Raw genomic sequence first — 57,671 nt, 5'->3', positions numbered from 1 at the left:
AAATAAGATAGTTTAATAAAAGAAGATAAATCCCTAATTTAGTTTCAATATAAATTAGCAATAAGCTGATTAGGTTGTGCTGTTTAGCAGATATTTAACAAATTAAGACAAGAAAATTGTCTCTTAGCAAGTGTATTAGCAGGATAGGCTAGGTTGGAAAACACAAAATTTAAAGAATTCACTCTAGATTTTTTTGATTGTCTACAAAAACATAATATATATTGTGATTTCATTCCATGGAGAAAGTAAATTAATTGCTTTTTTTCTAATTGATATTATTAGCCTTAATAGAACTGCTTTATATGAACAGCTATGTCTGACTGAACATACTTATTACATTTATTCGACAATACACATTGATATAAATTTGTGTATTTCAATTGGCAAAAGATAATAATATGACCTATAGTATTTAACTAAACATTTTTTCTTTCGATAGTTTGCTCACCCCAAAAGAGCTTATCAGCTTTTGTTTTAGCGAAGGCCTTTTTTAAAACTTCATCGCTTCCTTCTTCCCAAATCTGTTCGGCTAATTTTTCATCATTGTTTGCTAATTCAAAAATAGCCTCGGCAATCTCAATAGAAGTTTCACGAACATTTGCCCAAGACTGAATATTATATATTTCTTTTTGGTTAGTATTCATATTAATTTTCCTTAAAAAGTTTAATATGATTATAGAACAATATACTGATAATTTATTTTAAGTAATTGTACTATAATCATATTTTAATTTTACAGTAATATATTGCAATCCATTACAGAAATAAATTTTTAAAAATTTTACTGCAAGATTTATATATATCATTAATTTATACTAGTAATATCGACGATTGGGTATCCATTTGCATCAGTTTTGTTAGAACATTCTACTTTATAAGTTTTGCCTGCTTTAAAATTACCTTTTAAAGAGAAATATAAATCTTGAGCCCGGCAAAACACAGTAATAGAATCTCTTGGACCAACCAATTCGGCTTTTGTTTTTAGCTTTCCATCCCAGTCAACTAAGCCTGTAATTTGTGTTCCTTGCCATATAAGCATAGTTTTAGGATTACGGCCATTTGTAATAAAGATAACTTTATTTGAATTATCCGGTTCTTTTTCCTTAAGATTATCCGCAATGTTTTTTTCAATAGAAACAACACGGAATGAACGGTTAGGTCCTTTTTCACAATATATGTAATAAGTATTTCCAGGTTTGAATTTAGTATTTTTTATATATCGACTACCTTCGAGCCTTGATCCGTTACCTATTAGCTCGTTACATGTAACGTATAATTCATCAGGAACAGGATATAAGTAGAGTTCTCTATAATAGCTATTATTGGTATTCAGATATGCTGACAGTTTATTTCCATATATATCTTTTTGTAAACCTATTAAATGAACAGATCGCTCATTTTTCGGCATGTCTTTTTCAAATTTGCCGATAGGATGAAGCTGAGCTAATTCATAAGGAGCGCAGCCAGAAATGCTGAAGCCAATAAACATTAATGAAATATATTTTAAAAAATTATTCATGATTTTTTCAATGTAAAAATAATTATTAAATAATATAGTTTATTTTATATCTTGTAAATATTAATATTTTTCAAATAGCTAGTATACATTAGCTATTCATAATTAATTTGGTATATAAAAATAATTATTGTATAGATAGTATATATAGATATTGCATCAGATTTTCGATTATATAGATTTTTAATAATGACAATAAGAATTTATTATTTTAAATTAAATTAAGTCATTTAAGTAAGAATGCATTGTATTATGATGTTTTTCGTTGTAGTTTTACTTGGAAATTAATAGTTTTATTTTATACTTTCTAATCTTTACTATATTTTATTGCAGCCAGTGCAGCTGGGTAATCCCATCAACAATAGACAACCCCAAGCCACTGCTACTATTTTCTTGCCCTGTCGGCCGGAAAAAGCGTTCATACAGACGTTTAGTTTTTTTGAGGCAATATTATTACAGGAATTAATAATACTGTATTCAGAACTATAGAGAATGGGATTATCAGGCAGATTACGGATAAGAATAGTCAGCAGGGTATAATCACGTAATACTGCCGCCGCATCAGTATTAAATTACTGCAAGATACGCTACTGGCGTTCACGTACTAGCAAGTTCACACTTAGAATTTACGAATAAAGCCCCACAAAAACGCTTTAAACGAGTGAAACCTGATTCATTAGCGGTTCCCAGAACATCTATGAATGTTGGTCAAAGGATTTTATGCATGACCAATTGACTGACGGACGGAGCTGCCGATTATTTAATGTGATTGATGATTTTAATCCAGAAGGCTTAACTATAGAGAGAAACTTATCTTTGTCCGCAGTTCTGGTTATACAGTCGTTAAATCGGATCATTGAATGGCGGGGTAACCTAAATCGTTACGCTGTGATAATGAGTCCTAGTATATTAGTGAAAAACTCTCTGCATGGTTAAAAAATAAGGTTTATGTTGTGTTGTATTTAACCAGGCAATGTAGTGTGAGTGAAGTCTCGATATGAAAGACGGTTTCTCATGGCTTTTTGGTAGTTTCCCGGCGTTACCCCGAAATTTCGTCGGAAAATAGAAATAAACCCGCTAATATTGTCATAACCTAAATATAAAGATATTTCTGTGACTGGTTTTCCGGCAGCAAGCAATTCCAATGCTTTTAACATGCGCAGTTTCTGACGCCATTCTGTGAAATTAAATCCGGTTTCATTTGTAAACCGACGTGTTAATGAGCGTCGGGAAATGCCAGCCCAAATGCCCCAGTCGTTAATTTTTCTGTCATCACTAGGATTATCACACAAAGCTAAAGCGATTTTTAACAGACGCATATCTTTTGGCATTGGAAGTGCTAGCTCAACTTGAGGCATTGTTCTAATCTCGTCAAGGATTACGGCAATTAATCGCTTCTGTTCTGGTTCCAGTTCTGAATTATGCCATGACATGGTTCGTGTAATTGCTTCACGCAGTAAATCAGATAATTCTAAAACGCATGGTTTGACAGGTAGTTTAGTACATGCGTTTTTTTGTATATAGATGCTCCATCCTTCGAATGGTCCATGTGATCCAAGAAGACTATGCTGTACATTCGGAGGTATCCAGACACCATGAGTTGCGGGCACTACCCATTGACAATTTTCTGCTTCAATTGAAATTAAACCTTGTAATGTGCCGAGTAATTGTCCTCTCGCATGACCATGGCGTTGTGTCACTCTTTGTGAAGAGTGGCTGACTGTCGATATGATCATTGGTTCGCTATCAGAAGAAGCGATCTGTGGAGAAATGAGTGGAGTATTCATTTATATGGCCCCGATGGGATATTTTGTGGCTTAAATTGGTTAGTAAAACTCTATTCTACTGACTATCCTGAAGCCTCTTAATTGTATTGAAGATAACAAGTTAGCAATAAATAGATAAGTTGTAGATGTGCAAAATAATAGTTTTTATACAAATTTATTGGTTATTTTCAAATTTATTAATCATCTAGAGAGAGTTTGACATGGCACAATCAGTTGAGCTGACGGCCGCAGAAAGAAAGTTAGTGTTTGCTATGACGCTATCTAGTATATTGCCATTACTGGATAGCAGCATTGTTAATGTTATTTTATCCTCAATTTCGAATGACATTAATGCCTCTTATGCTTATATACAGTGGGCTGTTACTGTATATATGCTAGCCTGTGCTGCGGGTATATTACTATCTCCTTATATACATGAAAAATTTGGACTCAAGAAAGCATGGATATGCTCAATTTTTGTTTTTCTTGTAGGTTCTATATTGGTTGGATTTTCATATAATCTGGTTTCTTTAATCCTGTTTAGATGTCTGCAAGGTTTTGGTGCAGGAATATTAATTCCTATTACTCAATCCACGATAGCGACTTATTTTGGTAAGGAAAGACTAAAGCCGGTTATGGCATTGATTGCTATTCCGTCAGTCTTTGCCCCTGCACTAGGACCAGTTTTGGGAGCAATCATATCAGAACAGTTAAATTGGAGAATAGCTTTTTTTATCAACATACCTTTAGTACTTGTGGCTTTTTTCTTTGGTAGGACGACAATACCTGATATTAAAACGTCTAAATACAATATGAATATTTATGTGTTTATGACATTTTTAATTGCTTTAATTTTATTTTTTATCTCTATTAAAAATATCGCATCTGGGCATTTTTTTGATATTTCTAATATTATTATGCTGGTTTTATGTATTGGTTTGATGATGATTTCGCTTATTACTAATAACAAGTCAGACAGTAAACTGATTGATTTAAGTGCATTTAATAGTCCTCAATATTCAATGTCAATAATGATGGGGTTTCTGACGTCGCTTATCTTTTTTGGTTTTATGATTTTTTTTCCTTTAATACAAGCAATAAAGGGTAATATATCTCTTACATATATTGGTATGCTGCTTGCCCTGCAAGGTGTAGGTGCCTGGTTGGCTAGAAAATTTATTTATAAATCTCTAAGTGAGATAAATTCATTTCTAATTATTGGTGTAGGATTAATAATATCAGCAATAAGTATATTAATAATTCAAGTTGGTGGAAACGCCTCTGAAATTATCGGTTTTACGGTCCGAGGCTCCGGATTAGGCATCGCCACGATTGCTGTTCTCTCTTCTCCATTCGAGTTTTGTGATAAAAATCAAATTAAGGACACGAGCGCTGTCACGCGTGTTGTACAGCAGATTGGCGGTGCATTTGGGGGAGTATTATCAGGAATACTTATCTATCTGACGCAAGCTCAATTAATTTTAGTAAACAATGCTTACCATGTAATGTTTTTTGTATCTCTTGTATTTGGTGTTATTGCTGTTATTGCCTATATTTTCCTTGGTCGAGTGAATAAAATCGCCTAACATAAGATTTGGTTCGTTTATATAAATTTTGGGTACCGATTAACAAGTCTGTTGCTGTGCGAATTGTGCAAACATTAGCTAAAAGCCCCACCATCTCACAAGCAAATCTCAGTTAACATTATTATTGTATTATGATGCTTTTTGTTGCAGTTTAACCTGGAAATTAATAGTTTCATTTTTATACTTTCTAATTTTTACTATATCTAATTCCATTTGCAGCCAGTGCAGCTGGGTAATACCATCAACAATAGACAGTCCCAAGCCACTGCCACTGCTTTCTTGCCCTGCCGGCCGGAAAAAGCGTTCGCGCAGACGTTTCAGGTTTTCTAAGGCAATATCATTACAGGGATTAGTTATGCTGATAGAGTTTGTGTTTAGGGTTAAATTAATAATACTGTGTTCAGGACTATAGCGAATGGCATTATCAAGCAGATTACGGATAAGAATAGTCAGCAGGGTATGGTCACCGCAAATAGGTAATACTGCCGCCGCATCAGTATTAAATTGCCGCAGGATACGACACTGGCGTTCACGTGCCAGCAAGCTGACACTCTCTATAGCGTCGTTGGTAATATCTGTCCAGTTAACTGCTTCGGTATGGGGTAACTCGGTAAGTGGATCAAGGCGGGAAAGAGTAAGAAGCTGATCGACTAAGCGGGTAGTGCGGTCGATGCTGTGTTCAATGCTGCGTACACGCTGTTGCTGAGCATCGTTCAGGCTGGTAAGTGCCAGCACTTCTGTTTGTACTTTAAGTGCAGCTAATGGGCTGCGCAGTTCATGTGCTGCATCTGCTGTGAAGCGCAGTTCACGTGCGCGAGATTGTTCTATACGCTGAAATAAATCATTCAATGCATTGATAATAGGCAGAATTTCGGTAGGTACAATATTAGAAAGAGGTGTAATACTGTGCGGTTCTCTATGGTACAGAGTTTGTGCCAGTGTCTGAAGTGGCTGTGTACCACGGCGTACACTCCATGCAATCAGCCATAGTAAAAGCGGCAGAGCAAGTATAGATACTGCCAGTTGTGACCATACTGCACGCAATACAGTTTGCAAACGTTCGTGCATACTGAATGATACGGCTACTTTGAGTTGCTGCTGAGGACTGTTCAGATAAAAAATACGCCATGCATGGCTTTGCCACCAGTATCCCTGATTGATAAATCCCTGATAATCCGGTTGATAGGGAATAGACTGGCCTGTTTCATCGGTATTAATCAGTTTACCTTTATACCAGATGGCGTATCCGGATTCTTTGGCATCAATAAGCCCGCGCTGTGGTTTTGGAATAGATGGTAAAGCGGGATATTGGCTGGAATTGAGATTGATCGGTGTATGTAATAATCGCTGTGCCAGCTGACTCATCTGTGTATCACCGGCTTCATTGATTTCATGCATTACCGCCACTGCGCTAATGATGGCTGTCAGAATCCACAGAAGTGGCAGGGTGATACCAAGATAGATAATTAAGCGCCGACTAATAGCAGTGGTTGGCTTCAAGGTGCCTCTCCGAGCTGATAGCCAAGTCCGCGCCGGGTACGAATAATGGTTGTACTGATTTTTTTACGTAAATGATGCACGTGTACTTCTATGGCATTGCTCTCGACTTCCTGTTCCCAGCTATACAGTTTATCTTCGATTTGAGCACGGCTGAAAACATGTTGCGGATGAGTAACGAGTAGCTGTAATAACAGCCATTCACGCTGGGTAAGATTAAGTGGTTTGCCATACAGGCAGGCATGACAGGAGTTAAGTTTCAGACTTAGCTGCCCGAAGTTAATTTCGGTCTGACTGATGCCCTGACTGCGACGAATAAGCGCATGCAAACGTGCAATCACTTCATCAAGCGCAAAAGGTTTACATAAATAATCATCAGCACCGGCATTCAGACCGGCAAGTCTGTCGGGCAGGGCATCGCGGGCGGTGAGAATCAAAACCGGTGTGCTGAGAGTCTTGCTGCGCCAATGGCTTAAAACGTCCATACCATCTCTTTCCGCCAGACTTAAATCAAGTATTACAGCATCGTATGGTGCTACACTTAATGCCTGTTCTCCAAGGCGGCCGGATGCAAAAATATCGCAAGCCATACCTTGCTGGCTCAGACCGGCAGTAAGGCCGTCAGCAATGTCTCTGTCATCTTCAAGAATCAGTATACGCATATTTTTTCATATAGTGATACCAATAATCCGACCTATCATGCTGGTAAAGGCCAGTGCAAGTGCACCTAATATGACTATTCGGATTACAGCCGGACGTTTGGGAGCTCCGCCCAGATGTGCTGATAGGCAGCCCAGAATACCAAGACCGGCTATGGTGGTAACAGACAGTATGCTCATCAGCCATACGGTAGAGCTTAACAGAGATAGTAATACTGGTAATAAAGCACCGCAAGCAAAAGACAGTGCGGAAGCCAAAGCTGCCTGAAGCGGATTGGCTTTACTGACTTCGGTGATACCGATTTCCTCACGGGCGTGGGCTTCAAGGGCATTATGTTTAGTTAGAGCTTCAGCAACCTGTTGTGCAAGTGTTTTGTTTAAACCACGCTGACGATAAATATTAGCCAGTTCTTCCAGTTCTATTTCCGGATATCGGATAAGTGAGTCCAGCTCTTTGCGTAAATCAGCTGCTTCTGTATCGCGCTGGCTGGAAACGGAAACATATTCTCCGGCAGCCATAGAGGCGGCACCTGAAACAAGCGCTGCAATACCGGATATAAGCAAGGTATGCTGATCCGGATCGGCTGCTGCCAGCCCCATTAGCAGGCTGGCAGTGGAAATCAGTCCATCGTTAGCGCCAAGAACGCTTGCGCGTAACCAATTGTTACGATTAGAAAAATGTTGTTCATCATGCCATGACTGGCTCATTTCGGACTCCTGATAAGTACAAATTAGTACTTTGCAGACATATTAATTACCGTACCACAATGACGCCGCTTATTGGCATGGTTTACCTTAAGCTTCACTTAAGGCTGTTTTTTTACACTTGCCGCTGTTTAGTTAACAGGGGCTGATGATGCAGTCGAAATGGGTATTAAGCAGCAATCGGGCCATATTATTGCTCAGTATTTATATCTTATTGATCTTTAATATAGGTTTCTGGAGCTATCTGTTTCAGCATGTAACTTTGAAAAATAATGTTATTTTCTGGTTTACCGTGCCCGTTTTGATGCTGGCTGCAATGAATTTTTGTATGCAGTTGTTATTCTGGCCATATTTACATCGGTTGATGGTGCCATTGCTTCTGTTGCTGGGTTCAGCTGTAAGCTATGCAGTGATGATGCTGCATATTTATTTTGATGCCAATATGCTGCAAAACATTATGCAAACTAATATAGGTGAAGCCGATGCCTGGCTGACGCCTCAATTCTGGATGTGGCTGGGCATTACCGGCTTATTGCCGGCGCAGTGGTATTGCTGGGGTGTTACTATTTACTATACACAACCATGGTATCGTGAATTCGGCAAACGAATTGTGGTCATAATTGTTTCTTTGATTACGGTTTTTACACTTATTCTGCTTGCGTATGGCAGTTATATTTCTTTTTTCCGAAATAATAAAACTGTGAATCATTTAATAGTGCCCACAAATTTTGTCGGAGCAGCAGCAAAAACAGCTTATAACACATATGATGCTCATCAGCCTTTGCAACGCATAGGACTGGATGCCAGTCATCAGCGTCATGGGAATAAGCGGTTATTGATACTGGTGATGGGTGAAACCACGCGCGCTCAGAATTGGGGATTGAATGGTTATCCGCGTCAGACTACGCCAGAGCTTGCTGCTATGGGTGATCAGGTTGTCAATTTCCCTCAGGTTAGTTCGTGTGGTACAGCAACTGCTGTGTCTTTACCCTGCCTTTTCTCGAATATGCCACGCCAGCATTATCAGGCTAATCTGGCAAAACATCAGGAAGGGCTGCTGGATGTTTTGCAACGTTCAGGAGTTGCCGTAAGCTGGCGTGATAATGATGGCGGGTGTAAAGGTGTTTGTGACCGTATCCATCATCAGGATGTACGGGACTGGGCGCCGAATTTGAAATGTAATAGTGATGGTTGTCTGGATGAAAGCCTGTTAATTAATTTACACGATATAATTACCAATATGCCTAATGATGCTGTTTTGGTATTGCATACAATGGGTAGTCACGGCCCCGCTTATTATCAGCGTTATCCTGAGGCATTCCGGCGCTTTACACCGACTTGTGATACGAATCAGATTCAGCAGTGTACCAGGGAGCAATTGCGTAATACATACGATAATACAGTACTGTATACAGACCATATACTGGCAGAAATAATTAAGTTATTACAAAATGAATCCGGTCTGGCCAGTGCGATGTGGTATTTTTCTGATCATGGAGAATCTTTGGGTGAAAACGGTATATATCTGCATGCAACACCCTATGCTATTGCACCGGAAAAGCAAACCCGTGTACCTATGTTGTTCTGGGCAAACCATGATTTTGCCGATATCAGTAATCTGGATATGAACTGCTTACGCCGGCATGCGCATAAGCAAGAATTTTCACATGATAATATTTTTCATTCAGTGCTGGGACTAATGAATGTGAAAACCAGTGAATACCAAACTCAGCTGGATTTATTTGCATCGTGCCGGGAAAATAACTTTAATTATTGATTTAAAAATAATTATTATATGAATATTATGTTATAGTAATTTCTGATTTTGTATGAGCAAATTGCTGTAACCATTTTTTTGTTCCTTGTAGATCAAAAGCCTGACGGGCATATTTCATTAATAACAAATGTTTAGGAAGATAAGAGTCAAATTTTTCCTGTTTTTGTTCTGGAACAAGTTGTGCAAGTGCCCAATCTTCACCAAAATCTTCCTCAGCAAGTTGTTTTAATATTTTTTCGACATCTTCAATTGATTTATCATATACTAAGATTATTCCATTATTTATCGCTAGGGTCAGATCTTTCCGATGTAAAAGGGCAAAGAGGGTATTAATAACTTTGTCTCCTTCCCACGTTAATATATACACTGTGTTGTCGTACTGGATTAATCTTTCTGTAGAAAGTTTAAAATATTTAAAAAAACGACAGCTTTCAATAAATAGGTTTTTAGCATTACTATCGGTAAAATCTGCTTTCCCGTTTGCAGCTGATATCCTGAAATCTTCATCGCATAATATTTGATACATTTCCTTACGGATAGTTCCATGAATATTTAAACTATTATTTTGAAATGTCGGAGGAACTCCTCCTTTTGTTTTATCAACTAAAATGATTTTATCTGAAATATCAATGCTGATTATTTGCCAGCGCTGGCCAGCAAAAATGATATTTTGTCCTTTTATGAGTATATTTGTGACAGGTATAGATCCTAGCGTTTTGTTTTTGGTTATTACCCGATACTCAAGCGGAATTTGGAAGACACTATAAAAAGTATAATGGTTAACAAGTTTTTCACCATTTACGCCTAAAATCAGAATATCGTTGTGTGTCTGGCCAATTAATTGCTCTGAACCCATATGTCTGAGCAAACTTTTAAACTGAGATGTGGTAACGTTTTGAAAAGGTCCTTCCTTGCATAATAATTGGTAAAGCTGTTCTATCCGGATACCACCCCATTGAGCAAGTACAGACAAAATTTGATGCAAAAGTGTTGAGAAATGAAGCAAGCCGTTATCGACTGGTTCAAACCAGTTACTGCTGATTAACAGACGTACCATCGCTAAAGCTTGAATTAATTCCAGATGTAATAAATCGATAAAATTAGATGTTTCTGTTTTTTTTGTTCCAGCTATTAACATCCGTAATATTGATGAATTGCCACGTCTGCCACTTCGTCCTACCCGCTGTCGCAAACTAGAAACTGAATGCGGGCTACCTATTTGTATAACCGAATTAACTTTACCAATATCAATTCCTAATTCAAGAGTCATAGTGCAAATTGCAGTAGTAGGAAGTGAACTTTTCTGTAAACGTTGTTCTAAGGATTCCCGAAATGATTTTGCTAAAGAGCCATGATGCGGGAAAAATTCATTCGGCAGATTTTTTTGCTCACACATATCACTCAGGCAAACAGCAATTTTTTCACACTTTGGTCGGCTATTAACAAAAACAAGATTGTTACTACCGCGGCAAAAACGAAATATGTCCTGACAAATTTGATCTGTAACAGTATTAGTAGTTTTAGAAAAACGATTTTCTATCTCATCCTGTTTAGATTGATCAATATAGCCACGTACTTGTAATTTAAGTGAAGAATGAGCATGGGTCTCGCGAATTATCTGGCAATGGAGTCTTTGATTTGGTCGTAGCGACAAAGGAACACTATTTAAATCGCCTAATGTAGCACTTAAGGCAATGCGTGGAACTGGTGTTTTTAGCTTGCCAATAAGGTGCTCAGTACGAGTTAGCAGAGATAATAATTGTATGCCTCTTTCTTGACCGATAAAAGCATGAAATTCATCAATAATGATATATTGCAATGACTGAAAAGCTTTTCGGAACCAGCCAGAATCATTGAGAAGCATTGATTCTAACGATTCGGGTGTAATTAGCAGAATACCAGAGGGAGATTTTTTAAATTTAGTTTTTTGGTTTGCAGGAATATCTCCGTGCCATGGGGTAAGTTGCATCGAAAGCACTTTCGTCAGGCTATAAAGGCGACGATACTGGTCATTAATCAATGCCTTTAATGGACTGATATATAAGATACTTACTCCATTTTGTATTTCCATGCATTTACTACAGGCAGGCAAAAACGCAGCTTCCGTTTTGCCTGCAGCTGTTGAGGCACTAATTAGTACATCGGTTTTTCCAGCAAGTATCGGAGCAATAGCAAGTTGCTGAATTTCTCGCAGGCTATTCCAACCTTGCTGGTAAATCCACTTCTTTACTTTTTGGTTTAGTAAATGATAGCTTTGCATTACAGTCTGAAATCTGTCAGATTATCATCATTTTCAATTTCTATTTCCATATCAGAGTTTTTTTCTTCTTCTATTTTGAGTGATTCAAGTAGTTGCTGCCATGAAATCTCTGGATGTTGTTCTATAACGGTAAGCATATCCAAAAATGCCTTAATAGTGTTACGTGGCGTTTTGAAATAGGCTTCTCCGATGGTTTGGTTACAATGAATCAGAAATGCCGTTAAAGAATCATCTGGGACAAGGTATTTAGTACTGTCTCCTGAGGCATAAATATGCCGAAGATTTTTTAGTAAAATATATAATTCTTCAGGGGAAAGACAGGCTAAATGTAATGCTGGGGATGAGTAATCGATTACGTCTGCTTGTTTAGCAAAATTATTTTCTGCAAGTCTTGTTTGCAATGCTTCATAACTATATAAGCCTTTGTAAGGATCAAGCAGAAATTCAGGTGTTCCACCTAATAAGAAGCCAATATATTCAGCATTTCCCTGTAAGCAATCATTTAATATGCGTAGTATTTGCTCATAATTAGATTTTCTGGCCTGTGTATTGCTTAGCTTATATAAATTTACCATTTCGTCCAGATTAACCAATAATCCGCTATAACCAGCCTGTCGTACAAATAGACTCATTATTTTTAAAGCATCGTAAAAAAAAGCGTCGGAAATAATGGTTCTCACCCCTAAATCATTGCGGGCATCGGTTTTGGTGCTGTATTCTGCTCTTAACCATTTAATCGCACAAGCTTTTAAATGTTCATTATCCTCTTCGCTTGCTTTCCAATATATTTCAATAACTTTGGCAAAATCATAACCTCCAACCATTTCAGATATGGCTGTGAGTCTTTTATGAATAACTTTCTCTACACTGTAGTCGTTGCTTTCTGCTTCTTTCTGAACTTGGGTAATGAATTTTTCTACAACACTGGTCAGGGCGTTTCCATCAGGTTTATTACGTGTAGACATATTTTTCATTAATTCTGAGTAGAGATTTTTGGCCTGACCACCAGTAGCATGCAGGCGTCTGTCTGGAGATAAATCTGCATGTAATGTTACAAATTTCCGTTCCAGTGCAATTGCTCTTACTACACTCATAAAAAAAGTTTTGCCTGAACCATAGTCACCAATAATCAGCCTGAAAGCAGCTCCTCCATCTTCTATACGCTGGATATCTTGTATCATGGCTTTTAATTCATTAACTCTTCCCACCTGTATATACTGAATACCGATTTTCGGAGTAACACCTGCTTTCAGGGATTGAATAATTGCATCTCTTTCTTTTGCTCTGATTTTTTTTTCTGTCATCATTTTATCCTTGTAATTCAGTTAATATTTCAAAATCTATATAAATATCATTATTTTCTTCTATAAGTGGTGCATCTACACATTCATAGGCCCATTCGTTTATGGTTTCAATTGCACCGTCGGGCAATAAATTAAATTTTTTGCATAATTCAATATATTCATCACGCTTCCAATGTTCTCTTGTAATCAAAATGTTTAAGAGCTGTTGATGAGTGCTATCAAGATTCTGGTTATCCGGCAATTCAGGCTGAGGTACTGTCGGTTCTTCTTCAATATCAGTAAATATAGAGCTTAGTAACGACTGCACATCACTGGTTTCGCTTTCATGCAGTTTAAGAATAGCCGAGTCAAGGATAATATTGCTTTTTTTATCTGTATCAGTTTCATTATTTTCTGATGCTGCTAATGGTTGTTTTTGCAGAGTTTTGTTGGAGGATGCTGATAGTGTGTGAATGTCATTGACTACGGTAAATTTGTCTAATCCTAAAGCAGTGTATAATTTTTCAATCTGTTTGATTTCAGCAGGTGCTGCATCACCGTCTGCCAGAGCAATGGAAATGAGCAGATGACTAATAATTTTTCTTTGGTTAGAATCAAGTTTTGCTATTTTATCTCTTAAACCTTGCATACCATGAGTATTATTCAAGCACGATAATAGAAAAAGTTGTAAATACTGTTTTTCTGTATTTTGTAAATTTTGATTAGAATCTATAAAACGTTTTAGTAATTCTTTTTCTTTCTCATGAATGAAACCATCAATATTTGCTACGATTACGCCTAATCTTATTAATAGCTCAGTATATCGAAACTCTGCACTGGGCTGAAAATTCACTAAATCCAGAGAATCATGTAGTACAATTTTATCTTCAGGATTGATTTTAATTGTTTGAATGCGGCTGTCAGGTATTATAGTTAAACCAAATTTGTTTGCCATCCGCTGCATCAGCTCATTTTCTTTTTTATTAATTGCTTTTGGTAATTCGGTATTGATATTTTTCCAAAAATCCTTTACCGAAGCCAAACCGTTCTGCTCCAGCAAGACATGATTGACCCATGCTCTGAACTGTTTAATTACAGGAGAATCGTTTTTATTAAACAGTTCTGCCGGCAACAAAGTTAGGGCAGTAATATCGTTACGGGAAGAATTTTCTCTTGCTAAGTAACGGCTGTATTCACCCAGTAAATTTGTACATAGTTCCGCTATTGCAATCAACCTTTTTAAAGGTTTTGTTAATATGCTTGGGTCTGGTAAATTGGGATTATCCCATTGGCAAAAACCAATGGAGCGATTTGCAGCCTGATAGTCGATTTTTAATCTTGTCTTATTAGGTTTAATCAGGATACCCGCAGGAAAATGTTCATTAAATTTCAGAAAGAAAAGCTGTCGAAACTCCTCTTTACAGCGTCGTGCAGCTGTTCTGAAATAATATTCAGGAGTGTAATCTAACCAGTCTAACGCTAAGCTTGCCTTTACAGGTTTTTCATTTTTTACTGTTACAGCCAGTATCAGTTTAAAAAATAATTCATTTGAAAATTGGAATAATTCATTTTTTAACTGTTTGGTAATAACAGGACGTAAATAGATCATTAATGCCAGTAAATTTCCCGAATAATTATTAAAAGAATAATTACTGTCATAAATTTTTCGTAAACGTATTATTTCATAAAATATCTCAAAATATTCTTTTATATCAATTAAATGAATAGAGTTTTTGTTGGCAATGATGCGACGTTCCAAACCATAAAAATATAGGAAAACATAGCCTATAGGCATATTGGGATGAGAACGATCAGATGCTAGCCAATCTAAATATATCCCGCGACATTGAGGAGAAAGTCCTGAATAACTTGGCCAATAGCATAATGTAGCATCAGTATAGAATTCAGTCTCATTTTCAATTTCTACTGGTTTAGACACAGGTAAAACAGGATCAATCAAACTATCTTCACTACTGTATCCGTTTAATCCCATCAATTTGCTGCCGTAGAAAATAAACCCTTTGTTCAATTCCCGGTTTTGAATGGTAATTGAACTATCCGGAGGCAGCCAGCGTCCATCTTCGATATCCTGAATTTTTGATTTTTTTGAATGATTACCGGAGTTAATTGTAAAAGTTACCAGTTCATCATCTTCATTTTTATTAACCGATTGTTTATCATCATTATATTGAGTCGATAACTCGATAATAACTGAATTAATATTATTTTGAGAATAGGGTTGTTGCGATTTACTATCATAATCTGATTTTTCAGATTCTGTTTCTACAGACAAAATATTATCTTGATAAGGTTTGGCTATTTGCGAAGCTGAGTTTTTCTGAGTACGATTGCGTGAAGTTGGTGTTGGTGGTTTTTGCTTTTTATTGGAAAAGATGATTATTAATGAAAAAAAAATTACTATACAAGTAAAAATCACCATTTTATAAAATGCCATTCCTCTTTAACCCAGTGTTAAAAAATATATAAATAGTTAACAAACAAAAGCTGACTGCATAATACACATTTTATGTAAATATATTTTTAGATATTACGACCATATATATATTTAAGCCAAGTTAATTGGCTTTTTTTAATTTAAAATGAAATAATTTATTAATTTGTGTTGTTTTATGTACAATAAATTTGATGTGTATAAAGCTATTGAGATGATTAACTAGGTCAATTCTTATACTATATTAATATTTTTGAAGAAATTAACTTGGTTATTTATTTGAGCAATTATTATTTTATTAAGTTGTATAGATAACGCACTTAGGTTCAAGCTGCCGTATAATCACTCATTTCCTAGTTGGCTGTGAAAGAAATTACGCATGTGGTTTAAGCAATTAAGTATTTATCCGCTCAATAAAGACAATCTGCCGAATTTAGAAACTTTGGTTGATAAGCTGACTGAAGCTCAGTTTAAGCCGTGTATGGGATTGGATTGGGACAGTATTGGCTTTGCCAGTCCTGTATCGTTTAGCCCGGAGATGGTGTTTCCGGCACAGAATACATGGCGTATTGCGCTAAAAAAAGAAGAAAAAGTATTACCGGCAGCCGTGGTGCGCGATATTCTTGACGAAAAAATTAATGAGATTCGTGAAGCTGAAGGGCGGAATGTCGGGCGTAAGGAGAAGATGGAACTGAAAGAAACCATCACCGATGATTTGTTGCCACGTGCTTTTACTAAAAGTGGTAAAACAGAAGCCATTATTGATACTCAGCGCGGCTTATTAATGATTAATCAGGCCAATGCCAACCGTGCTGAAATGCTGCTTACGAAATTACGTGAGGCACTGGGCGGACTGGAAGCGAAGCTGCCACGCACTCAGCAGTCGCCAGGCAGTCTGATGACGGAATGGCTGTTAAGAGGAGATGCTGCCGGTCATTTTGAGCTGGACTGTGATTGTGAACTCAAAGGACTGGGTGATGCTGCACCAGTAGTTCGTATCAGCCATCAGGATTTAACCGCAGAGGAAGTGGTTAATCTGGTCAAAAATGGTAAGGTTGTTACTCAGTTGGGGTTATGCTGGCAGGACAGAGTACGTTTTGTGCTGACGCAGGATTTTACTCTTAAACGTATTCAGTTTCTGGATGTGATTCAGGAGGAAGCTGCAGGGCAGGGAGACGATATGCAAAGTATAACCTTTGCATCACAAATACTGATGGCAGAAGCCTTAGGCGATCTGCTTGCTGAGCTGGTGCATCATTTAGGCGGCTGGTTACCGGAATAATGGCTTTAAACGGCGTAAATAGTCGCAATTTGCCTGCAACAGTGGCATTGGCTTCGGTATAATGCGCTAAATTTATTAAGGATAGTGTCATGAGTATTAAGTCAGACAAATGGATACGCCGTATGAGTGAAGAGCACGGCATGATTGAACCGTTTGAACCTAATCAGATTAAGCAGTTAAACGGTGAAAAAATCATTTCCTATGGTACTTCCAGCTATGGTTACGATATTCGCTGTGCACGCGAATTCAAGATTTTTACTAATATCAACAGTACTATTGTAGACCCGAAAAATTTTGATACGCGTAATTTTGTAACTGTTGAAGACGACTTTTGCATCATTCCGCCTAACTCGTTTGCTTTGGCACGTACTGTGGAATATTTCCGTATCCCGCGCAATGTTCTGACTGTTTGTCTGGGTAAATCCACTTATGCACGTTGCGGTATTATCGTTAATGTCACGCCATTTGAACCTGAATGGGAAGGCTATGTAACTCTGGAATTTTCCAATACCACGCCATTACCGGCTAAGATTTATGCTAATGAAGGGGTGGCACAGGTATTGTTTTTTGAAAGTGATGAAGAGTGCGCTACTTCTTATAAGGATCGTGCCGGTAAATATATGGGGCAGACGGGTGTAACTTTACCTAAAGCTTGATATAAGTCTGTGTTTGAAAAAGGACGCAATTGCGTCCTTAAAAATTGAGATGTTCAGGCGGCGGTTTTACAGATTAGCGTTTAAAAGCAAAATACACTGCACCAAGAATAAAGCCGAAGCTGATTAAATAGTTAAGTCTGAATTCATCTTTTAAATAAAGAATCGCAAACAGGGTAAATACGACCAGTGTCACTACTTCCTGAATAATCTTCAGTTGGAATGGTTTAATTCCCCACTGTGCCCCCAGATGATTGGCCGGCACTGCAAGACAATATTCAAATAGAGCAATTCCCCAGCTAATCAAAATAATCTGCCAAAGCGGAAATTGATAATTATTGGGTTTAATATGCCAGTACCATGCTGTAGTCATGACCAGATTGGATGCTGTGAGCAAACAAATAACAATTAAGTAATGCATAATGATGTGGTGTATTTAAATTGATGATTTCTTAATAAGATAAATCATACAATGATGAAATGGTTTTGTTCATATACTCGAAATGAAAAATATATCTTACTGCAATCAATGTTTTATTCAAAGATAAATAGCAGGAAGTAATAGAAATGTAATAAGTAATTAATACAAAATTTTATATGTTTTATTGATATATATTTCAGCTTTGAATTCAGTTGTTTATTTATACTCAATATTAAGTATATCTGTAATTATCTGGAATTGTATTGAGATAGTTTAAGTAAAAGGTTTACTGTATCTGCGTGTAAAGAGTACAGATAGTGTTTTGAGTAATAAAAATGATGAAGCAGATATTGATTAAGGAAGAAGGTTTTTGCAATATGTGTCTGAATTAGTAATTAAAATATATGCTTTTCAACTGAATTTCTTACAAACTAAAATTAATTTCAATTTGGGGCCAGGCGATGGTTATATATCTGAAAAAGATATTTATAACTTGTAATTCTAAATAAATCAATAATTTTTATGTTAAGGGTGAGCTGGACGTTGAAAGTGGTTACCGGTGCTATTAAGTTCACTAAATTATAGTTTATGTCTGTGAATAGATTTTTGTCTGTATGTACTGATGAGGAATAAAACAGGTGTTTGCATTACTATGCAAACACCTTTTTATTGAATGCCCAATTGCCACAAAGAAGTGATTTCACGATTACGGGCATAGGAAAGTGGATGGTGTTGTTCCCGGGCTTTTTGATGCGTGGGTTGAGTATCGATTTTATGAATAATTTTTAACCCTGCTGCTTCTATCCATTGATGTAAGGCTTCTGTGGGGCGTAAGCCAAGATGTTCAGCTATATCGGACATAATCAGCCATACCTGCCCGTTTGCTGAGAGGTGGTTTCTGACATTTTCCAGAAATGTTTTCAACATTTGATGGTTGGGGTCATAGAGTGCGGTTTCTATATCGCTGCTTGGTTTAGCGGGTAACCATGGAGGATTACAGACAATGAGATCGGCCTTGCCCTCAGGAAACAGGCTGGTATGCTGAATATGAATTTGTTTATTTAAACCCAGACGCTCTATATTTGCTTGTGCGCATGCAATGGCGCGCGGATTATTATCTGTTGCAATGATTTCAGGTATTCCACGCTGTGCGAGTATAGCAGCCAGTACGCCACTGCCGGTTCCGATGTCCCATGCTGTCTGACAGGCAGAGGGAAATGCTGCATGGGCAACCAGTTCAAGATATTCACCGCGTACGGGCGAAAATACACCGTAAGGAACATGGATTTTTTGTCCTTGCAATGCAGGAATGGAAACACCGGTTTTATGCCACTCATAAGCGCCAATATAGCCTAATAACAGATGCAATGGCAGAAGTAGGGCGTTCTGATTGGGTTTGCCGAATACGTCGTTCAGAGCAGCTGCAATGTTTGGTGCGCGACTATTGTTAAGTAAGCCCTGAGGTTGAATCTCTACTAATAGAAGCTGGAACAGGCGGCTGTGCTGAGCCTGTTGCAAACGATGTTTATGAAAATCAGTATGAATACGGGCTTTACTGCGAACACGTTTTTTAATCGCAGCCAGTAGTTGTTTACCCTGATGATAATCACCGCGCCAAAGCAATGCTGTATGCTGGCGCATGAGTGGAATCGCCTGTTCAGCGCTGATCTGAGTGATAGCCTGAATGTGTTTCGGAGCGGGATGGCGGCTGTCGCCTCCCCAGTCTGCCTGCATGTTTTGTGCGTTTTCTGTCCACTGGATGGTTTCGTTCATGTTTATTTATTATGTAAAAGATAATTATAAAAGAATAGGAAGTTAAATAGGGCGCAGATGAGCAAAGGATTATTTTCCTGTTATACACATAATTTTTGCAGAAATAAAAACTGCCTGAACTTATTTTGGTGTTCAGGCAGTTGAGTTATTGAAATATAATTTTAACGGTCATCCATAATTGCCAACAGAATTTGTACCAGGCTGCTAAAAATATTGTACAGAGAGATAAATAAAGTAAGTGCTGCACTGGTTGCACTGTCTTCACCACCGGCAATAACAGTACGGATTTGCCACATGATCATCAGTGAACTGAAAATAACAAAACCAGCTGCGATAGTGAGTGACAAGGCTGGTAAATGCAAAAACATATTCAGAATCATACCGATAATTAAAACAACTGCACCAATGATCAGGAACTGACCAATACCTTTCATTTCAGATTTGGAACGATGAGCAATTGTTGCCATGGTAAAAAATACGGCTGCTGTCATTAATGCTGCCATACCTATGATTTTTGAGCCGACAGAAGAAGCCATAAGATATTGTAAAAGCGGTGAGATATAAAATCCGATACCGAAAGTAAAAACCATTAACAGGGCTATACCTAAATTGTTATAACGGTTTTTTTCAATTGCAAACATCAGTCCATAAGCGAAAATCAAAAACGCTACTACTGACAGCCAAAAATTACTAAACAGGGTAAAAAAGTTTACATAAGTACCTGCATAAGCACCTGCAGCGCAAGGGATGAATGAAAGCCCGAGCAAGGCATAGGCTTTACGTAAAACAACTGCCTGCTGGTTTTCGCCTGCCTGACCCAGCTGGGTGAAGTCGTAAGTGTTACGGGGTTGCATAAATAAGATTCTCCGTGATTTTGTCAGTAAATAATTTCTCTGGTTAATTATATTGTAACAATTGTTGGCAGAATATGCACATTAATGATGAATTGTTACGCTAAAAATATTGATTTTAGTTTTTACATATACTTTTTATGATATTAGGCTGATTTGTATTTTTTCAAGGATTTTGAATCGGCCGCAGAATACATAGATGAGTAGAAATATTATTCTATATTGGCCAATTTGTGTGTCTGAATGCTTAGCAACCATTTATTATTATGGCGGTTTTGATTCAGTCTGCCGAGATATTGTAATGTAGTAAGCATATTGAATTGGTTGTTTTGTTCGCAGGGCGAAAGAAAATAGTGTCTGGCCTGAATATGTTGTTCTATGTTCTGGCAGAAGGTAAGAAAATCCGGATGGTTTTCAACTACAATGCGTACTTCGTCAGCCTGGCGCTGTAGTGGAAACGGATATTGGTGACGATAATAAAATTTCGGGCTCAGGGCTATATAGTCGATAAGCGGGTCTACTGTGCCCAAACCATTGCTTTCGATGGCAAGATAATAATTTTCCTGTTTAAGTGCGTGTAAAAGTAGGGGCAGTTTTTTGTTGATAGTAGGTTCGCCGCCGGTAATGATTATGTTTTTACTCTGAAACTGACTGACGGTATTGAGGATGTGCTCCAGGCTCATACTTTGGTAACTCATAAAGTCAGTATCGCACCATGGGCATTTGAGGTTACAGGCTGCCAGACGGATGAAAATAGCAGGCATACCGGTATTGTAGCCTTCGCCCTGTAGGGATTCGAAGATTTCGACAATATTAAACTGAATCATGAGCTGGTATTCTGATATTCGCAATAGGAAGTAGGGGTTTCCCATAGGGTAATTTTGGATACTGGCAGATGAGCTGTAAGCTTATTGAAGATAAACCGGCTCATGCTTTCAGCAGTAGTGCGACAGGGAAAGGCAAATACTTTTCGCTCCATTTGGCGAAGGAGGGCTGCGATTTTACATTCGTTGCTATTGGTTTCATCATACAGATAGGCATGATCCAGCTGGCTGATAATTTGCTGGTTAATGATATTTTTGATGTCGGAAAAATCCATAACCATTTCTTTGCTGGATCCTTGCAGATGTAGCTGGTCGCTTACTTCGACAATCAGGCGATAGGTGTGTCCGTGCAGGTTATGACATTTGCCCTGATGCCCGTCCAGCATATGGCAGGCATCAAACTGGAATTCTTTGGCGATTTTAAACATATTTTCTGTCTAAAAGCCAAACAAGAAAGATTTGTCATTAAGAGAAGATGATATTGCAGAATACAGTTGATACATGTGTAGCAAGGCTCCTAGTTTTTTTTCGTGGGATGGATTGCGAACCACGTGGTTATTCAGTTTTCAATAACACATTTGCTGTGTGAAGGAATTTCTATTACTTCAAGTATATATTTTAATGGTTTCAGCTGTTTTCTTACAAGGGTAACTGAGTAACTGCGGTGTTGATTCAGTGTCGTCCTGAGCGCCAGATTGACCAGATTACCCAGAGGCTGTTGCTGAATGCCAGTAAATAGCCAATCAGTCCGAAAAACGACAGACCGAAGATTTTCGGGCCGGAATTAATACTCATAACAATAGATGAGCCAATGATAAGTGCCGCTGTAACAATTCCCATTGTCAGGCGATTAACAACTTTATCCAGCTGGTTATTAAATTTATCGATGTGCTGAATATTCAGGTTAACAGGGAGCTGTCCGTGCCGGATGCGTTTACTTAGACGTAATAGATTTTGGGGTAGTGTATCTATTACCTGAGCTAAAAGATGTAACTGTATTTTATTGTGGCGCCAGATTGACTGGATGTTAAAGCGATGGCGTAGTACGTTCCTGATGGTGTTTCGTGCATGATTTAACAGTTCAAAGTCGCCGTCTATTTTTTTTATAACGCCATCAAGGGTAATCAGGCATTTGAACAGGATAATCAGATCCGCAGGCAGGGTTAGACCATGTTCACGGATAATATGGGTAATATCGTTAATTATCTGACTAATACGCAGTTCTTTACTGTTGAGCTGCTCATAATTATTCAGCATTTCCAATACATCTGTTCCGAGCTGGTCTTCGTTTATGGTTTCTCCCTGCGCCCAGTTGGACAAAACATATTGCAGTGCAAACTGGTCGTGTTCCAGCAGTGCATGAATCAGAGTGATGATTTCCTGATGGCGCTGCTGGCTTAGCCGACCGACAAGACCGAAATCAATTAAGGTGATTCGTCCATCATTTCGTACTAAAATATTACCTGGATGCGGGTCTGCGTGAAATAAACCATGCTGTAATATCATATCAAGAATGGTATCGACCAGTGTGGCTGCAAGTTTTTTTCGCTGCTGCTTGTCCCAGCCGGTGAAATCAAGATTTTTAAGTAAAGTATCGTCAATATATTCTTGTACTAATATTTGCCGGTTAGAATATGCCGCATAAGTTTGTGGTATATGGATTTGCTGCTGATGGTTGTAAAGACGGGAAAAATGTTGCATATTGCGACGTTCGGCAGACAAATCTGTTTCTTTTTCGAGTGAACGGGCAAAATATTGCACCATTTGTACCGGATAATAACGTCTGGATTCGGGTATTTCCGATTCAAGCAGTTGAGCTATGTGGTTAAGAATACGCAGATCAGCTGCTACGGTTGACTCAATACCCGGGCGTTTAACTTTAATGGCGACCTGTTCTCCGCTGATAAGTGTCGCGCGGTGAACCTGTGCTATGGATGCGCTGCCGGCAGGCAGAGCTTCTATATTACTGAAAATACTTTCCAGTGGCTGGTTAAGCTGAGCCTGAATAATATTTCTGATGTCTGGTATCGGAAGAGGATGTGTGTTGTTTTGCAGATGGGCAAATTCTTCTGTCCATTCTTCTCCGAAGACATCGGTACGGGTAGCAAGTATTTGTCCGAGTTTAATAAATGTTGGTCCGAGTTCTTCAAAGGCGAGCCGTACTCGTTTTGGTGTACTCATATAGTGCTGGTGGTTCTGACCTGATTGATCGGAATGTTTGTACCAGCGTCTTGGTAATTTGATACGAACAAGAAATTCACCCAGACCATGTCTGGCCATAATGGTGATAATTTCGCGCATACGCGCCCAATCACTGATGAGAGATGAGTTGGGTGAAAACATATAATGAAGTCCGAAACAATTGCTGTCTACAGGATAGCAGAATTGTTTAATGAACAGATGGAATAATGTTTCATGAAGTGGATAAAAAAATTAATGAACACGGCAGCAGTATGTTTGTGTGCCAATTTCATTTTGATTCCGCCGGTAATGGCGGCACCAAACGAAGGTTTGGATAATGCGGCACTGGAGCGTTTAATCCGCGAGCGCACTGCTACACCGGCAGTACGTACAGGTGATGATGCCGGTGATTTGATTATGAATGCAATGGGTTTACTTGGTGTAGCCTATCATTTTGGCGGCAACTCCCCTACAAGCGGACTGGATTGCAGTGGATTTATGCAATATATCTTTCGCCGTAGTATGGGTATTACTTTACCGCGCAGCTCACGTCAGATGGCGACGGTAGGAGAGGCTGTCAGTCGAACCAGTTTACAACCGGGAGATCTGGTATTTTTCAGCCCGGGTGGCGGCGGAATTTCGCATGTAGGTATGTATATTGGTAATGGGCGGATGATTCATGCGCCGCGTACAGGTAAAAATATTGAGATTACCAGCATTGAACAAGGCTACTGGTCTCGTGCTTTTGTGACTGCGCGCAGGGTGAAACACTGATGAAACCTTTACCTCCTATGCCTAAATGGCTAGACGATGCCGGTAATGTGGTTTCTTGCACTGAAAAAATTAAGGTAATGCAGCAAAACATGCAGGAAATTTATGAGCTGGCACAGGAAGCTTTTGAAGACGGATTATTGATGGGATGTCAGGAAAAGCAGTTACGCGTTTATCTGAGCGAACTGATGAATGCAGTAGAGAACCCCTATCAATAAATGTATTGATAGTGTGTACTGCTTAGGCACTCATCGAACTTTATCTGTCAGAATTCTGAATATATGTTATGTATGCTAATTTGTTGCGTACATAGCAATAATTTGCTGCTGCCTTTTTAATGATTAAATACAGCTGCGATATTTCAAAATTTTGTTTAGGGATATAATTGGCTATAAATAACGCCCATCACAGGATGGGCGTTATTGTTGCTGTAAATACCGGTTTAAAACAGATTATCCAGCGGTTTGCCGTTATTACTGTTAGCTGCCGGTTTTTGCTTAGTTACCGGAGCCGGTTTAGCTGGAGTTTCAGAATTACTTTCTCTGTTTGTGGCTGCCGGTACATTGATAGGTGTAAGAGGCTGAACTTCCTCTGGATTCTCAGGTGTTGTTCTTGGGCCGGTATTCGTTCTACCGGTGGTGGTAGATGGCAGAGTTGGTTCCGATGCAATTTGAGTACTGTCTGAAGCGGCCGTTATAGCAGGATTGGGTGAAAATACAGGTGTCGGAACATTACTGCCTGTTCCCGGTGCACCAGTCGGAGTCAGTACTTCAAAACTTGCCTGTGAGGGCAATTCTGTGGTTTCGGAGGAAGAATTCAGAACCTGCCATGCGTGGAAAACAAACAAGAAAACAGAGATGGTTAGAATTAAAAAGAGGCTCAGCAGGATTTTGCTAAAGGTACTCAGCCCAGTTTTAACCGCGTTTTTTTTATTTTTTGTTTCGGGTTTGGTGGGTTTAGTGCTCATGTTAAGGTAATCCTTCAGAGATATCTTTGTGTATAATATAGTTATTATACGCAGATTTTTGTTTATGCTAATCAGGTATTAACAGCTGCTGATTTGGTAAATTTAATGTATTCGCAGCAGAATGGTGTTATCAGGGATTTACCTGAGTGCTTTTGGGCGTATTTTCAAAAGTTTGATACAACGTAATTACTTTTTGTACACCTGATGTTGTGCTGATGGCAGATGTAGCAGCCTGCTGCTCATCTGGTGTCAAAATACCCATTGCATAAGTTATACCATTATAAGTAACCACTCTGACGTTATTTACCGCTACGCCTTTGGTATTAAGCAGATTAGTGCGTACCTTTGATGTTATCCATGTATCATCTGTAACATCACTTAATTTTCGGTTTTGATTAACGATATCAATATAATTATACACTTTCTGTGCAGCCGGTTCAGCACGGGCAACGCGCTCTACCAGATTTTTATCATTTTCACTGGCTACTAAGCCAAGTAAAAGTATTTGCCGGTTGTAGCTGATAACAGACAGTGTGGGCTGGAATTTACTCTTCTGGGCCTGACTATTCAGATATGAAATGGCTCCGTCGTGAATCCGTATTTCCATTACTTTATCATCAGCCTGTGCCCCAGTCGTGCGCCGGTCGATAACTGCTAAAGTTCCGACAGTAGCTCCGCCAACAAGAACTGCCGGACAACCGGTCAGGGTAGTGGTCAGACAAAGTCCTAATGCCAGAGCAGAAAGATATTTTTTCATGAAATATACCTGTAAATTGGTTGTTGCAGGTTATATACCACCTAGCAATAATTGGTCAATCTGTGCACACAAGGCATGAATGGTTACCTGATGTGCCTCAAGTACACGCAAAGGATGGTCTCCGGGAACATTTAGCCAGAGATCATCATCGCGCAGTAATCCGGCAATCTCACCTCCGCTTCCGCCGGTAATCGCCAGTATACGCATATCACGTTCATGTGCCGTTTTAATCGCACTAATCAGATTGATATTCTGACCATCTGCCGATAGTACGCAGAGCATATCATGCTGCTTACCCAGTGCATGAATTTGTTTGGCAAACAGATCGTCGGGTTCACTGTCAGTTAATATACTCAGTACGGAGGGATTATTGCACAGGGATAATGCGGCAAGCGCCATTCGTTCCTGTTGTAATCGGGTCACCATATAGGCAGCCAGCGTATTAGCCAGTGAGGCATATGCCCCGTTACCGGCAATAAGCAGTTTGCCATCACTCATCAAAGCCATCAGGATTCCCTGAGCAACTTCGGCAATTGGTTCAGCCAGTAAATCTGCACACTCGTTCAGAAGTTGAGCGCTATCGGCAAAATGTTGATGGACGGAGATGGATTCTGTCATATAAATTAATTTGTTAATTAAGGCGAATGCAGATAATATGCTTATGCTCAGTATATATTATTTATACTGAGGTCTATGCTGGTTTTCAGGCAAAATATGACTTTTGAAAGCAGCTGCATGCCGGTTATCTACCAGTACAATTACTAAGCGTAAACTCTGAAACACCGTAATGACGTGGTATAGTAATAGCTTCAGATTATAACGTTAAGCTTTCAGTTTAAAGCACTATACCTAAAGTTCAATCAGATTACGGATTTATAAATGCAAGCCCATTATCAGAAAGCTGTTGCCAGCATTGTACCGCAAACCCTTTATGTAGTGGCTACTCCGATAGGTAATCTGGCTGATCTGAGTTTTCATGCATTAGCTGTATTGTCCCGGGCAGATTTAATTTGTGCTGAAGATACACGAGTTACACAGCAATTGCTGCGTGCGTATGGTCTTTCTGCGCGATTAATCAGTGTGCGTGAACAGAACGAACAAAGTATGGCCGAGCGTGTTATCACTGCTCTGGCTGCAGAGCAAGTCGTGGCACAGGTTTCTGATGCCGGTACGCCGGCAGTGTGTGATCCCGGGGCACGGCTGGTAACGCGGGTTCGTGCGGCCGGTTATCAGGTAGTTCCGGTAGCCGGCCCGAGTGCGGTGATGACAGCTTTGAGTGTTGCAGGAGTAACCCAGTCAGATTTTTATTTTGCGGGATTTTTACCGGCAAAAAGTGGTGAACGTCATCAAAAGCTACAGTTATGGAAAGAAGTATCTTATCCGGTAGTTATGTTTGAAACCCCTCACAGAATTACAGATACGCTGGCACAAATGGTTTTACTTTATCCGCAACGCATTCTGATGCTGGCGCGAGAAATCAGTAAAACCCATGAAACCTATCTATGCGGCACAGTTTCTGAAATTCAGTCGATTGTGCAGGCAGATGCTAACCAGAAACGTGGCGAGATGGTACTGATACTTCATCCGGCACCAGTAGAAAAAAATACCGAGCTGTCTGCTGAAGCTATTAATATTATGCAAATTTTAGTGCAGGAACTGCCGACCAAGCAGGCTGCCGTGCTGGCTGCACAGATTAGTGGTGAAAACCGAAAAGCTTTATATGATTGGGCGATTAATGCTAAAAAGTTATCAGAATAAACACAATCATTAGGACATGTTAAAATAATTTATGCCTGATGCTATTTTACACAATGCTGCTCATTGTTTATGATACTGTCTGAATTGGCTATTGCCGCCGCTGTTGCGCTGGCGCCCCCTGAATATTGCAATGATTTAAGGTAAACCGTTATGTTGAAAAAAAGTGTGAATCGTTCCGGCTGGTGCTTGCTGGTGCTGGCATTAAGTGCCTGTACTCTTTTCAAACAGCCGGCAGCGCCGACAGAAACGGGCAGCAGTGATGTCACTACAGGTACTGCTGCTACCACTGCCGACAATCCATATGGTGCTGCTCCTTATACGCCACCGGCAAATACAGCTCCGGCTTATACACCTGCTGCGGGCACTTCCACTGGTTATGTGGGTAATTACTCTCCGGTTGATATTAATGCAGCAACGCATACAGTACAGCGCGGAGATACGGTATATAACATTTCCAAACGTTATCAGATTACTCAGGATAATCTGCGTTCATGGAATAATATAATAGAGAATGAAATTAAGGTGGGGCAGGTTCTGCGCGTGAAGCCAGCCGGCTACGTGGCACCGGCAGGTAGCACAACCACGACAACTACTGTGACTGCTCCTGTACAAACACCAAAAACCACCACAACTACCAGTACAACCACAACTGCAACAACTACATCAACCGGTAAAACAGGAAGTACCGGAGGTGTTCGCAGTGTGAGCGGGATTGAGTGGCAGCGTCCGACCAGCGGTAATATTCTGCAGGGGTATGGCGGTAGCAGTAAAGGTATTGATTATGGCGGTAATGCCGGACAGCCTATTCTGGCTGCCGCTTCAGGTAAAGTAGTGTATGCCGGTAATGGTTTACGTGGCTATGGTAATTTGATTATCGTACAGCATAATCAGACATATCTGACTGCCTATGGTAACAACCAGAATATTCTGGTAAAAGAAGGTCAGCAAGTCAAACGCGGCCAGCAGATTGCCACTATGGGTAATACTGATGCTAAACGCACTCAGCTGCATTTTGAACTACGTGAAAATGGCCAGCCACAGGATCCCAACCGTTTCCTGCCAATGTGAGTATCAGAGTTAATTAATTCTGTTTATACATAAAATAGCACTTATTCACTGGATAAACAAATTCAGAAAGTAAGTGCTGTTTTTGTGCATAAATAAATTAACTTATATATAGATAGAGACAGACTAAACCCGATTGAAAAAATTAATAATGATTGCAGGATAAAATCGTTAAATTTGACAATAAGTTAAATTCAGCATCAGAAATACGCCCCGTTATTCTGCAAGCGGATAAGGTTAACAGGCGTATTTCCTGAATTGTGATTCAAGTAAAATTGTATACTGTTAAAAGTATTAACTGAGGAACTGTTCAGCAGATTGTACAGTAGCAAGATAATTCAATGCGGCTAAAAAACTGTTTTGCACATTTGTTGCACTAATGATGTTGCTATTGAACTCCAGATTCATTGTTGCGCATGCATCTGCAATAACAATTGGCTGATAACCGAATTCAACTGCCTGACGAGTGGTAGAGTCAACACACATGTGTGTCATCATGCCACAGATAACTAACTGCTCTATATTCTGTTGTTGAAGGTGTTCATGCAGGGTTGTTTGTAAGAAGCTATTGGGATAGCTTTTATGAATTATAAATTCATTCGTGTCTGCAATCGGCAGTAATTGATGATGTAATTCTACACCATGGCTGTCAGGCTGAAAAAAAGTAGCTCCCGGTTTATTATTAATATGCTGGATGTAATACACGGGCAGCTGCTGATTGCGGAAATACTCACGAACCTTCAATATTTTTTCCAGTGCCAGTTGTGGCTGGTACAGTTCCATTTTACCTGATGAAAAGTAATCATTTTGTACATCAATTATAATGAGTGCTTGTTTCATTAGTTATATCCTGTTGGTTTTAATAATTTAATTATGCGCCTTATCTGTTTTCGACAGAATAGGCTGATGAAAAAGATATACTCTATTTATTTTCAGGATGAAACTATGGATAAAAAAGACAGAGCAATTCTGGATTTATTAAAAAATAATAGTCGTTTGTCGTGGAAAGAGATTGGTGAGAAAGTATTTCTTAGCGGACAGGCAGTGGGGCTAAGGGTACAGAACCTGCTTGAGACCGGCGTGATAGAACGTTTTACACTGACTGAAAACTTGATATCGGAACAATTTATTTTTATTTATATGAATAACAGCCGGTTTGCTGAATTCGAGCATTTGGTGAGTACCTTTGCTGAGGTACAGGCTCTGTATAAAATTACGGGTGATGGTTGCTATTATATTCATGCAAATTTTACTGCCGAGCAGCTGGAACCGTTTTTACAGCAGATAACAGTTTACGCACGTTATAAAGTAAGCCATAAATTACGCAGACTGATTTAATCTGATATCTGCGTAAACTTATTGAGTAAGACATGCGGCCATAATAGTATGTTCTTTCAGACACAGATTGTGAGCAAAATATAAACTATTTTCTACCAGCCCCAGATCTTCTTCGCACTGAGTTTCAGTTTCAATAATCAGCATTTGTTCCGGCCGTCCGGCATGCAGGCTCATGCGCATTTGTGCGGGAGTAAACGGCAGATTATGCTTTTGGGCGAAGCTGCGTGCACGGCTGTTTGCTGTTTTCAGCATGGGTATCAGGGTAATATCCAGATGAAAAATTCTTACACCCATTACCAGAATTCGTGCGGCAAACCAGTCTGCCTCATCACTGATAATATCAGGAGTAGGTTGTTCAAAGCCCAGACGCTGTGAAGCAATTAACATTGCTATCAGGCGCAGCTGAGGAATCAGAGCTTCACTAAGCATAAATGCAGTCTGGAATTGTGGCTGTAGCTGACATAGGTCAGAGCGGTGCTGATTGCCGTCAACAATCATGTACCAGCGTTGAAGCTGAGCCACAGGTGATTCTGATTGATGTAACTGATTTAGCGGTAATGCGGACATTTTATTCTCCAGTAGTTGTCGATTCATTTGTAATGCCTTTCTGTATGAGGCGTTTGTAGCAACAAAAAACCGCCTCGGTTTGGCCGGGCGGTTCACTTTTTTATTTTGCTTATTAGATATTATATAAACGCAAAAAAGCACCGCACCGAGGTGTGGTACCAATAATAAGCAAAAGAGAAAGTGGTTGCGTTTTCCATCATTTAACCTTAAACCTTATTGAAACATGTGTCAAGAATTATTTTCTTCACCCCAGCGTGTAATCAACTGATGAGGTATATGTAACTGGTCCAAAATACGTCCTACTACAAAATCCACCATATCCTGAATAGTTTGAGGGTGCTGATAAAAACCGGATACCGGGGGTAGAATGCATACACCCAAACGCGACAGTTTAAGTAGATTTTCCAGATGAATGGCTGATAAAGGCGTTTCCCGCGGTACGATGATCAGCGGACGATTTTCTTTTATCGATACATCAGCTGCCCGTTCAAGTAAATGATCGGAAGTACCGGCTGCAATGGCAGCAACACAGCCCATGCTGGCCGGACAGATAATCATTGCATCAGCTGGATTGGAACCGGAGGCTGGAGGTGCAAACCATTCATCGCGGCCAAATACAGTAAGCATGGATGAGTCTACGCCGTATTCTGCACACAATGCGGCATTACACTGTTTAGCATTTGCAGGTAAATGCCAGTTGATTTCCTGTTGTGCGACTATCTGGGCAGCCTGTGAATACAGTAACCAGACCCTTATATCAGCCTGTAACAGGCAGCCCAGCAGACGTTTGGCATAAGGCATACCCGATGCTCCGGTAAGAGCCAGTGTAACGGTTTTGACAGAATGAGCAGAGGGAAAAATCATAATAAAACTAGTGTATATTCAAATATGCCTGTTATTATAGCTATTTTGTTTTCAATATAACATTTGGCATATGACAGCTATATTCAGATGAAAACCATTATTAGCCAGTTGAAGTTTTATTTTCTGTAATTGTGATTAATTAATCAAGCTCCGCCGGTAATGGCAGGCTGGCAAAAAACTCAAAGTTTCTGAATAACTAAATACAAATATTAATACTGATCATGGAATGATAAGCATGTTGTGGAAAAAAATATTATGGTGGCCCTGTTTTTGTATCAGTATTCTGGCCGGCTGCGCTCAGGTTCCTCCTCCTGTTGCTGAAGAACGTGAATGTGATTCGAGAGCGATGGCAATGGCTTTATTGCAATCTAATCAGCCTTATGGTACCAATAATGTTCGATGTGCGGTAATGTCAAAAAACTTACCTGTAATGAAACCTGAACGTACCGCACCACCTGAAGTCAGCCTGCGTATTGAACGGCCGGTGACAGAAGTGAGTAAATGTCTGCATGAGAAATTTCAGTCACGGTTTAAACTGCCGCAGGAATTTTACAAAATCAGCTCCTATCCTAATGGCACTCAGACACTGGCACTGGTCAATCCTTTCACACAGACAGAAGGTTTACAGATAGATGTAGTTAAAGCAGGTATGTCGCAAAGTATAGTTAATTTATATTCTAATGGTATGACTTTGTCACAAGCGTGGAAAAAATTTCCTGAGCTGTGCCTTTAAATGGCATCAGTTTTTGATTTGCATAAAGTAAAATATATCAAGCCCCTCTCAAAGGAGGGGCTTTTGAAAATATGGGATTTAGTCGGAAATTTATTTTCCTGCTTTAAGATTTTGCCATAATCGCAATTCGTATTTTAGGGTATCCGATTTTGCCGGTAATACCAGATAACTGTTAGCCAGAATCTCATCTGACGGGAAAATACTGTTATCTTCGCGATATTCTTTTTTTATCAGTTCTTTTGCCGGCATGCTTGAAGGTGCGTAACTAACATAATTGGCGTTTCTGGCCGCTGTTTGCGGTTCCAGTATCCAGTTCAGGTAGCGATAGGCATTTTTGAGGTTGGCTGCATCTTTCGGGATGGTCAATGTGTCTATCCAGAGGGAAACTCCCTGAGTCGGAACCAGTACCAAGATATCTTTTTTACCGGTTGCTTCCAGCCGGCGTCGTTTAGCAATGTTTAAATCACCGCCAAAGCCGATAGCTACACAAATGTCGCCACGTGCCAGATCATCAATATAACCAGAAGACGAATAACGTTGTACATTGTTACGATTCGCTTTGATAATATTAGCAGCGATATCAATATCATCTTTACTCTGGCTGTTCGGATCTTTGCCGGCATAATGTAACGCCAGCGGAATCATTTCTACCGGACTATCCATGTAACTGATGCCACAGTTTTTCAGTTTATCAGTATACTCAGGATTAAAAACCAAATCCCAGCTATTTTCCGGCATTGGTGTAGCACCGAGTGCGGCATTCACTTTTTCAATATTGACTGCAATGGTATTCATACCCCAGTAGTTGGGTACCGCATACTGATTATCCGGATCTACGTCTTTTAATAAATCCAGTAATTTCGGATTAATGTATTTCCAGTTAGGTAACTGATTTTTGTCTAGTGGCTGGTATGCTCCGGCTTTAATCTGGCGTCCGACAAATGAGTTGGACGGCCCGACAATATCATAGCCGGACTGTCCGGTCAGAATTTTGCTTTCCAGTGTTTCGTCACTGTCATAAAAATTGTAAGTGACTTTAATGCCATATTTTTTTTCAAATTCACCAATAGTTTTCGGGTCAACATAGTCTGACCAGTTAAATATTTTAAGTGTCTTGGTGTCGCTCAAACTACCAGGTTTGCTGGCCGCTACAGCAGAAGCCGGTTGAGGACCGGCATTGTCGTGTGAACCGCTGCATGCAGTCAGAATACATAAAATCAAACCGGATAAACCCAGACAGGCTTTGTTTTTCATGTCCGTCCTTTTCAAAGATGTGCCAGGACTGGCTGGCATGGTTATGTGTTATTACCACCTTTGTAACTTCAATCTGTTCGTATGGGGGTAACTATACCGCATAAGGCATTAGTGTTGTCGGAATTGTCATTTTGGCATGGATTTTCGTCTGTTCAGGTAGGCTTATGCGTAAAACTGCGGTAAGATAAGCGGATGATTTTAACAAGGGTGATGGTTGAGGTGGACTAACCAGTGTCCTGTTTTTATACCTATGTTCAGGCAGTCTGTGTTTTATACAGACTGCCTGAATACGATTAATCACCCGTCTTATTGAAACTACCATGAAAACAGCAGAATTACGTTCTAAATTTCTTCAATTTTTTGCAAGTAAGGGTCATCAGGTTGTACCTTCATCTTCACTTGTACCACCGCAGGATGATAAAACCCTGTTGTTTACCAATGCGGGTATGAATCAGTTTAAAGATGTGTTTCTGGGTTTTGACAAGCGCCCGTACAGCCGTGCGACAACAGCACAAAAATGTGTGCGTGCCGGTGGTAAACACAATGATCTGGAAAACGTCGGTTATACCGCGCGCCATCATACATTTTTCGAAATGCTGGGCAATTTCAGCTTTGGCGATTATTTTAAACGTGATGCCCTGCATTTTGCCTGGGAATTTCTCACCAGTAAGGACTGGCTGAACTTGCCACCGGAAAAACTGCTGGCAACTGTATATGCAGATGATGATGAAGCTTATGATATCTGGTTAAATGAGATTGGTCTGCCACCGGAAAAAATTATCCGTATAGGTGACAATAAAGGCGCACGCTATGCTTCTGATAATTTCTGGCAAATGGGCGATACCGGTCCGTGCGGCCCTTGTTCGGAAATTTTTTATGATCATGGCGAACATATCTGGGGCGGGCCTCCGGGCAGTGCTGAAGAAGATGGTGACCGTTTTATAGAAATCTGGAACTGTGTATTCATGCAGTATAACCGGGATGAAAACGGTAACATGAATCCGCTTCCTAAGCCGTCAGTTGATACAGGGATGGGACTGGAGCGGGTGTCGGCGGTATTACAGCATGTACACAGTAATTATGAAATCGATCTGTTTGTCAATTTGCTGCATGCTGTAGCCCGTGTTGTAGGCATTCCGTATAGTCAGGATGTACCGAGTCTGAAAGTCATTGCCGACCATATCCGCTCTTGTGCGTTTTTAATTGCTGATGGTGTATTACCCAGCAATGAGGGGCGTGGCTATGTATTGCGGCGTATTATCCGCCGGGCTGTACGCCATGGTTATAAACTGGGTTGTAAACAGGCATTTTTCCATTTGCTGGTAACGGATCTGGTGCAGGAAATGGGCTCTGCTTATCCTGAGCTGGTTGAAAAACAGACACAAATTAGTGATGTACTGAAACAGGAAGAAAGCCGTTTTGCGCAAACACTGGAAACCGGAATGACTCTGCTGGAAAGTGTCTTGCAGGATGGCGGCCAGACACTGGCTGGTGAGGTAATTTTCAAACTATATGATACTTATGGCTTTCCATATGATTTAACCGCCGATATTGCGCGTGAGCGTAATATCAGTCTGGATGAAGAAGGGTTTGAGCGTGAAATGGCTGCTCAGCGTGCCCGTGCCCGTGCAGCGCAGAATTTTAAAGCCAATACTCAGCTTACCTATGAAGGTGCTGATACAGAGTTTACCGGCTATCAGCAACGCCAGAATGAAAGCAAAGTTCTGGCTTTGTATCAGGATGGTGAAGCTGTTGAGCAGTTAAATGCCGGTGAATCAGGTGTGATAGTGATTGACTTCACACCGTTTTATGCAGAGTCTGGTGGCCAGACTGGTGATACTGGCTATATTTTTGCCGGTGAAAACCGCTTTCAGGTTGAAGATACGCAAAAAATCAAAGCTAAAGTATTTGGTCAGTTTGGCGAAATGCTGTCCGGCAGTCTGAAAGTGGGTGATGCTGTTACCGCTCAGGTAGACAGTGTACTGCGCGAAGCCAGCATGCGTAATCACAGTGCCACTCACCTGATGCATCGCGCCTTGCGTGAGGTATTGGGTATACACGTTGAGCAGAAAGGTTCTCTGGTTAATGCTGAGCGCACCCGCTTTGACTTTTCACATCCACAGCCGGTTACTGCTGCACAACTGGCCGAAGTTGAACGTCGGGTAAATCAGGCAATTGTGGCAAATGTTCCTGTATGTGCGCAGAATATGAGCTTTGATGAAGCCATTGCTGCCGGTGCGATGGCGCTGTTCGGGGAAAAATACGGTGACGAGGTACGTGTACTGAGCATGGGCGAATTTTCTACCGAATTATGCGGCGGTACCCATGTTGCACGGACTGGAGATATTGGTCTTTTCAAAATTATTTCTGAAAGTGGTATTGCTGCCGGAGTACGGCGTATTGAAGCTGTGACCGGATTGAATGCTTTACAGTTTGTTCAGCAGCAGGAAGAGTTGCTTAAGGCGGCGGTTGCCGAAGTAAAAGCACAGACTGCTGAAGATTTGCTGCCTAAACTTCAGGCAATACATACTCAAACCAAACAGTTGGAAAAGGCATTAACTGAAGCCAGAAGTGAACTGGCCAGACAGGCAGGTACCGCTTTGCTGGCTCAGGCCAGAACTATTGGTACAGCTCGTCTGGTGCTGGGACAAATTGAGGCAGAAAGCAGTGCTCTGAGAGATATTGCTGCTGATTTAATTGCACAGGGTGATAATATTATCGTTCTGCTGGCAGCAGTAAATGATGGTAAAATTGCCATCATAGCAGGAGTATCAAAAGCATTAACTAAAACAATCAAGGCTGGTGAGCTGGTTAATTATGTTGCCGGTCAGGTTGGTGGTAAGGGTGGCGGTCGTCCCGAACTGGCACAAGCCGGCGGGCAGGATATAGCTGCATTAGAGCCGGCGCTCGCCAGTGTAACTGACTGGTTAGCTTCCAAATTAGGATAAGACTTTAGTAAATGAAAAACAGCAAGCGGTTTATGGATGATACAAAAACATAAGCCGTTTTTTTTGCTTATTCATAGGAGAATACAATGCAGAGGTATGTAAAAGCTTGTTTGGCAGGCTGGATGCTGATGGTTGCAGTATGTTCGTTCGCTGCAACGCAGGAACAGCTAGCGCAACAACAGTTACAGCAAAATGTGGATATGGTGTTATCAGTGGCTCGTGACAAAAGCCTAAATGAACAACAGCGTATTAGTCAGATAGAACGTTATGCAGATCAGTATCTGGATTATGAGCGTATTTCAGCTTTGGCCGTAGGTATGCAATGGCGACAGTTTACTGCACAGCAAAGACAGGATTTCAGTGCGGCCTTTAAGAATATGATTGTGCGCATTTATGCACATTCAGCATTAATGGGTGCCAGTAATGCATCTGTGAAGGTTATACCTAAGGTAGTGAATCAGGGTAATAACCGGTTGGAAACATTTACCGAAATTGTTAGTGCCGGTAATAAGCACTACACCGTGGGTTATCAGATGTATTATGCTAATGGTGTTTTTAAAATTTATAATTTCCGGGTTAACGGTACCAGTCTGGTAACGGTATACCGCAGTCAGTTTGATCAATTGATTCAGAAACAAGGTATCGATGCAACCATTGCTCAGTTACGTGATAAAGGTTTGGGTAAAGTGCAGATCAATAAATAATACATTTATTTGAGCAAAAAAACGGTGATGGATTGAATATCCATCACCGTTTCGTTATATCTGTCTGTTTTTAATTTTGCCGTAAATAAACAGAATAATGCAGGCAAAAATAATTGAAGCTATTAAACCGGCTTTTTCACCCGCATGGTACCAGCCAAATGCCTGACCAACATATCCGGCCAGTAATGAGCCGCCGATACCAAGTAAAGTGGTGACCACTAACCCAAGTTGCTGTTTGCCCGGATAGATTAGTTTGGCAATTAAACCAATGATAAAGCCAACTATAATTGTCCAGAGTAACCCCATGATGTTGTACTCCTGAGAATAAGGAAGCTTTATCTTAATCCTGTGGCTATAATAAAAGTTGAGTTATTAAGTAAAATCAATATTAATTATGATTTTTTAAATAAATATATGTAATCAATATGTTATATTTATTCTATGTCAGAGATGGATAATTAAAACAGCAAATCATTACTGTTCAAATTAATTATTAATTTTACATAACATAATATTTATCAAAGCAGATAATTCACACTGTTATACAACCCATAATAAAAGATAATAAAATACCGTTATACATATAAATGATTGAATAAAATAAATTATCACTTTTTCCAGAATTGAAACCATTTTCTAATTTTATAATTTTCTGCATCAATGTTGAGGATGGTTTCATTTGTTAAGTTGAAATCAGTCAGGCAATCATTTAATCGGTATGTCAAACTTTGATATTCCTCTTTTTCAGATATTTTTCTGGCGATCTCCTGATAATATTTCAGCAGTCTGTTGTCAACGATACCTTTCAGTGCCGATAATACGTGGTAAATTACATCAACATTTGAATCAGTAAGTCCAGCAATGAAATAATTGATTAGTGTTTGTTTAGTTTTATTGTCCAGGGAAGTTAAAGCAGAAAAAGCGATTAAACGCATACTATTATCTTCATATGTGGTAAACGGTAGAATTATCTGGTAATTATTAATTTTATTATTTTTTAAAATATTAACAAAATATCCAAAAATAGAACTGTCTTTAATAGATGGGACAAAAGCATATAATATTTCTATCCACTCTTCTATTTTTCCTTTACCATATAAGTACAAAAGTTCAATTACAAATTCTGGCTCAATATCAAAATATTCATGTAAATATGTTTTGGTTTGCAAATAGTTAAATTTAACCATAATTTCTAAACAAATTCGTTTCAAATCACCCTCATTCAGATGATACTGATTTTCCAATATGTGGAATGTTTCTGTAGAAATGGTGCGGGATTTCATTAATAACGATTCCAAACATCTACACTTGTATCCTTCACATTCAGACATGAAATATTTTTCAAGTAATTGTTTTTCAGAACCCGATACAGTATAACCAAACCAACCGTTTTCCCATTCTAATAAGTCGCCTGAAATTACTTCGTCCAGCCAACGTTCGTACCAATCAAGAAAGTTATCTTCAAACGTGAATTTAGGAAGTGCACGATCAAATGAAAGATTAACAATTTTACCTTTATGTTCTCCATTCAATACCAGACCAGTTACAAAGGCGCATCCCTGACTTCCGATCAGTAATATTCCTCCATATAAACGGGCCAATTCATTATCATATTCTTCATCATTTAAATCATTATTTTCTATTGTATATGTTTGTTTCTGCCAATCATCTTCCGATATATACGGATATATAATACAAGCTCTTTGAGGCCCATCAGGACCATTGAAACCATCCACTTCATTAATACTTTTTTGTAACGAATAAATACCATGAAAGGGACCTGCCGCATGCCCGTTAGCTTTTCCACCATTACCTATTTGGGTAATAAAAGTTTTATAACACGCAGGTAATTGAAAGCCATATTTTCGTTCGACAGCAGCAACCAGATCAGTACTGATAGGTTTACTAATTTTGTATTTATGGCCGTTTGCACCAAAAATTTTAAATTTCTTGTCTGCTTTTCTTGCCAAAATCAGTTTTGACTTAATCCGTTTTACTTGTAATTCTAATTCAGATTTTATTGCTTCCATTGAACTAATGGCCTGAGTGATTTAAATATTTATAAAGAGGATATAATAAAGTAATATTGCTCAGTTCGGTGGCTATTTATTCATTTTGGTAAAATCTGAAAAGTCTTATTACTGACCGGATTTTTATATAACTTTTATCTGATAAAGTTTATAAATTTAATTTAAATATCAATATAATGAGTGTTTTTCAGAGTTTTTAAAAGAAAAGTAATAAATAAACAATTTAATAATTATTCTGTTGCATAAATTTTTCTAATTATGGCAGATAGAATATAAAGATAGTGGTAGTAATTTATTAGTTGAAAACTATAAAATAGATAGAAATCATAATTCAAGCTAGAATAAAAATTAAAAAAAAGCATAACATGAAGTTATGCTTTTTTCGATTCAACTGTCTGATTGTTAGTGATTACCAGCATAGGTATTAATAGTACGGAAAGGAGTGTTTTCTGGTGTTGAGTCAGAAACATGGCTGTTCTGACCATTTTGAGCAGTTGATTCGGTAAAATTCTGAATATCAGTATCATCATGACTGCTGTTAGCCATAGCGAAACCTGCAGTCATAGCTAAAGAAGCAGCCAGTAAAGCGGAAGAAATTAATTTTTTCATTTTTGTTTCCTTTCAAAATGAATTATTAAAATATTTTAAATTTAAACACCAAATTGTTATTTTTGCTTTTGCAATGCGGTTATATTAATACTTTATTAGTATTTTGATAATACCTGATTAGTTAAAGATGAATTTCTTATTGAGAAACTCAATCGCGATGTTTAATGTCAATAAAAAGCAGACTAAAACGTCATTGATTCAATGATGCTAAAGTCTGCTTTGAGTATAAGTACTATTTTAATGTCAATCAATAGAAATGATTGAGAAATATATTAATACTATAATATTGTGGTTTATTTTCCATATACTGGTAAACGATTGCAAATTTTCTGTATTTTTTCTGAGACTTCTGAAATAACTTTTTCATTGTCTGCATTATCCAGTACATCTGCAATCAGATGACCAAGTTCACGCGTATCTGTTTCAGTAAAGCCGCGAGTAGTAATCGCTGCCGTGCCTAAACGGATACCGGAAGTGACAAATGGTTTTTCCGGATCATTAGGGATGGCATTTTTATTAACGGTAATATGTGCTTTGCCCAGCACCGCTTCTGCCGTTTTACCGGTAAGTTTTTTTGGTTGCAGGTCTACCAGAAATACATGGCTTTCAGTACGGCCTGAAACAATACGCAAGCCACGTTCAATCAAGGTTTCTGCCAGTACTTTGGCATTGGCTTTAATCTGACGGGCATATTGTTTGAATTCCGGCTGTAAGGCTTCTTTGAAGGCTACTGCTTTGGCTGCAATCACATGCATTAACGGACCACCTTGCAGGCACGGGAAAATAGCTGAATTCAGTGCTTTTGCGTGTTCATCGCTGCGGCACATAATCACACCGCCGCGCGGTCCGCGCAGAGTTTTATGGGTAGTAGTGGTCACAAAATCAGCAAAAGGTACCGGATTCGGATACTCTCCGCCAGCGACCAGACCGGCGTAATGCGCCATGTCTACAAACAGATAAGCACCTACTTTATCTGCAATCTCACGGAAACGTGCCCAGTCTATTTCCAGAGCATAAGCAGAAGCACCGGCCACAATCATTTTCGGCTTATGCTCCAGTGCCAGCTGTTCCACCTGTTTGTAGTCGAGGATTTCATTTTCATCCAGACCATAGGTAATGGCGTTATACAGGCGACCGGAAATATTGACACTGGCTCCGTGAGTCAGATGCCCCCCATGCGCCAGAGACATACCCAGAATAGTGTCGCCCGGTTGTAATACGCTGGCGTAAACAGCCTGATTGGCCTGAGAGCCGGAATGAGGCTGTACATTGACATAACTGGCGCCAAATAATTCTTTCAGGCGGTCGATAGCCAGCTGTTCTACTTCATCGACATATTCGCAGCCACCATAATAACGTTTACCCGGATAGCCTTCGGCATATTTATTGGTTAACTGGCTGCCCTGAGCCTCCATTACGGCGCAGCTTACGTAGTTTTCTGATGCAATTAGTTCTACGTGATCTTGCTGGCGCTGATCTTCACGGGCAATGGCACCGGCCAGTTCCGGATCAAATTTTTCGATGGTTAACGCTTTGGAAAACATGGTAGTTGTTCCTTTTGAGGATGAAGAAATAAAGAATTTGCTGAATGCAGCAGAGAATGAGTGGTGGTTATTTTAACTGATAGTAATGTGTATGTGGCTGAATTTGATAATGAGTGATGATGAAGTATATTCATAAATACACATTCAGACGATGTAGCACTAGATTTCAGTCTGGTAAGGGTAATAACCTGTTTATAGGATTCAGTAAATCAATTGCGGATGCTGAACCGAAAATAAATTATCTGGTCGAGAAGTGATGCAGTCTGATAAAAAACAGCCCTGTTGAAAACAGGGCTGTTTGACATTATCCGGAATCAATTACATTTTCATAGAACCGGTTTTCAGGAATTGTTCATGCCAGCTTAAAGCTTCAGTGAGAATATGAGGTGTATGAATACCTTTTGCCGTTTGCAAAGCACGGTCGTAGTAATCCTGCAACTGATCGCGATAATCCGGATGAGCACATTTTTCAATCATCACTTTTGCTCTCTGCCGCGGAGCCAGACCGCGCAAATCAGCCAGACCCTGCTCAGTAACAATAATCTGTGTATCGTGTTCGGTATGGTCAACATGTGAAACCATCGGCACGATGCAGGAAATCTTGTCATCTTTAGCAGTAGACGGGGTAACAAAGAAATTCAGGAAACTGTTGCGTGCAAAGTCACCTGAACCGCCGATACCATTCATCATACTGGTACCCATTACATGGGTAGAATTGATGTTGCCGTAAATATCGGCTTCAATCATTGAATTCATTCCAATGATACCCAGACGGCGCACCAGTTCCGGGTGATTGGAGATTTCCTGCGGGCGCAGAATAATGCGTTCACGGTAAAAATCAATATTGTCTGCAAAATCCTGGAATGCCTTAGCAGACAGGGAAATAGCGGTAGCAGATGCAGTAGCCATTTTACCGGCACGTATCAGATCCAGCATACCGTCCTGCAATACTTCGGTATATCCATACAGATTTTCAAACGGACCGGTTAACAGACCTGCCAGTACGGCATTTGCCACGTTACCAACGCCAGACTGAATTGGCAGCATTTCTTTAGGCAGACGCCCCATTTTGATTTCGTGAGACAGGAAATCAACAATATAAGCGGCAATCTGTTTGGATTTGTCATCAGGTTCGCTGAAAACATTGTCGCGATCCGGAGCATTGGATTCAACAATAGCGACTATTTTGTTTAAATCAACTTTCAGGTATTTTTCACCGATGCGATCATCAGCGCGAGTCATGTTAATTGGTTTGCGGTGGGGCGGAATAGCATTATCCATAGGAATATCATGCATGCCTTCCATTTGTATCGGCAAACCGGTATTGATTTCCAGAATAACCTTGTCCGCTATATCCAGCCATGTCTGATTATTACCGATTGCGGTAGACGGAATCAGATGTCCGTCTTCAGTAATGCCCAGTACTTCGATAATGGCTACATGCATGTGACCCAGAAAACCAAACCATGCCTGCTGGGCAACATGCGATAAATGCATGTCAATAAAATTGACATCGCCATTGTTGATTTCCTGACGCATATGGCGATCAGTATTAAATGGTAAACGCTGATTTATTGCATGTGCCTCAGCTAGTGCGCCATCACATTCCGGCGCAGTGGAAGCACCAGTCCATACATTAATTTTATATGGCCGACCGGCAGCATGTTCAGCACGGGCAAAGTCAGCAATAGCTTTCGGCAAAACTTTAGGATAGCTGGCGCCGGTAAATCCGCTCATGCCGACATTGGCATTATTATCTATCAGGGTAGCAGCTTGCTCAGCAGACATAAGGCGGGAATGAAGTGAGGTATAACGAATGCGATCCTGTACGGACATCGTGTTTTCTCCTTATTAAATCAAAAATGCCTGACCCTTGCCTGGTCAGAGTGAGGCGTAGAAGATAAGTGTTTGTCTTTGCCGTATATTCAATTCAGTACGAATGCTATGACATAATGACTCTAACAACGGACTGCATTTTACTGTAAATAATTTTGTTTTGCTGTTCTGTCTTTGTATTGAAAAAGTGCAGAACAGCAGATACAGATAAATAATTACAAATTAATAATTAAGAATTTGAATTAATACATTAAGTTGCAAAATAAACAGACTATCAGATTAGACAATGTTTACACAATATTTTAATAGTATTGCCTAAGGTTTCGTTGCCGGAGAATTTTCTAAATTAAATCAGTTTAAGCAAAAAACTGCTGTATTAATTGCTGCGCATGTTCTTGCAGCCCTGCAGGATTAAACGGATCGCATACATGTTCGGGATTCAGTTTACGCAACCATGTAAGCTGACGTTTTGCCAGTTGCCGGGTGGCAGTAATCCCGCGTTCAACAAATGTACTATAGTTAGTTGTGCCATTAAGATAATCAAAAGCCTGCCGATAGCCTACACAGCGAATTGAAGGCAAATCAGGATGCAATTCCGGGTATTGCAGCCGAAGTGCTTCCACTTCTTCCACAAAACCCTGTGCCAGCATCGAATGAAAGCGGGTGGCAATCTGTGTATGCAGACGGGCACGGTCGGCTGGTAAAAGTGCCAGTGTACATACATTTAAAGGGCTCTGCCGGTTTTCCTGTTTAGCCAGATGGCTACTCATGGGAACACCGGTGATGTGATAGATTTCAAGTGCACGTTCAATACGCTGGCTATCACCGGCAGGCAAGCGGGCAGCAGTAATGGGATCCACCCGCTGTAATTGTGCATACAGAAAGTCTGTACCATGCTGTTGTTTAAGTTTATCCAGTTCGGCACGGATTTGCGGATTGGCTTCGGGCAGGCTGTTCAGTCCCTGTGTCAGGGCATGGTAATACATCATGGTACCGCCCACGAGCAAAGGCAGGTGGCCGCGTGTATGAATTTCCTCGACTAAATCCACACAATCACTGACAAACTGGGCAGCACTGTAGCTTTCAAGCGGTGAAATAATATCAATCAGATGATGGGGCACTGCTTCTAACTCTTCTGCACTGGGTTTAGCCGTACCAATATTCATATCACGATAAATCAGGGCGGAATCCAGACTGATAATTTCAATCGGAAACTGCTCAGCCAGACTCAGAGCCAGACTGGTTTTGCCTGACGCTGTAGGACCAAGCAGAGCAAAAACTTTTGGCAGAGATGCAGACATAGTGGCTACCGTAGTTTAAACAGTTATTGTAGCGATTTACGCTCAATTGAGCGATAGATAGTTAGATAAGAGTATAAATCGGGATAAGCAGCATAATGTGATGTAATCTGTTAAAGCAGTTAAAGAAAATCAAAGCATAAATATGAAAATTATTTTTTGTACATTAGATATTTTAAAATTTTCTTTTATTCGAAGATATTTGAAGCAATAAAGTAACCAAAAATTAGCGAGTAATTTCAATTGCTGATTAGCTGAATTGAGTAGGAAACAGATATTGTATGAAAGCAATGATATTTACTTGCATAATACGGGTGTATTTCTAATCAGATGTCAGCTAAACGACTTTAAAATTAATCTGTGCCGGCAAATTAATATAACTGTTGTGCAAGAGGTATTCTGCTAGTAATTAATATTTTGTTTTAAGTTAAGATTTAATTTTATGATTCGGAATAATCAGATACTTCAGTAGCAGACATTCCAGCCAGCTAAAAAAATAAGTGCTGCCGATATCAGCACTATGAAAGTAATATCTTATATCTATACCTTTTCAAATTCACTATCAGTTCATTTGCATAATATTTGCATTCAGCATGAAAATGCACATAATATAAGTTTATTGTTACACTAACCTTTATAATAGCCAAATAAAGTTATGGTAGTTATTTAGAGAGAGTAACTTAGTTAGGAATAAATGTTTACATGAATAGCCAGTTTAACCATATCGGAATTGTGACACGGCCGCAAACACCAATGATGAGTGAAGTACTGGACGAACTCATTACTTTTTTATGTGAAGAAGAAATTTCGGTGTATCTGGATAGTGAGGCGCAAGCGGATAACCAGATTAGTCCGGTATTGCTGCAACGCTGTAATATTATTAATAAATGTGAAATGGGGCGGCGCTGTGATCTCGTTATGGTACTGGGTGGTGACGGTACTTTATTGTCTGTTGCCCGTAAATTGGCACCTTACCGGGTACCACTGATTGGTATTCATCAGGGACATCTTGGTTTTCTGACACAAGTGCCGCGTGCTCAGATGATAACTGAATTAACCGGCATGCTGACTGGCAAATATCTGCCCGAAGAACGTATTTTGCTGGAAGCGACAGTAGTACGTGCAGGTGAAGAAGTTTATCATTCACTGGCACTAAATGACGTTGTACTCAGCCGTGGTGCACTGGGACAGATGATTGAATTTGAGGTATTCATCAATAAAGAGTTTGTTTATACCCAGCGTTCAGACGGTTTGATTGTGTCTACACCTACTGGTTCGACGGCATATGCTCTGGCTGCCGGTGGTCCTATTTTACAGCCAACTCTGCGTGCATTCAGTTTGGTTCCTATATGCCCGCAATCCATGTCCAACCGGCCGATTGCTGTCAGTGATACCAGTGAAATAGAAGTGCTGATTACCAAAGGCAGCGATGCCCGGGCTCATTTTGACGGACAGGCGTTTTTTGATTTACATACTATGGATAAAATCCGTATTTGCCGCTATCGCAATTCTCTGAGGATTTTACATCCGGTTAATTATCAATATTACAAAACTCTGCGCCAGAAACTGCATTGGGGTGACCAGCTGGTATAGCTGTATGTTGTATAAACAAGCCTTAAGCCGTTAATCAGATTTTGAGTAATTTTTGTAGCCTGACTTAATCTCTGAAAAAATAATGTTTATTTTTGCTATTGGTGGAAAAAATACAATAAAAATTAATAAAACCGAAATTTATTATCGATTATTTTAGATTTTTCTAAAAAATGGTTTCTTATTTTCCTAAAAAATACTAAAATCCGGCATAAATCATTAATACTTTCTCTAAGAAAGGTTGTTTATGCTTCTGGCGCTGTCTTTGCGTGACTTTGTCATTGTTGATGAGCTGAATCTGAGTTTTCAAAGCGGCTTTACCGTTCTGACAGGTGAAACCGGGGCGGGTAAATCAATCACGCTGGATGCATTAGGTCTGTTGTTAGGTGATAAAGCTGATTATGGTCAGATAAGACATGGTGCCAAAGAAGCCCAGTTATCAGCACTGTTTGATGTCAGTGATGTAACACATGCCCGTACCTTACTACAGGAACAGGGATTACTGGATGAAAACGAAACGCAATTAAGTATCCGCCGTACAATTGATGTAAAGGGGAAAAGTCGCAGTTTTATTAATAATCAGGCGGTTACTTTGAGTCAGTTGCGGCAGATAGGTGAATTATTAATTGATATACATGGTCAGAATGCACACCACTCTTTAAATAGTGAATCCGCGCAACGTATATTACTGGATGCATTTGCGGATGCTGATACAGAAGTTGCTCTGGTACGTGAAGCCTATCAGCGCTGGCATGAAGCCAAAAAAGAACTGGAAAAAGCGCAAACACAGGCTGATAGTCTGAATATTGAGCGTGAGCGCTTGCAATGGCGCTTTGATGAGCTAAATGCCCTGAATCTTCAAGAGCATGAGTGGGAAAATCTCAGTCAGAGTCATGATTCATTAGTACATGCGGCGGAAATACTGCAAACAGCGGAAAATGTAGAAGAAGTTCTCAATGGTGATGAGGGTTTACAAAGCCGTTTGTATCATTGCCGGCAGCAACTGGCTGCACTGATTAAAGCAGCTCCTGCTTTTGCAGACAGTGTGGCATTACTGGAATCAGTAGAAGCAGAATTGAGTGAAGTCAGTGCGTATTTGCGTGAAGCCACTGCCAGTGTAGAGACTGATGAAAATTTATTAGCACAGCAGGGACAGCGCATGCAGGAGTTAATGAGTGTTGCGCGTAAATACCGGATCGAGCCACCACAATTGCCTGAAGAACTTGCAAAAGTTGAATCAGCTCTTAATGAAATGGAGGCGGCTGCGGATATTGAAGCGTTACAGGCGCGGGTAGCAGAACGCGAAAATGAATATATGCATGCAGCACAGCAATTATCAGTGAAACGCCATCAGGCAGCGAAAAAGCTGGCGAAACAAACCACAGCTCACATGCAAAATTTATCAATGCAAGGTGCACGCTTTCATATTGAATTGTTAAGTGCCTCACCATCAGTGCATGGTCTGGAGCAGGTACAGTATCAGGTAGCTGCCAATCAAGGAATGCCTTTACGTGCAATGAGCAAAGTTGCTTCCGGTGGTGAGTTAGCACGTATCAGTCTGGCTCTGCAAATGGTTACCAGTCAGTATAATGCGGTACCTACATTAATTTTCGATGAGGTGGATACCGGTATTGGCGGAGCTGTAGCTGATGTTGTTGGTCATGCACTGCGTAGTCTGGGGCAAAATCGTCAAGTGCTGGCTGTTACTCATCTGCCGCAGGTCGCAGCTTGTGGTCAGCAGCACTGGCAGGTGCGAAAACATAACAGCAAAGGGCAGACTGTAAGTGAAATAAACGTACTGGCTGCGACAGATCGGGTGAATGAGATTGCACGAATGCTTGGCGGCGAAACCATTACCGATACCACACGTAATCATGCCAGGGAAATGCTGGAGCTGGCGCAAAGTTAATTCTGTTATTACGAATTTATCTGCAAGCTCTCTGATTTTTCAATGTATATATGTCTTTACTGCAAAAGCCGGAAATGATATTTATTTAAGTAAATAATTACAAAATAACGTTTATCTACTTATGTTTTATGCATGCTGTTCTTGATTACAACGGTTTTAATAACAAAACATATTCTGATAATTTCCCTGTCAGCGTGCATTTTTTAATACATGACTGATATAGACTGGAACGGGCTGCTTTAGCCTGAGCAAGGCGTATAGATTCAGTCTGTTTCATGCGCGATGTATAATGATAACTTTCAATATTCTATGATGAGTTGCTGATGAGTGAACCACACAGTGATAGAACACTAGATGTTATCGATTTAAATTGCCCGATGCCGATTTTACGTGCAAAAAAAGCGCTGGCAGTAATGGATAGCGGAGAAGTATTGCTAGTACTGGCAACAGATAAAACTGCTCCTGATGATTTTGCAGCTTTTTGCCGGCAGACAGGACATGAATTATTGCATCAGCAAATCAGAAATGATGATGTAATAATGATGTGGGTAAAACACCGCTAAGTTTTTCAGACAGTAATTTATTACAATTAATTACAATATTTTGTTAACTTTATTCAGGTTCAGGTTGTAGAAGCTGCGACAGAATAGTACATTAACCTATTATTTTTTAGCTGTGTAACATACGCTGATAGAACGGATACAGATGCAGACTCTCACTATAACCCGTCCGGATGACTGGCATCTTCATGTGCGTGATGGTGCAGCATTAAAAGCAGTAGTACCTTTCAGTGCACGGCAGATGGGGCGAGCCCTGATTATGCCAAATCTGAAACCACCGGTAACCTCAGTTGCAGCAGCACTGGCTTATCGTGAACGTATACTTGCTGCAGTACCTGCGGGCAGTCATTTTCAGCCATTGATGACTTTATATCTGACTGACCAGACTACACCGGCACTGATACGCGAAGCCAAAGAGGCAGGTATTATTGCGTGTAAGCTTTATCCTGCCGGTGCCACAACTAACTCTGCGGCTGGTGTCAGTGATTTGTGGACTTTATTGCCGGTATTGGAAACCATGGCTGAAACAGGCATGCCATTACTGGTGCATGGTGAAGTAACCAAAAGTGAAATTGATATTTTTGACCGTGAAGCAGTATTTATTGATGAACTTTTACAGCCGCTATTACAACGGCTGCCTGAACTGAAATTAGTATTTGAGCATATTACCACTGCACAAGCTGCTCAGCTGGTGATTCAGGCTGGTGAAAATGTGGCTGCTACGGTAACACCCCAGCACTTGCTCTACAATCGCAATGCTTTACTGGTAGGAGGAATCCAGCCTCATCATTATTGTTTGCCGGTACTAAAGCGCGAAACCCATCGTCAGGCACTGTTACAGGCTGTAAGCGGTACACAGTCACATAAATTTTTTCTCGGTACCGATAGTGCGCCGCATGCTCAGCACAGTAAAGAATGTGCTTGCGGATGTGCGGGTATATTCAGTGCCTTTGCTGCTATTGAGTTGTATACAGAAGCTTTTGAGCATGCGGGAGCACTGGATAAATTACAGGCTTTTGCAGCAGAAAACGGTCCGCGGTTTTATGGTCTGGAAATCAATAAGGAAACCATTACACTGGAAAAAATAAATCGCACAGTGCCACCATACTATCCGTATGGTAATCATGAACGACTGATTCCGTTGCGTGCTAATCAGACCATTAGCTGGAGTGTGGTAAATAACTAAATATGCAAGATTCAACTCAAATTACAGACCGGCTATCAGTACAAACACATCAAACTGAAATTCGGGTGCGCGGCTTTCACATAGATGTGTACCGCCATGTTAATAATGCACGCTATCTGGAATTTCTGGAAGAGGCACGCTGGCATTATTTTGACGAAGCCGGCTTAACGCCTATGTTTACCGAAGCCGGTTGTGGAATGGCTGTGATAAATATCAATATCAGTTACCGGCGCAGTGCCGGTTTCGGGGATGATTTGCTGATATCTACTGCTTTGAGCAAAATACAACCGCGCAAAGTAGAAGTTAATCAAACGATTACTCTTAAAAATACAGGACAGACAGTTGTGCAGGCTGTGGTGACATTTATGGCTTTTGATCAGCAAAGCAATAAAGCGATTTCTTTTCCTGTTGCGATACAAGAACGCTTTAATGCTATCAGGTAACAATATAAGTTAAGTCAGTAAAAAACCCTGCACTTGGCAGGGTTTTTTACTGACTTAACTCAACCACTATCAGGCTTTGCCGTCAGCTTCCCGCAGCATGGCGTAAATTTCATCTTTCAGACGCAATTTTTCCCGTTTCAGTTCGTCCAGATTATCCAGACCACTGGTAACTGGGTTATTAGTCAGACCGGTAATTTTATCGTCCAGTCGGTTGTGTTCTTCGAATATATTGGCAAAATGAGTATTTTCCGCCTTTAATTTGGTAATCAGGTCGCGATATTCAGGAAACATATAATATCCTTTACAGTTGGTTAAAATGATTTTTATTATTTTGCATTAATTATAGCTTAAGGTATATAAGATTGCGCTAGTTATGACGTAAAAAGTAACTAGAGCATGCTAAACTGGCACAATAATACATATGGGAGTTTATAATGTATAAACGGTTAATAGGTTGGATAGGCGCATTTATTCTGGCTTTAAGCCTCAGCGGGTGTGGCTATAATACAATGCAGTCACAGGATGAGGCTGCAAATGCTGCCTGGTCGGAAGTGCTGAATCAGTATCAGCGTCGTGCTGATCTGGTACCCAATCTTGTAAATACAGTTAAAGGCTATGCCAAACATGAACAACAAGTTTTAACCGACGTTACTAATGCCCGTTCACGTGTAGGCAGTCTGAATATGACCAGCAGTGATGCTGATAATCCGGCAAAAATGGAACAGTTTTCACAGGCACAGGGAAATCTGAGTAGTGCTCTGAGCCGTTTGCTGGTAGTAACAGAAAATTATCCCGATCTGAAAGCCGATCAGAGTTTCCGAGATTTACAAGCGCAGCTTGAAGGCACAGAAAATCGTATTGCTCTGGCACGCAACCGCTATATTCAGACAGTACAGGTTTACAATACTACTTTGCGTTCTTTCCCGAACAATATCACAGCCAAAATTTTCGGAATGCATGTTCGCCCGAATTTTGTACCGGAAAATGAAGCAGCGGTAAAACAGGCGCCGCAGGTAGAATTTTAATTCGTTTTCTGTTGTTATTTTATGTGATTAATTAAACAGCCAGTTTGTCAGAACTGGCTGTTTGCATATCAGTATAGTAAGCAGCTGCTACTATTGTGCTAATTGTTTTTTTGCAGAATCTGACAAAATGGAAATTAAAAATTTATATGGTTGCGGCTATTTTCCGAACAGACAGGAGTAATTGTTAAACATACCAGCAGTTCGATAAAAACTTGCAATACTAACTGTGGAAATTTGCTGTATCGGACTGAATACTTGTATTCTGTTGTAATAACAGAATCTGTTTGTCTGAAAGTATGGAGTCAGATAATAGTGGTCTTTTATCCTGACAATCAAAAGGTTAGTATGAACTAAAATACAAGCAAATTTGCTTTTATGGCACTAAGGTTGCAAAGATGAACACAATACGCTTATCTGTCCACAGGCTACTTGGTCTTTTTCTGGGCTGTTTTTTTGCAATGCATTTGCTCGCTGCCAATGGTTTGGTTCCTGTACCAGCGCTGACTGATCCGGTAATGGATACAGCCAATATGTTACAGCCTGCTACCCGTGCAGAATTAAACCAGCAGTTACTGGCGTTCAGCCGGCAGCATGGCAGCCAGATTATAGTATTGACAGTTCCGGCTATCTCACCGGAAACACCTTTTGACTATGCTACGCGTGTTATGGATAGCTGGAAACCGGGGCGTAAAGGAATTGATGACGGTGTACTGTTGTTGCTGGTGCGCGATGAACATAAAACGTTTCTGGCACCCGGTCGCGGACTGGAAGGGGCTATTCCTGATGTTTATGCTAAAAGAATTCTGGATGATGTGCTTCGTCCGCAGTTACAGGCAAATAATGCAGACGGCGGTGTACGTGAGGCTGTAAATCAGCTGGAGAAGCTGATTAACGGTGAAAAATTACCGGCACAGCAATCTGCACATCAGGAATCTGATGATTCAGGCTCAACAATTTTTGGAATTCTGTTACTGATATTTATAGCCGGTTCATTTTTGAAAAATATATTTGGTAATACGCTGGGCAGTGCAATTGTCGGATTTCTGGTATTAAGTTTTGGCTGGTATTCGGGCTGGAGCCTGTTTGCAGCGATTATTGGTGCAATTCTGGCATTCATAATAGCGCTCATTTTTGCCGGTAATATATTTATTGGCGGCTCTGGCGCTGGTAGGGGCGGTTTTGGCGGAGGTTCAGGAGGCGGAGGGTTTAGCGGAGGAGGTGGTGGCTATGGAGGCGGCGGGGCTTCCGGAAGCTGGTAATACTGGCAGTCATAATTAAATTTCATGTTAAATAATGATAATTTGTTAATTTTTTCGTAAAATAATGTATAGTTATCTGTTTTTATGATATTTGGTATTTTGTTTCTGGTGGGCATACATGTCTAAAGTCGGCTATGGTATCTGTTTTCTGCTGTTGTGTTTTTTACTCATGCATTATGGTCTGTTTGTTGGGGTATTGCTTGATAGTGTACTAATCATACTTATTCTGTTTTATCTTCGGGCTGTGCAGATTGTAGATGACGGTACCGAAGCATCTATCGCTGCCGACAATAGTCTTTATATAGCCGTTATGTTTGAAGTGGCCGGTCAGGTATGTGCAGCCAAAGGCCATGTTTCTGATGAAGACCGGTCGCGTGTCTATGACATGATTAAAAAAATGCAGCTGGATGCAGAAACTGAAGTTTTGTCGCGTTATGCTTTTAATATGGGGCAGACAAAAAATTATCCGCTCAGAACCAGACTTAAACAATTATACCGGGCTTACAGTGATGACAAGCGCGGTTTAATGTTGTTTTGTAAAAATATGCTTGAATTGGCGCTGATTGACGGACGGCTGCATAATAATGAACGGCGCATTCTGAATATCATAGCGGACGAATTCCGTATTCCTTATGCACAAATGCTTATTTTTGCCAGTCAGACTATTCATAAGGAAAACGAATATCGGCATTACTGGCAGACCAATGAGCAATGGAAACAGCAGCGTCAGCATGCGCGTTCAGAGCAACGCCGGCAACAATATCAGCAACAACAGAAGCAGTATCAGCAACAACAACGCCATAATCAGCAACAGCAGCCTGAAGAACCGTTTGGTACTGATCCTTATCTGGTACTGGGTATCTCAGCAAAATCGAACCCGCAGGAAATTAAACAGGCATATCGTCGACTGATGAATAAATACCATCCGGATAAACTCATTAAGCAGAATCTGTCGGAAACTGAGATGCAGCGGGCAACTGAGCATGCTCAGCGTATACAGGCAGCTTATGCTTATGTGAAACAGTTGCGCGGATTTGTTTAATATAGATAAGGGCTTACAGAATCTGTTTTGTTTCAAAATATATAACCCTTAGAATTTTGTGATTTTCCAATCAGAGAATTTGTCAGAGCCGGCTCTGATAATAGGTTGGTTTTTATGTTAGAAATCATTTTTGCTCTCTGGCAATATCTGGATTTTTACTTTAAAGGCTAATTTTCCTGATAAATTGATTAGTATCGTTATTATCAAAATATATGCTAACTAGCGTCACCAGCAATAATATCCGTTACATCTGACTTTCCGATTTTCTGTCTTTATATGATATATATTGTTTTTGTTATCAGCCAGGTAACAGCAACGTTTTCTAATTAAGAAAATTTATGGTAGTGTAAGTAGAATGTTGATTATTATGAGATTAATTAAGTAACTCAATATATACTTTTTAATAAATCTGTGGTGCTAACTATGAAATCAGATATACAGGAAAAAGCAGAATGTACGAGCTTAAATAAACTCAATATGCAATTATTACCACGTATCTGGCGCCACTGGATAAATCCGCGCCAACGGGTAAGTAAATATTTTCCTGCTCTTGCATTGCAACAGCTAACTGAACAAATTACATTATCCGAGCAACGTCATACCGGACAGCTACGGTTTGTGATTGAATCCAGCCTTGATACAGCGAATTTGTGTCATCAAACTACGGCACGCCAGCGTGCACAATATTGGTTCGGAAATCTGGGTATATGGGATACTGCTGAGAAAAGTGGTATTTTGGTTTATGTACTTTTTGCAGATCGCGCAGTAGAAATTATTGCAGACCGGGGTATTAATACCTGTGTGAGTATGGTGCATTGGCAGCAGATATGTAATCGCATTACTCAGGCATTTCAGCATCAACGATATATGGATGGTTTAACTGCCGGACTGGATGAGCTGACGGAATTACTTGTACAGTATTTTCCGCGTACGCATGCCGGTACTAATGAACTGGCCGATGAAGTTATTCTGCGCTAGTTTTGAAAAACTAAGTATTTATATGGGTTAATTTTCAAAGTACTGTAACGGCTTAATATTCAATTAAGTTATCAGTGTGCAGTATTTTCAGTAAATTAGCCCATAATTACAAAAGATGTGGAATTAATTATTAATATTTCGGGATAAAACGCCATAAATAGTTTTTTTGAATTAAATTTATTTAATAATATTAAAATACAAATATATAAGGTCTATAATATATCTGCGGCTTAAAAGGACAGATTGACAAAGAGGGAATGTGCATGGCCGCAGGTAGTTTGACTATCGCACGTAAGCATAAGCCGGAATAATCTGATATTGCATGACAGGGTTATTCTGGCTTCAGTTTGTCTGATGAGTGCACATTCAGCGCAAACGTCCGATAATAATGTTCGGCGCCTTGATTAACAGCATGATTTTATCTTCATTTTTCAATTGCATAGTTTGTGCACTATGACAGGTAATACTGGCGGTCAGGCTGACAGCTGCGCCTAAATCCACAGTAATCACACTGTTTACAGCACCAGTATCTATTTGGCGTATTTGGCCTGTTAGCTGGTTACGAGCGGATATTTGTAAATTCGGATCGGGACGCGCAAGCATAATGGCTGATGCCTGAATAAGTGCCAGTGCATCAACGCCTACAGCCAGTTCCATCTGTTCACAACTGTGTCTGGTAAGTATAGCTACCAGTTCCTGTTCGTTGCTCAGTTGCAGATGAACCTCATTATTTACAGTTCCTTCAATGATTTGGCTGATTCTTCCGGCGAGTTGGTTATCAGCACTTAAATCCAGATTCATTTTTTGCCATAAACCATGATGACTATTGTCAGCGTTAGCTTCCAGTTGCCGGATGAGTTGCTGATGACGTTGCTGCATAGTGTGATAATAATTTAAAAAAGCTTCACCAAAAGCTGTTAATACGCTGTTTCCGCCACCCTGACCACCGGTTTGCCGTAAGACTAAAGGTTCAGGCGCCAGATTATTCATTGCATCTATGGCATCCCATGCTGCTTTATAACTCATAGGTACCGCTTTAGCTGCCTGGGTAATGGAACCGAAACGCCGGATATTTTCCAGTAAAATAATCCGTTTGCTGTTGCCAATTCGCTGGCCGTTAATAGTGGGAATTAGTTCACTGTTAAGATTAAATTGATTCATTGTGATTGTTACGGGGAGCTGAGTACAGACATCCATTATCCATATGCCAGATTTGAGCGTCAAAAGCAGCTGCATCTTCCGGATCGTGAGTTATCAGTAGCATGGGTAAGTTTAATTTCTGCTGCCAGGCAGATAACTCAGAACGCATTTGAGCCCGTAGCTGAGTATCCAGTGCAGAAAATGGTTCATCCAGCAGAATAGCCCGCGGCTGAGCAATCAAAGCACGAGCCAGAGCCACACGCTGGCGCTGCCCGCCGGACAGATGAACCGGATATTGTTCTGCTACCGAATTGAGCTGCATAGCAGTCAGCCAGTGTTCAACTTCTGTATACCGGCTGCGTTTTTTCGGATTGAATAAACCATGACAAATACCGCAGGCAATATTCTGCCGGACATTTAAATGAGGAAAGAGGGCATAATCCTGAAACACAAAGGCCAGTTTACGTTGTTGCGGGCTGAGATTAATATGCTGCTGTGCCTGAAACAGAGTAACACCATTCACATTAATATGACCCTGTTCAGGAGTCAGCAGACCGGCAACAGCCTTTAGCATCAGACTTTTACCACTGCCTGAGGCACCCATAATAACTGTACGCTGTGACTGACAGCACAGGCGGATATCCAGAGTAAAATGACTTCCGTCATTACGTTGAAGGGTTTTTTGAAAATTAAAATCTAACATAAAAACCATTGGCCGGATTAAAAACAGGCAAAGCAATATCGGAAAACAATATTGTTTGATTCAGGTATCGGATTATTTAAGATTGGTCATAGGTACTTTGCCGGATAAAAGTTTGCCGGTAAGCAGTAATATCAGAATACAGACCACAGATATAATCAAGACCAGAGTATTGGCCAGATAATCATCTCCGGCCTGTACTGCTTCATATACGGCAATCGACAGGGTTTGTGTCTGCCCCGGAATGCTGCCTGCCACCATCAGCGTAGCACCGAATTCACCCATACTGCGTGCAAATGCCAGTAATACGCCGGCCAGAATCCCTCTCCAGGCCAGCGGCAGAGTAATGCGCAGAAACACCCCGGCATTACTGATACCCAGAACACGCGCTGCCTGCTCCAGCTGGGAATCCAGGCTTTCAAAAGCAGCACGTGCCGGTTTAAATACCAGGGGAAAAGATACGATTGTTGCCGCTACAACAGCACCCTGCCAGGTGAAAATCAGATTAATACCCAGATAACGTTCCAGCCACTGACCAATAAAGCCATTTTTTCCAATCAGAACCAGTAAGTAGTATCCCAGTACCGTTGGCGGCATTACCATTGGCAAAGTGAGAATGGTATCAATTAGCTCCTTGCCCCAAACAGTTTTACGGGCAAGTATATAACCTATACCGACCCCCAGAACCAGATTGATAGCAGTTGCCCACAGGGCGATTTTAAGTGACAGGGCAAGAGCAATCCAGGCCGCAGCCATTATCTACTCCTTGAAATAAAAATTCAGACAGATTCGCGGGAGGATAACTGCCGGTGGAAACATACTCAGCGTGCGCTTTGAAAACCGTAACGCTTAAGAATCTTCTGGCCTTTTGGCGACTGGATAAAATTAATAAAGCGACTGGCAGCTGCCGGTTCTTTACTGGCTACCGTCTTAGCAATCGGATAGCTGATTGGCTTACTGGTCGGGATGGTTGCAGCTACACTAACTTTATCCGGCATAATGGCCGCATCTGTGCCAAAAACGAAACCGGCTTCTGCTGACTGATTAGCTACGTAATCCAGAGCCTGACGGACATTATTCACATTCACAATTTTAGGCTTTACCGTACTCCATACTTTTGCCTGCTCCATTGCTGCCTGAGCATAACGTCCGGCCGGTGTAAATGCAGGGTTGCCCAGTGCAATATGTTTAATACCTGGTTGCTGCAAATCTTTCAGTCCGCGTACATTCAGATTGCTTTTTTTCGGAGTAATCAGTACCAGACTGTTATTTACGAAATTAATTCTGTCCTGTGCCCGTACAAGATTCTT

54 protein-coding genes, 1 pseudogene and 1 riboswitch (1 of these 56 cut by a window edge) are annotated in these 57,671 nt (G+C 40.2%); of the genes and pseudogenes, 22 read left to right on the top strand and 33 right to left on the bottom strand.

The genetic code is table 11. From position 1 onward, the window contains the following. Positions 1 to 416: 416 nt before the first annotated feature. Together H3T84_RS06000 and H3T84_RS05995 are read right to left on the bottom strand one after the other, a co-directional pair. Positions 417 to 644, bottom strand: coding sequence for a YccJ family protein (locus tag H3T84_RS06000; protein WP_198218534.1), 228 nt, complete (start codon positions 642 to 644; stop codon positions 417 to 419). Between the two features lie 161 nt (positions 645 to 805). Next, positions 806 to 1,519 carry a hypothetical protein gene (locus H3T84_RS05995; RefSeq protein ID WP_198218533.1) on the bottom strand — a complete coding sequence of 238 codons (714 nt, stop codon included), beginning with the start codon at positions 1,517 to 1,519 and terminating at the stop codon, positions 806 to 808. Between the two features lie 620 nt (positions 1,520 to 2,139). Between H3T84_RS05995 and H3T84_RS12130 the strand changes: the two are divergent. Further along, positions 2,140 to 2,418, top strand: a pseudogene (locus H3T84_RS12130) (DDE-type integrase/transposase/recombinase); the annotation flags it as partial. Between the two features lie 60 nt (positions 2,419 to 2,478). Here H3T84_RS12130 and H3T84_RS05990 read toward each other — a convergent pair. After that, positions 2,479 to 3,303, bottom strand: coding sequence for a helix-turn-helix domain-containing protein (locus tag H3T84_RS05990; protein WP_198218532.1), 825 nt, complete (start codon positions 3,301 to 3,303; stop codon positions 2,479 to 2,481). 200 nt (positions 3,304 to 3,503) lie between these two features. Here H3T84_RS05990 and H3T84_RS05985 point away from each other — a divergent pair, with 200 nt between their 5' ends. Then, entirely contained in the window at positions 3,504 to 4,868 is a 1,365-nt protein-coding gene (locus H3T84_RS05985; protein WP_078475123.1) for an MFS transporter, read from the top strand. Between the two features lie 129 nt (positions 4,869 to 4,997). Here the strand turns inward: H3T84_RS05985 and H3T84_RS05980 are convergent, their stop codons facing one another. Genes H3T84_RS05980 through H3T84_RS05970 form a run of 3 tightly spaced genes read right to left on the bottom strand, consistent with a single transcriptional unit; the run spans position 4,998 to position 7,732 of the window. Then, a complete protein-coding gene (locus H3T84_RS05980) occupies positions 4,998 to 6,368 on the bottom strand; it encodes a histidine kinase dimerization/phospho-acceptor domain-containing protein (RefSeq protein ID WP_078475122.1) in 1,371 nt (456 codons plus the stop codon). Then, on the bottom strand, positions 6,365 to 7,027 hold the full coding sequence (locus H3T84_RS05975; RefSeq protein WP_078475121.1) for a response regulator: 663 nt from the start codon (positions 7,025 to 7,027) through the stop codon (positions 6,365 to 6,367). The genes H3T84_RS05980 and H3T84_RS05975 overlap by 4 nt, the downstream gene beginning before the upstream one ends. Positions 7,028 to 7,033: 6 nt before the next feature. Further along, positions 7,034 to 7,732, bottom strand: a complete 699-nt coding sequence (locus H3T84_RS05970; RefSeq protein ID WP_198218531.1) for a VIT family protein — start codon at positions 7,730 to 7,732, stop codon at positions 7,034 to 7,036. 145 nt (positions 7,733 to 7,877) lie between these two features. Here H3T84_RS05970 and H3T84_RS05965 point away from each other — a divergent pair, with 145 nt between their 5' ends. Then, positions 7,878 to 9,506 (top strand): phosphoethanolamine transferase, encoded by a 1,629-nt coding sequence (locus H3T84_RS05965; protein ID WP_370524036.1) that lies wholly within the window; start codon positions 7,878 to 7,880, stop codon positions 9,504 to 9,506. Positions 9,507 to 9,531: 25 nt separating this feature from the next. Here the strand turns inward: H3T84_RS05965 and H3T84_RS05960 are convergent, their stop codons facing one another. Genes H3T84_RS05960 through H3T84_RS05950 form a run of 3 tightly spaced genes read right to left on the bottom strand, consistent with a single transcriptional unit; the run spans position 9,532 to position 15,504 of the window. Then, the gene (locus H3T84_RS05960) at positions 9,532 to 11,766 is read right to left on the bottom strand and encodes a DEAD/DEAH box helicase (RefSeq protein WP_198218529.1); all 2,235 of its coding nucleotides are present in this window, start codon (positions 11,764 to 11,766) and stop codon (positions 9,532 to 9,534) included. Continuing rightward, positions 11,766 to 13,070, bottom strand: coding sequence for an ATP-binding protein (locus H3T84_RS05955; protein ID WP_025330193.1), 1,305 nt, complete (start codon positions 13,068 to 13,070; stop codon positions 11,766 to 11,768). The genes H3T84_RS05960 and H3T84_RS05955 overlap by 1 nt, the downstream gene beginning before the upstream one ends. 4 nt (positions 13,071 to 13,074) lie before the next feature. Further along, positions 13,075 to 15,504 carry a TerB N-terminal domain-containing protein gene (locus H3T84_RS05950; RefSeq protein ID WP_198218528.1) on the bottom strand — a complete coding sequence of 810 codons (2,430 nt, stop codon included), beginning with the start codon at positions 15,502 to 15,504 and terminating at the stop codon, positions 13,075 to 13,077. Positions 15,505 to 15,880: 376 nt separating this feature from the next. On the opposite strand from H3T84_RS05950, the gene H3T84_RS05945 reads away from it, so the two are divergent. Together H3T84_RS05945 and dcd are read left to right on the top strand one after the other, a co-directional pair. Further along, positions 15,881 to 16,783 carry a recombination-associated protein RdgC gene (locus tag H3T84_RS05945; RefSeq protein ID WP_025330195.1) on the top strand — a complete coding sequence of 301 codons (903 nt, stop codon included), beginning with the start codon at positions 15,881 to 15,883 and terminating at the stop codon, positions 16,781 to 16,783. An 89-nt stretch (positions 16,784 to 16,872) separates the two neighbouring features. Next, positions 16,873 to 17,439 carry a dCTP deaminase gene (gene dcd, locus H3T84_RS05940; RefSeq protein WP_025330196.1) on the top strand — a complete coding sequence of 189 codons (567 nt, stop codon included), beginning with the start codon at positions 16,873 to 16,875 and terminating at the stop codon, positions 17,437 to 17,439. Positions 17,440 to 17,512: 73 nt separating this feature from the next. On the opposite strand, the gene H3T84_RS05935 is transcribed toward dcd, so the two are convergent. From H3T84_RS05935 to H3T84_RS05910, 6 genes are all read right to left on the bottom strand, one after another. After that, positions 17,513 to 17,857, bottom strand: a complete 345-nt coding sequence (locus H3T84_RS05935) for a DMT family protein (RefSeq protein ID WP_037393604.1) — start codon at positions 17,855 to 17,857, stop codon at positions 17,513 to 17,515. A gap of 666 nt (positions 17,858 to 18,523) precedes the next feature. Next, on the bottom strand, positions 18,524 to 19,630 hold the full coding sequence (locus H3T84_RS05930) for a class I SAM-dependent methyltransferase (RefSeq protein ID WP_232346125.1): 1,107 nt from the start codon (positions 19,628 to 19,630) through the stop codon (positions 18,524 to 18,526). A gap of 161 nt (positions 19,631 to 19,791) precedes the next feature. Continuing rightward, entirely contained in the window at positions 19,792 to 20,484 is a 693-nt protein-coding gene (locus H3T84_RS05925; RefSeq protein ID WP_198218527.1) for a Bax inhibitor-1 family protein, read from the bottom strand. Between the two features lie 209 nt (positions 20,485 to 20,693). Further along, positions 20,694 to 21,308, bottom strand: coding sequence for a 7-carboxy-7-deazaguanine synthase QueE (locus H3T84_RS05920; protein WP_198218526.1), 615 nt, complete (start codon positions 21,306 to 21,308; stop codon positions 20,694 to 20,696). Then, a complete protein-coding gene (gene queD, locus H3T84_RS05915) occupies positions 21,305 to 21,733 on the bottom strand; it encodes a 6-carboxytetrahydropterin synthase QueD (RefSeq protein WP_198218525.1) in 429 nt (142 codons plus the stop codon). The genes H3T84_RS05920 and queD overlap by 4 nt, the downstream gene beginning before the upstream one ends. Before the next feature lie 83 nt (positions 21,734 to 21,816). Next, a riboswitch (PreQ1 riboswitch) is annotated at positions 21,817 to 21,862 on the bottom strand. Between the two features lie 115 nt (positions 21,863 to 21,977). Continuing rightward, entirely contained in the window at positions 21,978 to 23,648 is a 1,671-nt protein-coding gene (locus tag H3T84_RS05910; protein ID WP_198218524.1) for an AarF/ABC1/UbiB kinase family protein, read from the bottom strand. 72 nt (positions 23,649 to 23,720) lie between these two features. On the opposite strand from H3T84_RS05910, the gene H3T84_RS05905 reads away from it, so the two are divergent. After that, positions 23,721 to 24,260 carry a C40 family peptidase gene (locus H3T84_RS05905; RefSeq protein WP_037475942.1) on the top strand — a complete coding sequence of 180 codons (540 nt, stop codon included), beginning with the start codon at positions 23,721 to 23,723 and terminating at the stop codon, positions 24,258 to 24,260. Beyond that, complete coding sequence (locus H3T84_RS05900; protein WP_037475945.1) at positions 24,260 to 24,475, top strand: hypothetical protein; 216 nt, start codon at positions 24,260 to 24,262, stop codon at positions 24,473 to 24,475. Before H3T84_RS05905 ends, H3T84_RS05900 begins: the two co-directional genes overlap by 1 nt. A 224-nt stretch (positions 24,476 to 24,699) precedes the next feature. On the opposite strand, the gene H3T84_RS05895 is transcribed toward H3T84_RS05900, so the two are convergent. The 3 genes from H3T84_RS05895 to H3T84_RS05885 all read right to left on the bottom strand — a co-directional run bounded on the left by H3T84_RS05895 (position 24,700) and on the right by H3T84_RS05885 (position 26,599). After that, positions 24,700 to 25,224 carry a hypothetical protein gene (locus tag H3T84_RS05895; protein WP_198218523.1) on the bottom strand — a complete coding sequence of 175 codons (525 nt, stop codon included), beginning with the start codon at positions 25,222 to 25,224 and terminating at the stop codon, positions 24,700 to 24,702. 130 nt (positions 25,225 to 25,354) lie between these two features. Further along, on the bottom strand, positions 25,355 to 25,981 hold the full coding sequence (locus H3T84_RS05890) for a BON domain-containing protein (RefSeq protein WP_198218522.1): 627 nt from the start codon (positions 25,979 to 25,981) through the stop codon (positions 25,355 to 25,357). 30 nt (positions 25,982 to 26,011) lie between these two features. Then, positions 26,012 to 26,599, bottom strand: a complete 588-nt coding sequence (locus tag H3T84_RS05885) for an SIS domain-containing protein (protein ID WP_037475951.1) — start codon at positions 26,597 to 26,599, stop codon at positions 26,012 to 26,014. Between the two features lie 261 nt (positions 26,600 to 26,860). On the opposite strand from H3T84_RS05885, the gene rsmI reads away from it, so the two are divergent. Next, positions 26,861 to 27,739 carry a 16S rRNA (cytidine(1402)-2'-O)-methyltransferase gene (rsmI, locus tag H3T84_RS05880; protein WP_198218521.1) on the top strand — a complete coding sequence of 293 codons (879 nt, stop codon included), beginning with the start codon at positions 26,861 to 26,863 and terminating at the stop codon, positions 27,737 to 27,739. A 150-nt stretch (positions 27,740 to 27,889) separates the two neighbouring features. Beyond that, the gene (locus tag H3T84_RS05875; RefSeq protein ID WP_198218520.1) at positions 27,890 to 28,807 is read left to right on the top strand and encodes a M23 family metallopeptidase; all 918 of its coding nucleotides are present in this window, start codon (positions 27,890 to 27,892) and stop codon (positions 28,805 to 28,807) included. Positions 28,808 to 29,098: 291 nt separating this feature from the next. Here the strand turns inward: H3T84_RS05875 and H3T84_RS05870 are convergent, their stop codons facing one another. Then, positions 29,099 to 29,644: a cysteine hydrolase family protein gene (locus H3T84_RS05870; protein WP_198218519.1), complete on the bottom strand. Its 546-nt coding sequence runs from the start codon at positions 29,642 to 29,644 to the stop codon at positions 29,099 to 29,101. A 66-nt stretch (positions 29,645 to 29,710) separates the two neighbouring features. Here H3T84_RS05870 and H3T84_RS05865 point away from each other — a divergent pair, with 66 nt between their 5' ends. Beyond that, entirely contained in the window at positions 29,711 to 30,142 is a 432-nt protein-coding gene (locus H3T84_RS05865) for an Lrp/AsnC family transcriptional regulator (RefSeq protein ID WP_171991506.1), read from the top strand. Positions 30,143 to 30,160: 18 nt separating this feature from the next. Here the strand turns inward: H3T84_RS05865 and H3T84_RS05860 are convergent, their stop codons facing one another. Both H3T84_RS05860 and H3T84_RS05855 read right to left on the bottom strand, forming a co-directional pair. After that, on the bottom strand, positions 30,161 to 30,736 hold the full coding sequence (locus H3T84_RS05860; RefSeq protein ID WP_232346123.1) for a hypothetical protein: 576 nt from the start codon (positions 30,734 to 30,736) through the stop codon (positions 30,161 to 30,163). Positions 30,737 to 30,937: 201 nt separating this feature from the next. Continuing rightward, entirely contained in the window at positions 30,938 to 31,573 is a 636-nt protein-coding gene (locus H3T84_RS05855) for a flavin prenyltransferase UbiX (protein ID WP_037393625.1), read from the bottom strand. A gap of 235 nt (positions 31,574 to 31,808) precedes the next feature. Here H3T84_RS05855 and H3T84_RS05850 point away from each other — a divergent pair, with 235 nt between their 5' ends. Beyond that, positions 31,809 to 32,306, top strand: coding sequence for a hypothetical protein (locus H3T84_RS05850; protein ID WP_174833000.1), 498 nt, complete (start codon positions 31,809 to 31,811; stop codon positions 32,304 to 32,306). A gap of 90 nt (positions 32,307 to 32,396) precedes the next feature. Here the strand turns inward: H3T84_RS05850 and H3T84_RS05845 are convergent, their stop codons facing one another. Beyond that, a complete protein-coding gene (locus H3T84_RS05845; protein ID WP_037475968.1) occupies positions 32,397 to 33,560 on the bottom strand; it encodes an extracellular solute-binding protein in 1,164 nt (387 codons plus the stop codon). Between the two features lie 320 nt (positions 33,561 to 33,880). Between H3T84_RS05845 and alaS the strand changes: the two genes are divergently transcribed. Continuing rightward, a complete protein-coding gene (gene alaS / locus H3T84_RS05840) occupies positions 33,881 to 36,508 on the top strand; it encodes an alanine--tRNA ligase (protein WP_198218518.1) in 2,628 nt (875 codons plus the stop codon). 86 nt (positions 36,509 to 36,594) lie between these two features. Further along, positions 36,595 to 37,212, top strand: a complete 618-nt coding sequence (locus H3T84_RS05835) for a phospholipid-binding protein MlaC (RefSeq protein ID WP_025330218.1) — start codon at positions 36,595 to 36,597, stop codon at positions 37,210 to 37,212. Positions 37,213 to 37,266: 54 nt separating this feature from the next. On the opposite strand, the gene H3T84_RS05830 is transcribed toward H3T84_RS05835, so the two are convergent. The 6 genes from H3T84_RS05830 to miaA all read right to left on the bottom strand — a co-directional run bounded on the left by H3T84_RS05830 (position 37,267) and on the right by miaA (position 44,532). Continuing rightward, entirely contained in the window at positions 37,267 to 37,518 is a 252-nt protein-coding gene (locus H3T84_RS05830; protein WP_084551839.1) for a GlsB/YeaQ/YmgE family stress response membrane protein, read from the bottom strand. A gap of 302 nt (positions 37,519 to 37,820) precedes the next feature. Continuing rightward, a complete protein-coding gene (locus tag H3T84_RS05825) occupies positions 37,821 to 39,242 on the bottom strand; it encodes an SMI1/KNR4 family protein (protein ID WP_198218517.1) in 1,422 nt (473 codons plus the stop codon). Positions 39,243 to 39,644: 402 nt separating this feature from the next. Beyond that, positions 39,645 to 39,851: a hypothetical protein gene (locus H3T84_RS05820; protein WP_037475976.1), complete on the bottom strand. Its 207-nt coding sequence runs from the start codon at positions 39,849 to 39,851 to the stop codon at positions 39,645 to 39,647. A gap of 293 nt (positions 39,852 to 40,144) precedes the next feature. Next, positions 40,145 to 41,395, bottom strand: a complete 1,251-nt coding sequence (gene glyA, locus H3T84_RS05815; protein WP_025330221.1) for a serine hydroxymethyltransferase — start codon at positions 41,393 to 41,395, stop codon at positions 40,145 to 40,147. A gap of 318 nt (positions 41,396 to 41,713) precedes the next feature. Then, the gene (locus tag H3T84_RS05810) at positions 41,714 to 43,231 is read right to left on the bottom strand and encodes an acetyl-CoA hydrolase/transferase family protein (RefSeq protein WP_198218516.1); all 1,518 of its coding nucleotides are present in this window, start codon (positions 43,229 to 43,231) and stop codon (positions 41,714 to 41,716) included. 356 nt (positions 43,232 to 43,587) lie between these two features. Next, positions 43,588 to 44,532 (bottom strand): tRNA (adenosine(37)-N6)-dimethylallyltransferase MiaA, encoded by a 945-nt coding sequence (gene miaA, locus H3T84_RS05805; protein ID WP_084551837.1) that lies wholly within the window; start codon positions 44,530 to 44,532, stop codon positions 43,588 to 43,590. 699 nt (positions 44,533 to 45,231) lie between these two features. On the opposite strand from miaA, the gene H3T84_RS05800 reads away from it, so the two are divergent. The 5 genes from H3T84_RS05800 (at position 45,232) to H3T84_RS05780 (ending at position 50,217) form a co-directional block, all read left to right on the top strand. Beyond that, on the top strand, positions 45,232 to 46,122 hold the full coding sequence (locus tag H3T84_RS05800) for an NAD(+) kinase (RefSeq protein WP_198218515.1): 891 nt from the start codon (positions 45,232 to 45,234) through the stop codon (positions 46,120 to 46,122). Between the two features lie 244 nt (positions 46,123 to 46,366). Further along, positions 46,367 to 48,028 carry a DNA repair protein RecN gene (gene recN / locus H3T84_RS05795; protein WP_198218514.1) on the top strand — a complete coding sequence of 554 codons (1,662 nt, stop codon included), beginning with the start codon at positions 46,367 to 46,369 and terminating at the stop codon, positions 48,026 to 48,028. 323 nt (positions 48,029 to 48,351) lie between these two features. Beyond that, on the top strand, positions 48,352 to 48,591 hold the full coding sequence (locus tag H3T84_RS05790; RefSeq protein ID WP_025330226.1) for a sulfurtransferase TusA family protein: 240 nt from the start codon (positions 48,352 to 48,354) through the stop codon (positions 48,589 to 48,591). Positions 48,592 to 48,733: 142 nt separating this feature from the next. After that, entirely contained in the window at positions 48,734 to 49,774 is a 1,041-nt protein-coding gene (gene pyrC, locus H3T84_RS05785; protein ID WP_198218513.1) for a dihydroorotase, read from the top strand. Between the two features lie 2 nt (positions 49,775 to 49,776). After that, positions 49,777 to 50,217, top strand: coding sequence for a thioesterase family protein (locus tag H3T84_RS05780; RefSeq protein ID WP_084586267.1), 441 nt, complete (start codon positions 49,777 to 49,779; stop codon positions 50,215 to 50,217). Between the two features lie 69 nt (positions 50,218 to 50,286). Here the strand turns inward: H3T84_RS05780 and H3T84_RS05775 are convergent, their stop codons facing one another. Further along, a complete protein-coding gene (locus H3T84_RS05775; RefSeq protein ID WP_025330229.1) occupies positions 50,287 to 50,508 on the bottom strand; it encodes a YdcH family protein in 222 nt (73 codons plus the stop codon). A gap of 143 nt (positions 50,509 to 50,651) precedes the next feature. Between H3T84_RS05775 and H3T84_RS05770 the strand changes: the two genes are divergently transcribed. The 4 genes from H3T84_RS05770 (at position 50,652) to H3T84_RS05755 (ending at position 54,521) form a co-directional block, all read left to right on the top strand. After that, complete coding sequence (locus H3T84_RS05770) at positions 50,652 to 51,242, top strand: LemA family protein (RefSeq protein ID WP_198218512.1); 591 nt, start codon at positions 50,652 to 50,654, stop codon at positions 51,240 to 51,242. A gap of 395 nt (positions 51,243 to 51,637) precedes the next feature. Continuing rightward, entirely contained in the window at positions 51,638 to 52,501 is an 864-nt protein-coding gene (locus tag H3T84_RS05765) for a YgcG family protein (protein WP_232346122.1), read from the top strand. A gap of 118 nt (positions 52,502 to 52,619) precedes the next feature. After that, positions 52,620 to 53,543 (top strand): co-chaperone DjlA, encoded by a 924-nt coding sequence (gene djlA / locus H3T84_RS05760; RefSeq protein WP_198218511.1) that lies wholly within the window; start codon positions 52,620 to 52,622, stop codon positions 53,541 to 53,543. Between the two features lie 423 nt (positions 53,544 to 53,966). Further along, positions 53,967 to 54,521 carry a TPM domain-containing protein gene (locus H3T84_RS05755; RefSeq protein WP_232346121.1) on the top strand — a complete coding sequence of 185 codons (555 nt, stop codon included), beginning with the start codon at positions 53,967 to 53,969 and terminating at the stop codon, positions 54,519 to 54,521. A gap of 366 nt (positions 54,522 to 54,887) precedes the next feature. Here H3T84_RS05755 and H3T84_RS05750 read toward each other — a convergent pair whose 3' ends face one another. The 4 genes from H3T84_RS05750 to modA form a co-directional block, all read right to left on the bottom strand. Next, entirely contained in the window at positions 54,888 to 55,682 is a 795-nt protein-coding gene (locus H3T84_RS05750; RefSeq protein ID WP_198218510.1) for a TOBE domain-containing protein, read from the bottom strand. Further along, positions 55,669 to 56,364: an ATP-binding cassette domain-containing protein gene (locus tag H3T84_RS05745; protein WP_198218509.1), complete on the bottom strand. Its 696-nt coding sequence runs from the start codon at positions 56,362 to 56,364 to the stop codon at positions 55,669 to 55,671. Before H3T84_RS05745 ends, H3T84_RS05750 begins: the two co-directional genes overlap by 14 nt. Positions 56,365 to 56,436: 72 nt before the next feature. Next, entirely contained in the window at positions 56,437 to 57,117 is a 681-nt protein-coding gene (modB, locus tag H3T84_RS05740) for a molybdate ABC transporter permease subunit (protein WP_037475997.1), read from the bottom strand. Positions 57,118 to 57,182: 65 nt separating this feature from the next. Further along, positions 57,183 to 57,671: the 3' portion of a molybdate ABC transporter substrate-binding protein gene (modA, locus tag H3T84_RS05735; RefSeq protein ID WP_198218508.1), read on the bottom strand. The gene runs 279 nt beyond the window's last position; the window shows 489 of its 768 coding nt (coding positions 280–768); the start codon falls outside the window, past its right edge; the stop codon is at positions 57,183 to 57,185.

The organism is Snodgrassella sp. M0110 (assembly GCF_016101465.1).
In the GTDB taxonomy this organism is placed as follows: domain Bacteria; phylum Pseudomonadota; class Gammaproteobacteria; order Burkholderiales; family Neisseriaceae; genus Snodgrassella; species Snodgrassella alvi.
The sequence above is the reverse complement of the archived record's forward strand: the minus strand, read 5'-3'. Positions and strand labels throughout refer to the sequence as shown.

Coding starts and splice junctions, on each gene's coding strand:
- H3T84_RS05765 (WP_232346122.1), top strand. CDS start 51,638: ATGAACACAATACGCTTATCTGTCCACAGGCTACTTGGTCTTTTTCTG.
- recN (WP_198218514.1), top strand. CDS start 46,367: ATGCTTCTGGCGCTGTCTTTGCGTGACTTTGTCATTGTTGATGAGCTG.
- H3T84_RS05790 (WP_025330226.1), top strand. CDS start 48,352: ATGAGTGAACCACACAGTGATAGAACACTAGATGTTATCGATTTAAAT.
- H3T84_RS05775 (WP_025330229.1), bottom strand. CDS start 50,508: ATGTTTCCTGAATATCGCGACCTGATTACCAAATTAAAGGCGGAAAAT.
- H3T84_RS05850 (WP_174833000.1), top strand. CDS start 31,809: ATGTTGTGGAAAAAAATATTATGGTGGCCCTGTTTTTGTATCAGTATT.
- H3T84_RS05900 (WP_037475945.1), top strand. CDS start 24,260: ATGAAACCTTTACCTCCTATGCCTAAATGGCTAGACGATGCCGGTAAT.
- H3T84_RS06000 (WP_198218534.1), bottom strand. CDS start 644: ATGAATACTAACCAAAAAGAAATATATAATATTCAGTCTTGGGCAAAT.
- H3T84_RS05865 (WP_171991506.1), top strand. CDS start 29,711: ATGAAAAAGATATACTCTATTTATTTTCAGGATGAAACTATGGATAAA.
- modB (WP_037475997.1), bottom strand. CDS start 57,117: ATGGCTGCGGCCTGGATTGCTCTTGCCCTGTCACTTAAAATCGCCCTG.
- H3T84_RS05990 (WP_198218532.1), bottom strand. CDS start 3,303: ATGAATACTCCACTCATTTCTCCACAGATCGCTTCTTCTGATAGCGAA.
- H3T84_RS05925 (WP_198218527.1), bottom strand. CDS start 20,484: ATGCAACCCCGTAACACTTACGACTTCACCCAGCTGGGTCAGGCAGGC.
- H3T84_RS05920 (WP_198218526.1), bottom strand. CDS start 21,308: ATGATTCAGTTTAATATTGTCGAAATCTTCGAATCCCTACAGGGCGAA.
- H3T84_RS05975 (WP_078475121.1), bottom strand. CDS start 7,027: ATGCGTATACTGATTCTTGAAGATGACAGAGACATTGCTGACGGCCTT.
- H3T84_RS05825 (WP_198218517.1), bottom strand. CDS start 39,242: ATGGAAGCAATAAAATCTGAATTAGAATTACAAGTAAAACGGATTAAG.
- H3T84_RS05755 (WP_232346121.1), top strand. CDS start 53,967: ATGAAATCAGATATACAGGAAAAAGCAGAATGTACGAGCTTAAATAAA.
- H3T84_RS05965 (WP_370524036.1), top strand. CDS start 7,878: ATGATGCAGTCGAAATGGGTATTAAGCAGCAATCGGGCCATATTATTG.
- pyrC (WP_198218513.1), top strand. CDS start 48,734: ATGCAGACTCTCACTATAACCCGTCCGGATGACTGGCATCTTCATGTG.
- H3T84_RS05830 (WP_084551839.1), bottom strand. CDS start 37,518: ATGGGGTTACTCTGGACAATTATAGTTGGCTTTATCATTGGTTTAATT.
- H3T84_RS05950 (WP_198218528.1), bottom strand. CDS start 15,504: ATGGCATTTTATAAAATGGTGATTTTTACTTGTATAGTAATTTTTTTT.
- H3T84_RS05960 (WP_198218529.1), bottom strand. CDS start 11,766: ATGCAAAGCTATCATTTACTAAACCAAAAAGTAAAGAAGTGGATTTAC.
- H3T84_RS05845 (WP_037475968.1), bottom strand. CDS start 33,560: ATGAAAAACAAAGCCTGTCTGGGTTTATCCGGTTTGATTTTATGTATT.
- H3T84_RS05870 (WP_198218519.1), bottom strand. CDS start 29,644: ATGAAACAAGCACTCATTATAATTGATGTACAAAATGATTACTTTTCA.
- H3T84_RS05930 (WP_232346125.1), bottom strand. CDS start 19,630: ATGAACGAAACCATCCAGTGGACAGAAAACGCACAAAACATGCAGGCA.
- H3T84_RS05995 (WP_198218533.1), bottom strand. CDS start 1,519: ATGAATAATTTTTTAAAATATATTTCATTAATGTTTATTGGCTTCAGC.
- H3T84_RS05820 (WP_037475976.1), bottom strand. CDS start 39,851: ATGAAAAAATTAATTTCTTCCGCTTTACTGGCTGCTTCTTTAGCTATG.
- H3T84_RS05945 (WP_025330195.1), top strand. CDS start 15,881: ATGTGGTTTAAGCAATTAAGTATTTATCCGCTCAATAAAGACAATCTG.
- H3T84_RS05780 (WP_084586267.1), top strand. CDS start 49,777: ATGCAAGATTCAACTCAAATTACAGACCGGCTATCAGTACAAACACAT.
- H3T84_RS05875 (WP_198218520.1), top strand. CDS start 27,890: ATGTTGAAAAAAAGTGTGAATCGTTCCGGCTGGTGCTTGCTGGTGCTG.
- H3T84_RS05860 (WP_232346123.1), bottom strand. CDS start 30,736: ATGAATCGACAACTACTGGAGAATAAAATGTCCGCATTACCGCTAAAT.
- H3T84_RS05810 (WP_198218516.1), bottom strand. CDS start 43,231: ATGTCCGTACAGGATCGCATTCGTTATACCTCACTTCATTCCCGCCTT.
- djlA (WP_198218511.1), top strand. CDS start 52,620: ATGTCTAAAGTCGGCTATGGTATCTGTTTTCTGCTGTTGTGTTTTTTA.
- H3T84_RS05750 (WP_198218510.1), bottom strand. CDS start 55,682: ATGAATCAATTTAATCTTAACAGTGAACTAATTCCCACTATTAACGGC.
- H3T84_RS05890 (WP_198218522.1), bottom strand. CDS start 25,981: ATGAAAAAATATCTTTCTGCTCTGGCATTAGGACTTTGTCTGACCACT.
- miaA (WP_084551837.1), bottom strand. CDS start 44,532: ATGTCTGCATCTCTGCCAAAAGTTTTTGCTCTGCTTGGTCCTACAGCG.
- H3T84_RS05905 (WP_037475942.1), top strand. CDS start 23,721: ATGAAGTGGATAAAAAAATTAATGAACACGGCAGCAGTATGTTTGTGT.
- H3T84_RS05935 (WP_037393604.1), bottom strand. CDS start 17,857: ATGCATTACTTAATTGTTATTTGTTTGCTCACAGCATCCAATCTGGTC.
- H3T84_RS05855 (WP_037393625.1), bottom strand. CDS start 31,573: ATGATTTTTCCCTCTGCTCATTCTGTCAAAACCGTTACACTGGCTCTT.
- rsmI (WP_198218521.1), top strand. CDS start 26,861: ATGCAAGCCCATTATCAGAAAGCTGTTGCCAGCATTGTACCGCAAACC.
- alaS (WP_198218518.1), top strand. CDS start 33,881: ATGAAAACAGCAGAATTACGTTCTAAATTTCTTCAATTTTTTGCAAGT.
- H3T84_RS05770 (WP_198218512.1), top strand. CDS start 50,652: ATGTATAAACGGTTAATAGGTTGGATAGGCGCATTTATTCTGGCTTTA.
- H3T84_RS05745 (WP_198218509.1), bottom strand. CDS start 56,364: ATGTTAGATTTTAATTTTCAAAAAACCCTTCAACGTAATGACGGAAGT.
- queD (WP_198218525.1), bottom strand. CDS start 21,733: ATGTTTAAAATCGCCAAAGAATTCCAGTTTGATGCCTGCCATATGCTG.
- H3T84_RS05970 (WP_198218531.1), bottom strand. CDS start 7,732: ATGAGCCAGTCATGGCATGATGAACAACATTTTTCTAATCGTAACAAT.
- H3T84_RS05985 (WP_078475123.1), top strand. CDS start 3,504: ATGGCACAATCAGTTGAGCTGACGGCCGCAGAAAGAAAGTTAGTGTTT.
- H3T84_RS05835 (WP_025330218.1), top strand. CDS start 36,595: ATGCAGAGGTATGTAAAAGCTTGTTTGGCAGGCTGGATGCTGATGGTT.
- H3T84_RS05800 (WP_198218515.1), top strand. CDS start 45,232: ATGAATAGCCAGTTTAACCATATCGGAATTGTGACACGGCCGCAAACA.
- H3T84_RS05895 (WP_198218523.1), bottom strand. CDS start 25,224: ATGAGCACTAAACCCACCAAACCCGAAACAAAAAATAAAAAAAACGCG.
- glyA (WP_025330221.1), bottom strand. CDS start 41,395: ATGTTTTCCAAAGCGTTAACCATCGAAAAATTTGATCCGGAACTGGCC.
- H3T84_RS05885 (WP_037475951.1), bottom strand. CDS start 26,599: ATGACAGAATCCATCTCCGTCCATCAACATTTTGCCGATAGCGCTCAA.
- H3T84_RS05910 (WP_198218524.1), bottom strand. CDS start 23,648: ATGTTTTCACCCAACTCATCTCTCATCAGTGATTGGGCGCGTATGCGC.
- H3T84_RS05955 (WP_025330193.1), bottom strand. CDS start 13,070: ATGACAGAAAAAAAAATCAGAGCAAAAGAAAGAGATGCAATTATTCAA.
- dcd (WP_025330196.1), top strand. CDS start 16,873: ATGAGTATTAAGTCAGACAAATGGATACGCCGTATGAGTGAAGAGCAC.